Origin of the sequence: Cellulosimicrobium sp. 22598, from assembly GCF_052044445.1 — a bacterium.
GTDB classification, from domain to species: domain Bacteria; phylum Actinomycetota; class Actinomycetes; order Actinomycetales; family Cellulomonadaceae; genus Cellulosimicrobium; species Cellulosimicrobium cellulans_G.
The window spans coordinates 57,188-113,428 of sequence record NZ_JBQEMZ010000001.1 but is presented as its reverse complement, the minus strand read 5'-3'; the positions used below and the strand labels follow the sequence as shown (position 1 = coordinate 113,428).

48 protein-coding genes, 1 tRNA gene and 1 pseudogene (2 of these 50 only partly in view) are annotated in these 56,241 nt (G+C 76.6%); 30 read left to right on the top strand and 20 right to left on the bottom strand.

What is annotated here, in order from left to right; all coding sequences use genetic code 11:
- On the bottom strand, positions 1–765 hold the 5' portion of the coding sequence (gene ald / locus ACTJIY_RS00485) for an alanine dehydrogenase (RefSeq protein WP_253049772.1). It extends 351 nt beyond the left edge of the window; the window shows 765 of its 1,116 coding nt (coding positions 1–765); it begins with the start codon at positions 763–765; the stop codon falls past the left edge of the window.
- Between the two features lie 108 nt (positions 766–873).
- Here ald and ACTJIY_RS00480 point away from each other — a divergent pair, with 108 nt between their 5' ends.
- Positions 874–2,193, top strand: a complete 1,320-nt coding sequence (locus ACTJIY_RS00480) for an APC family permease (protein ID WP_353709169.1) — start codon at positions 874–876, stop codon at positions 2,191–2,193.
- A 74-nt stretch (positions 2,194–2,267) separates the two neighbouring features.
- Positions 2,268–2,570 (top strand): DUF1905 domain-containing protein, encoded by a 303-nt coding sequence (locus tag ACTJIY_RS00475; protein WP_253049776.1) that lies wholly within the window; start codon positions 2,268–2,270, stop codon positions 2,568–2,570.
- 33 nt (positions 2,571–2,603) lie between these two features.
- On the opposite strand, the gene ACTJIY_RS00470 is transcribed toward ACTJIY_RS00475, so the two are convergent.
- The gene (locus ACTJIY_RS00470; protein ID WP_253049778.1) at positions 2,604–3,875 is read right to left on the bottom strand and encodes an AI-2E family transporter; all 1,272 of its coding nucleotides are present in this window, start codon (positions 3,873–3,875) and stop codon (positions 2,604–2,606) included.
- Positions 3,876–4,090: 215 nt separating this feature from the next.
- Between ACTJIY_RS00470 and ACTJIY_RS00465 the strand changes: the two genes are divergently transcribed.
- Both ACTJIY_RS00465 and ACTJIY_RS00460 read left to right on the top strand, forming a co-directional pair.
- A tRNA-Leu gene (locus ACTJIY_RS00465) sits at positions 4,091–4,175 on the top strand.
- Between the two features lie 371 nt (positions 4,176–4,546).
- Positions 4,547–5,335, top strand: a complete 789-nt coding sequence (locus ACTJIY_RS00460; protein ID WP_253049780.1) for an MHYT domain-containing protein — start codon at positions 4,547–4,549, stop codon at positions 5,333–5,335.
- A gap of 22 nt (positions 5,336–5,357) precedes the next feature.
- Here the strand turns inward: ACTJIY_RS00460 and ACTJIY_RS00455 are convergent, their stop codons facing one another.
- On the bottom strand, positions 5,358–5,816 hold the full coding sequence (locus ACTJIY_RS00455) for an SRPBCC family protein (RefSeq protein ID WP_253049782.1): 459 nt from the start codon (positions 5,814–5,816) through the stop codon (positions 5,358–5,360).
- 27 nt (positions 5,817–5,843) lie between these two features.
- Positions 5,844–6,578, bottom strand: a complete 735-nt coding sequence (locus ACTJIY_RS00450) for a hemerythrin domain-containing protein (protein WP_440673138.1) — start codon at positions 6,576–6,578, stop codon at positions 5,844–5,846.
- Positions 6,579–6,952: 374 nt separating this feature from the next.
- Here ACTJIY_RS00450 and ACTJIY_RS00445 point away from each other — a divergent pair, with 374 nt between their 5' ends.
- From ACTJIY_RS00445 to ACTJIY_RS00420, 6 genes are all read left to right on the top strand, one after another.
- Positions 6,953–7,711: an ABC transporter ATP-binding protein gene (locus ACTJIY_RS00445; protein ID WP_440673139.1), complete on the top strand. Its 759-nt coding sequence runs from the start codon at positions 6,953–6,955 to the stop codon at positions 7,709–7,711.
- Positions 7,708–8,577: a hypothetical protein gene (locus tag ACTJIY_RS00440; protein ID WP_440673140.1), complete on the top strand. Its 870-nt coding sequence runs from the start codon at positions 7,708–7,710 to the stop codon at positions 8,575–8,577. Before ACTJIY_RS00445 ends, ACTJIY_RS00440 begins: the two co-directional genes overlap by 4 nt.
- A gap of 1 nt (position 8,578) precedes the next feature.
- On the top strand, positions 8,579–9,403 hold the full coding sequence (locus ACTJIY_RS00435; RefSeq protein WP_440673141.1) for a hypothetical protein: 825 nt from the start codon (positions 8,579–8,581) through the stop codon (positions 9,401–9,403).
- 31 nt (positions 9,404–9,434) lie between these two features.
- Positions 9,435–10,892 (top strand): sensor histidine kinase, encoded by a 1,458-nt coding sequence (locus tag ACTJIY_RS00430; RefSeq protein WP_440673142.1) that lies wholly within the window; start codon positions 9,435–9,437, stop codon positions 10,890–10,892.
- Complete coding sequence (locus tag ACTJIY_RS00425; protein ID WP_440673143.1) at positions 10,889–11,560, top strand: response regulator; 672 nt, start codon at positions 10,889–10,891, stop codon at positions 11,558–11,560. The genes ACTJIY_RS00430 and ACTJIY_RS00425 overlap by 4 nt, the downstream gene beginning before the upstream one ends.
- A gap of 101 nt (positions 11,561–11,661) precedes the next feature.
- Positions 11,662–14,421, top strand: coding sequence for a cation-translocating P-type ATPase (locus tag ACTJIY_RS00420; protein WP_253049796.1), 2,760 nt, complete (start codon positions 11,662–11,664; stop codon positions 14,419–14,421).
- A gap of 10 nt (positions 14,422–14,431) precedes the next feature.
- On the opposite strand, the gene ACTJIY_RS00415 is transcribed toward ACTJIY_RS00420, so the two are convergent.
- From ACTJIY_RS00415 to ACTJIY_RS00405, 3 genes are read right to left on the bottom strand one after another with little or no spacing between them, the layout of a single operon-like run.
- Positions 14,432–17,092 (bottom strand): LuxR C-terminal-related transcriptional regulator, encoded by a 2,661-nt coding sequence (locus tag ACTJIY_RS00415; RefSeq protein ID WP_440673144.1) that lies wholly within the window; start codon positions 17,090–17,092, stop codon positions 14,432–14,434.
- Positions 17,093–17,150: 58 nt separating this feature from the next.
- Positions 17,151–18,599 carry a hypothetical protein gene (locus ACTJIY_RS00410; RefSeq protein ID WP_440673145.1) on the bottom strand — a complete coding sequence of 483 codons (1,449 nt, stop codon included), beginning with the start codon at positions 18,597–18,599 and terminating at the stop codon, positions 17,151–17,153.
- Between the two features lie 10 nt (positions 18,600–18,609).
- Positions 18,610–18,993, bottom strand: a complete 384-nt coding sequence (locus ACTJIY_RS00405; RefSeq protein WP_440673146.1) for an SHOCT domain-containing protein — start codon at positions 18,991–18,993, stop codon at positions 18,610–18,612.
- A 187-nt stretch (positions 18,994–19,180) separates the two neighbouring features.
- On the opposite strand from ACTJIY_RS00405, the gene ACTJIY_RS00400 reads away from it, so the two are divergent.
- Entirely contained in the window at positions 19,181–19,690 is a 510-nt protein-coding gene (locus ACTJIY_RS00400; RefSeq protein ID WP_353709159.1) for an SHOCT domain-containing protein, read from the top strand.
- A gap of 318 nt (positions 19,691–20,008) precedes the next feature.
- Complete coding sequence (locus ACTJIY_RS00395) at positions 20,009–23,905, top strand: PQQ-dependent sugar dehydrogenase (RefSeq protein ID WP_440673147.1); 3,897 nt, start codon at positions 20,009–20,011, stop codon at positions 23,903–23,905.
- 132 nt (positions 23,906–24,037) lie between these two features.
- Here ACTJIY_RS00395 and ACTJIY_RS00390 read toward each other — a convergent pair whose 3' ends face one another.
- Positions 24,038–25,183 carry an FUSC family protein gene (locus ACTJIY_RS00390; RefSeq protein WP_353709157.1) on the bottom strand — a complete coding sequence of 382 codons (1,146 nt, stop codon included), beginning with the start codon at positions 25,181–25,183 and terminating at the stop codon, positions 24,038–24,040.
- 164 nt (positions 25,184–25,347) lie between these two features.
- Between ACTJIY_RS00390 and ACTJIY_RS00385 the strand changes: the two genes are divergently transcribed.
- The gene (locus ACTJIY_RS00385; RefSeq protein ID WP_440673148.1) at positions 25,348–26,541 is read left to right on the top strand and encodes a zinc-dependent alcohol dehydrogenase; all 1,194 of its coding nucleotides are present in this window, start codon (positions 25,348–25,350) and stop codon (positions 26,539–26,541) included.
- The gene (locus ACTJIY_RS00380; protein ID WP_440673149.1) at positions 26,532–28,130 is read left to right on the top strand and encodes a phytoene desaturase family protein; all 1,599 of its coding nucleotides are present in this window, start codon (positions 26,532–26,534) and stop codon (positions 28,128–28,130) included. Before ACTJIY_RS00385 ends, ACTJIY_RS00380 begins: the two co-directional genes overlap by 10 nt.
- 91 nt (positions 28,131–28,221) lie before the next feature.
- Here the strand turns inward: ACTJIY_RS00380 and ACTJIY_RS00375 are convergent, their stop codons facing one another.
- Positions 28,222–28,659 carry an SRPBCC family protein gene (locus ACTJIY_RS00375; RefSeq protein WP_440673150.1) on the bottom strand — a complete coding sequence of 146 codons (438 nt, stop codon included), beginning with the start codon at positions 28,657–28,659 and terminating at the stop codon, positions 28,222–28,224.
- Between the two features lie 140 nt (positions 28,660–28,799).
- On the opposite strand from ACTJIY_RS00375, the gene ACTJIY_RS00370 reads away from it, so the two are divergent.
- On the top strand, positions 28,800–29,489 hold the full coding sequence (locus ACTJIY_RS00370) for an ANTAR domain-containing protein (RefSeq protein ID WP_440673151.1): 690 nt from the start codon (positions 28,800–28,802) through the stop codon (positions 29,487–29,489).
- Positions 29,490–29,496: 7 nt separating this feature from the next.
- Here the strand turns inward: ACTJIY_RS00370 and ACTJIY_RS00365 are convergent, their stop codons facing one another.
- Complete coding sequence (locus tag ACTJIY_RS00365) at positions 29,497–29,931, bottom strand: DUF6098 family protein (protein WP_440673152.1); 435 nt, start codon at positions 29,929–29,931, stop codon at positions 29,497–29,499.
- Between the two features lie 309 nt (positions 29,932–30,240).
- Here ACTJIY_RS00365 and ACTJIY_RS00360 point away from each other — a divergent pair, with 309 nt between their 5' ends.
- Complete coding sequence (locus ACTJIY_RS00360; RefSeq protein ID WP_253049819.1) at positions 30,241–30,423, top strand: hypothetical protein; 183 nt, start codon at positions 30,241–30,243, stop codon at positions 30,421–30,423.
- Positions 30,424–30,451: 28 nt separating this feature from the next.
- On the opposite strand, the gene ACTJIY_RS00355 is transcribed toward ACTJIY_RS00360, so the two are convergent.
- Entirely contained in the window at positions 30,452–31,819 is a 1,368-nt protein-coding gene (locus tag ACTJIY_RS00355; protein WP_440673153.1) for a cytochrome P450, read from the bottom strand.
- A gap of 40 nt (positions 31,820–31,859) precedes the next feature.
- Positions 31,860–32,741: a manganese catalase family protein gene (locus ACTJIY_RS00350; protein ID WP_440673154.1), complete on the bottom strand. Its 882-nt coding sequence runs from the start codon at positions 32,739–32,741 to the stop codon at positions 31,860–31,862.
- Between the two features lie 261 nt (positions 32,742–33,002).
- Between ACTJIY_RS00350 and ACTJIY_RS00345 the strand changes: the two genes are divergently transcribed.
- Positions 33,003–33,608 (top strand): DUF2231 domain-containing protein, encoded by a 606-nt coding sequence (locus ACTJIY_RS00345; protein WP_353709149.1) that lies wholly within the window; start codon positions 33,003–33,005, stop codon positions 33,606–33,608.
- Positions 33,605–34,452, top strand: a pseudogene (locus ACTJIY_RS00340) (SDR family NAD(P)-dependent oxidoreductase). Before ACTJIY_RS00345 ends, ACTJIY_RS00340 begins: the two are co-directional and overlap by 4 nt.
- Here the strand turns inward: ACTJIY_RS00340 and ACTJIY_RS00335 are convergent.
- The 4 genes from ACTJIY_RS00335 to ACTJIY_RS00320 all read right to left on the bottom strand — a co-directional run bounded on the left by ACTJIY_RS00335 (position 34,392) and on the right by ACTJIY_RS00320 (position 37,250).
- The gene (locus ACTJIY_RS00335; RefSeq protein WP_440697213.1) at positions 34,392–34,613 is read right to left on the bottom strand and encodes a CDGSH iron-sulfur domain-containing protein; all 222 of its coding nucleotides are present in this window, start codon (positions 34,611–34,613) and stop codon (positions 34,392–34,394) included. The pseudogene ACTJIY_RS00340 and the gene ACTJIY_RS00335 overlap by 61 nt on opposite strands.
- A 35-nt stretch (positions 34,614–34,648) precedes the next feature.
- Positions 34,649–35,650 (bottom strand): glycosyltransferase, encoded by a 1,002-nt coding sequence (locus tag ACTJIY_RS00330; RefSeq protein WP_440673156.1) that lies wholly within the window; start codon positions 35,648–35,650, stop codon positions 34,649–34,651.
- Positions 35,643–36,875, bottom strand: coding sequence for an iron-containing redox enzyme family protein (locus tag ACTJIY_RS00325; RefSeq protein ID WP_440673157.1), 1,233 nt, complete (start codon positions 36,873–36,875; stop codon positions 35,643–35,645). The genes ACTJIY_RS00330 and ACTJIY_RS00325 overlap by 8 nt, the downstream gene beginning before the upstream one ends.
- A 117-nt stretch (positions 36,876–36,992) precedes the next feature.
- The gene (locus ACTJIY_RS00320) at positions 36,993–37,250 is read right to left on the bottom strand and encodes an acyl carrier protein (RefSeq protein WP_353709144.1); all 258 of its coding nucleotides are present in this window, start codon (positions 37,248–37,250) and stop codon (positions 36,993–36,995) included.
- A 275-nt stretch (positions 37,251–37,525) separates the two neighbouring features.
- Here ACTJIY_RS00320 and ACTJIY_RS00315 point away from each other — a divergent pair, with 275 nt between their 5' ends.
- Genes ACTJIY_RS00315 through ACTJIY_RS00305 form a run of 3 tightly spaced genes read left to right on the top strand, consistent with a single transcriptional unit; the run spans position 37,526 to position 39,571 of the window.
- Positions 37,526–38,455 carry a hypothetical protein gene (locus tag ACTJIY_RS00315; protein ID WP_440673158.1) on the top strand — a complete coding sequence of 310 codons (930 nt, stop codon included), beginning with the start codon at positions 37,526–37,528 and terminating at the stop codon, positions 38,453–38,455.
- Positions 38,439–38,951 carry a phage holin family protein gene (locus tag ACTJIY_RS00310; RefSeq protein WP_440673159.1) on the top strand — a complete coding sequence of 171 codons (513 nt, stop codon included), beginning with the start codon at positions 38,439–38,441 and terminating at the stop codon, positions 38,949–38,951. Before ACTJIY_RS00315 ends, ACTJIY_RS00310 begins: the two co-directional genes overlap by 17 nt.
- Positions 38,948–39,571 (top strand): DUF3618 domain-containing protein, encoded by a 624-nt coding sequence (locus tag ACTJIY_RS00305; protein ID WP_439157604.1) that lies wholly within the window; start codon positions 38,948–38,950, stop codon positions 39,569–39,571. Before ACTJIY_RS00310 ends, ACTJIY_RS00305 begins: the two co-directional genes overlap by 4 nt.
- A 126-nt stretch (positions 39,572–39,697) precedes the next feature.
- Here ACTJIY_RS00305 and ACTJIY_RS00300 read toward each other — a convergent pair whose 3' ends face one another.
- Both ACTJIY_RS00300 and ACTJIY_RS00295 read right to left on the bottom strand, forming a co-directional pair.
- The gene (locus tag ACTJIY_RS00300) at positions 39,698–40,492 is read right to left on the bottom strand and encodes an MBL fold metallo-hydrolase (protein WP_440673160.1); all 795 of its coding nucleotides are present in this window, start codon (positions 40,490–40,492) and stop codon (positions 39,698–39,700) included.
- Positions 40,489–41,928 carry an aldehyde dehydrogenase family protein gene (locus tag ACTJIY_RS00295; RefSeq protein WP_440673161.1) on the bottom strand — a complete coding sequence of 480 codons (1,440 nt, stop codon included), beginning with the start codon at positions 41,926–41,928 and terminating at the stop codon, positions 40,489–40,491. Before ACTJIY_RS00295 ends, ACTJIY_RS00300 begins: the two co-directional genes overlap by 4 nt.
- Positions 41,929–42,115: 187 nt before the next feature.
- Here ACTJIY_RS00295 and ACTJIY_RS00290 point away from each other — a divergent pair, with 187 nt between their 5' ends.
- The 8 genes from ACTJIY_RS00290 to ACTJIY_RS00255 are packed head-to-tail and all read left to right on the top strand — an operon-like array spanning position 42,116 to position 52,836.
- Positions 42,116–43,792: a carbamoyltransferase family protein gene (locus tag ACTJIY_RS00290; RefSeq protein WP_440673162.1), complete on the top strand. Its 1,677-nt coding sequence runs from the start codon at positions 42,116–42,118 to the stop codon at positions 43,790–43,792.
- Positions 43,789–45,459: an HAD-IIIA family hydrolase gene (locus tag ACTJIY_RS00285; RefSeq protein WP_440673163.1), complete on the top strand. Its 1,671-nt coding sequence runs from the start codon at positions 43,789–43,791 to the stop codon at positions 45,457–45,459. Before ACTJIY_RS00290 ends, ACTJIY_RS00285 begins: the two co-directional genes overlap by 4 nt.
- On the top strand, positions 45,456–46,532 hold the full coding sequence (locus ACTJIY_RS00280; RefSeq protein WP_440673164.1) for a glycosyltransferase family 9 protein: 1,077 nt from the start codon (positions 45,456–45,458) through the stop codon (positions 46,530–46,532). Before ACTJIY_RS00285 ends, ACTJIY_RS00280 begins: the two co-directional genes overlap by 4 nt.
- Positions 46,529–47,527, top strand: a complete 999-nt coding sequence (locus ACTJIY_RS00275; RefSeq protein ID WP_440673165.1) for a glycosyltransferase family 4 protein — start codon at positions 46,529–46,531, stop codon at positions 47,525–47,527. Before ACTJIY_RS00280 ends, ACTJIY_RS00275 begins: the two co-directional genes overlap by 4 nt.
- Positions 47,524–48,798 (top strand): glycosyltransferase, encoded by a 1,275-nt coding sequence (locus ACTJIY_RS00270; protein ID WP_440673166.1) that lies wholly within the window; start codon positions 47,524–47,526, stop codon positions 48,796–48,798. The genes ACTJIY_RS00275 and ACTJIY_RS00270 overlap by 4 nt, the downstream gene beginning before the upstream one ends.
- Complete coding sequence (locus ACTJIY_RS00265) at positions 48,795–51,026, top strand: PfkB family carbohydrate kinase (RefSeq protein ID WP_440673167.1); 2,232 nt, start codon at positions 48,795–48,797, stop codon at positions 51,024–51,026. The genes ACTJIY_RS00270 and ACTJIY_RS00265 overlap by 4 nt, the downstream gene beginning before the upstream one ends.
- Positions 51,023–51,757, top strand: a complete 735-nt coding sequence (locus ACTJIY_RS00260) for an SDR family oxidoreductase (RefSeq protein ID WP_440673168.1) — start codon at positions 51,023–51,025, stop codon at positions 51,755–51,757. Before ACTJIY_RS00265 ends, ACTJIY_RS00260 begins: the two co-directional genes overlap by 4 nt.
- On the top strand, positions 51,754–52,836 hold the full coding sequence (locus ACTJIY_RS00255) for a glycosyltransferase family 9 protein (protein ID WP_440673169.1): 1,083 nt from the start codon (positions 51,754–51,756) through the stop codon (positions 52,834–52,836). The genes ACTJIY_RS00260 and ACTJIY_RS00255 overlap by 4 nt, the downstream gene beginning before the upstream one ends.
- A gap of 25 nt (positions 52,837–52,861) precedes the next feature.
- Here ACTJIY_RS00255 and ACTJIY_RS00250 read toward each other — a convergent pair whose 3' ends face one another.
- Positions 52,862–54,202, bottom strand: a complete 1,341-nt coding sequence (locus ACTJIY_RS00250) for a UDP-glucose dehydrogenase family protein (RefSeq protein WP_440673170.1) — start codon at positions 54,200–54,202, stop codon at positions 52,862–52,864.
- The gene (locus tag ACTJIY_RS00245) at positions 54,199–55,248 is read right to left on the bottom strand and encodes an NAD-dependent epimerase/dehydratase family protein (RefSeq protein WP_440673171.1); all 1,050 of its coding nucleotides are present in this window, start codon (positions 55,246–55,248) and stop codon (positions 54,199–54,201) included. The genes ACTJIY_RS00250 and ACTJIY_RS00245 overlap by 4 nt, the downstream gene beginning before the upstream one ends.
- A gap of 201 nt (positions 55,249–55,449) precedes the next feature.
- Between ACTJIY_RS00245 and ACTJIY_RS00240 the strand changes: the two genes are divergently transcribed.
- Positions 55,450–56,241: the 5' portion of an APC family permease gene (locus tag ACTJIY_RS00240; protein WP_440673172.1), read on the top strand. The gene runs 549 nt beyond the window's last position; 792 of the gene's 1,341 nt are visible here — the first part of the coding sequence; its start codon is at positions 55,450–55,452; the stop codon falls past the right edge of the window.

The window sequence follows — 56,241 nt, the reverse complement described above, 5'->3', positions numbered from 1 at the left end:
GACGAGGTCGTCGGTGACGAGGCGCGGGGCCCGCGCCCCCGCGACGAGCACGGCCCCGACGACGAGGTCGGCCTCGAGCACCTCCCGCTCGATCGCGTACGCGCTCGACACGACCGTGCGCACGTGGCCGGAGAACTCCTGGTCGACGGCACGCAGGACGGGCAGCGACAGGTCGACCACGCTCACCTCCGCGCGCATGCCCACCGCGACCTCGGCCGCGTTGCGGCCGGCGGTCCCGCCCCCGAGCACGACGACCCGCCCGGGCCGCGTGCCGGGGACGCCGCCGAGCAGGACGCCGCGACCTCCCGCGGGTCGTTGCAGGAGCCAGGCGCCGACCTGGGTCGCCATGCGCCCGGCCACCTCGCTCATGGGGGCCAGCAGCGGGAGCGTCCCGTCGGGGGCCTGCGCCGTCTCGTACGCGACGGACGTCGTGCCCGCGTCGAGCAGTGCACGCGTGCAGGCCGCGTCCGCGGCGAGGTGCAGGTAGGCGAAGAGCAGGAGGTCGTCGCGCAGCAGCGGGTACTCGCTCGCGACAGGTTCCTTGACCTTGCACACGAGCTCGGCCTCGCCCCAGACCTCCTCGGCGCTCGGCACGATCCGCGCACCGGCGTCGGCGAACTCCGCGTCGGGCAGGTGGGAGCCGACCCCGGCCCCGGACTGGACGAGCACGTCGTGCCCGGCCCGCACGAGGTGGTGCGCGCCGGCGGGGGTGAGCGCGACGCGGTCCTCGTGGTTCTTGACCTCGGTGGGTATGCCGATCCTCATGGTCCAGTGTGGTCGCACCGTCCCGCTCCGCGCAGGGTGGCAGGATCTTGTCGGAGAGTGACCTTCCTGCCGCTCGTTCCGGGACCGGCCCGCTGCCAGGGTGGGCGCGTGGACACGACGACTCCCCTCGCGACGCCGCGCGTCGCACCCCGCCCCGCGCCGACGGCGAGCGAGCACGCGCCGGCGGGCACCCTGGGGCTCGCGCGCGGCAGCGCCCTGTACGTGGCGAGCGTGCTCGGCACGGGAGTGCTCGCCCTGCCCGGGCTCGCCACGCGGGTCGCCGGCCCCGCCTCCGTGCTCGCCGTCGCCCTGGTGCTCGTGGCGAGCGTCCCCCTCGCGGGCACCTTCGCGGCGCTGGCGGCGCGGCACCCGGACCGGGGCGGCGTCGCGAGCGCGGTGCGCGTCGCGCTCGGCCCGACGGCGGCCCGCGCCACGGGCTACTGGTTCTACCTGGGCGTGTGCGTGGGCGTGCCCGTCGTGGCGGTGCTGGGGGCGGAGTACGTGGTCGCGGTGGTGGGCGCCGACCGCGGGGCAGTCCCGGTCGTGGCCGTCGCGCTCGTCGTCGTGCCGGCGGTCGCCGTGGGGCTCGGCGTCCGTGTGGCGGGCGCCGTCCAGCTCGCGCTCACGTCGCTGCTGCTCGCCGCCGTCGTCGTGGTCGTCGCCGTGGCGGCGCCGGCGGCGAGCGCCGAGCGGTTCACCCCGTTCCTCAGCGAGGGGTGGTCCGGCGTCGGCTCCGCGGTGAGCCTGTTCGTGTGGGCGTTCGCGGGCTGGGAGGTCGGCACGCACGTCTCGGCGGACTTCCGCGACCCGCGCCGCACCGTCCCCGCCGCGACCGGGATCGCGCTGGTCGTCGTCGGCGTCGCCTACCTCGCCCTGCAGGTCACCACGGTCGGCGTCCTCGGCGCCGAGGCCGGCTCCGGCACCGTCGCCCTGCTCGACCTCGCGCGCACGGGCGCACCCGCCGCGGGGCCCGTGGTCGTCGGCGTCGTCGCGGCGATCGTCACCTCGGGCGTGCTCACCGCCTATCTCGCGGCGTTCGCCAACCTCGGCCAGGCGCTCGCGCGCGACGGCGACCTGCCGCGCCCGCTCGCCGCTCTCTCCGGTCGCGCCGGGGTACCCCGGCGGGCGCTCGCGGTCACGCTCGTGCTGAGCGCGGCGTACCTCGCCGTGCTCGTCGCCACCGGCCTCGACCTCGAGCCGTTCGTGCGCGTCCACACGAGCTGCATGGTGGCGGTCTACGCGCTCGGCATGGTCGCCGCCCTGCGCCTGCTCCCCCGCGGCACGGTCGGCTGGTGGCTCGCGGCCGTCGCGACCGTCCTCACCGGCGTGCTGCTCGTCCTCGCCGGGGCGTCGCTCGTGGCCCCCGCGCTCCTCGCCCTGGCCGCCGTCGCGGTCGCGCTGGCCCGCCGCCGTCGCCCGCCGCGCTGAGCGGCCCGCCGGCCGGAGAGGTTCGCCCTCCTGGCCCGTTCCCCGCAGCGGCGGTGTCCGCTACGGTCGACGGCATGCCCACGTGGACGGACCCGGGCCCCGTCGAGTTCGACGCCGTCGTGATCGCCGCCGGGACGCGCTCGGGAGCGTTCGTCGCTCTCCCGTACGACGCCGTCGACCTCTTCGGCACGCGCGGTCGCGTCCCCGTGGTCGCGGAGGTCGACGACGTGCGGTACCACGCCTCCCTCGTCGCCTACGGCGGTCCGCACCTCCTCGCCGTCCTGCGCTCCGTGCGCGCCGCGACCGGCAAGGGCGTCGGGGACACCGTGCACGTCGCGGTCCGGCTCGCCGCGGAGGTCTCGGCCGTCCCGCGGTGAGGCGCCGGCCGCCCGCGCCCCGGCGGTCGCGCGTCAGCCGGCCGCGTCGGGCGCCGTGCGGTCCGACGACCCGGGCACGGCGTCGCCGAGCGCGATCTCCTTCGCCGTCGGCAGGTCCTCCTCCATGGGTGGGTCCTTGTGCCGCAGGTGCGAGAACACCGACCACGCGACGGCGACGAGCGGCACGGACACGACCGCGCCGAGGATCCCCGCGAGCAGCGTCCCCGCCGTCACCGCGATCGCCACGACGACCGGGTGCAGCGAGACCTGCTTGCCCATGACGAGCGGCTGCAGGATGTGACCCTCGAACTGCCCGATGAGCGCGATGCCGATCGTCACGACGAGCGCGATGACGATGCCCTTGGCCGCGAGCGCGACGATGGCCGCGATGATCATCGCGAGGGGCGCGCCGATGATGGGGATGAACGCCCCGATGAAGACGAGCACCGCGAGCGGCGCCGCGAGCGGCACGCCCAGGGCCCCCAGGAAGATGCCCGCGAGGATGCCGTCGACGAGAGCGATGATCACGGTGCCCCGGGCGTAGCCGGAGAACGTGTACCAGCCCGCGCCGCCCGCGACCTTCCAGCTGTCGCGCGAGCGGGCCGGGAGCTGGTTGAGGAACCACGTCCACATGTCCTTGCCGCGGGCGAGGAAGAACACCGTGCAGAAGATCGCGAGGGCGATCGCCGCGAACGCCTCGAACACCGAGCCGGCGCTCGCGGCGGCCTGGCTCGCGATGTCGCCGCCGTGCTCCGTGAGCCACTGCCGGCCGTTGTCGATCCACCCGTTGACGTCGTCCGCCGTGATCGTGACCGGCAGCGGGCCGTTCTCGAGGAAGTCGAAGATCTGCTCGATGCCCTGGTCGAACTGCTCCGCGAGGCTCTGCCACTGCCCCGCGACCGAGGTGATGACGTACGTCAGCAGACCGGCGATGAACAGCAGGGCGGAGAGGATCGCGAGCCCCGTGGCCAGACCCCGCGGCATGATCCGCGCGTAGAAGTCCGTGACGGGCCGCAGGACCGACGTGATGACGAGCGCCAGGAAGACGGCAACGAACACGAGCTGCACCTGCGCCGTCGCGAAGAAGATGAGCGCGACGGCCGCGACGATCATGAGCAGGCGCCACGACCAGCCCGCGGTCGTGCGCAGCCACGCGGGCACCGACTCGTCGTACCCGACCACCGACGGGTTGCGTCGCGCCCCGGCCACCTTGCGTGCCGCGCTCGACGCCCCCGCGAGGTGCTTCACCGACGCCGCCGCGCGGTCCGAGCCGGAGCCGGGCCTCGGGGTCGGCGCTGCTGCCACCGGCCGCTGCTCGTCCGTCACACGTGCCTCCGCCCGGTCGTGGCCACCATCCGCCCAGTCTGCCCCAGGTCGTCCCCCCACGCCGGGTACCGCGGTCGGCCCGTCGTCCCACGTCGGCCCGGCACCGACCGGCGACCGCGATGTGAGGACCACGCCCGAACCGTGCTATGTTTTTCCCCGCACCGGAACGGCGGAAACGCCGGGAAGGTCCACTCGTCCGGGTGGCGGAATGGCAGACGCGCTAGCTTGAGGTGCTAGTGCCCTTTATCGGGCGTGGGGGTTCAAGTCCCCCTCCGGACACCGCATGGCACACCTCGTGCCACGGAGGCCGGGTCAGGAGATTCTTCCTGACCCGGCCTTCTGCGTATCCCGCCGCCTCGGTCCGGCGGGCCTCGCCTCAGCCGCCCGTGTCGGTCCAGGACGCGACCTCGACGCCGTGGTCGTCGGGTGACGCGAGCGACCACCACGTCGGGGCGCGCGAGTCATCGGCCAGCGCGCGCTCGTCGAACAGTCAGAACACACTCCCCTCGACGCCGCCGGGGCTGACTCCGGCGCGCCCGGCCCGCTAAATCTCCTCGTCGCGAATCGCCGTCCGCGCGCCTCGAGATGCGGGGTCGGACGTCCCGCTTTACGGTGACGTGTCCTTTCTGATGCTTTTGAGGCGGTATGCAATGCTCGACGTCCATCACTTCACCTACGGTGCCGTGACCCCGCTCATCTCCTACGTGGCCGCGGTCTCCGGGTCTGCCTGCGGCCTGTCCGCGGTCTCCCGCTCCCGTGTCGACGCGCCGTGGCCCGTGCGCTCGGCGTGGCTGTGGCTGGGGGCCGCGGCCATCGGGGGCACGGGCATCTGGGTGATGCACTTCGTGGCGATGCTCGGGTTCACGGTCACCGGCATGCCGATCCACTACGACGTGCCGCTCACGATCGTCTCCGCGCTGGTCGCCGTGGTGGTCGTGTCGGTCGGCCTGCACCTGGTCATGATGTTCGGCTACCGGCCCCTGCTGCTGGCCGTGGGAGGCGCCGTGGCCGGGCTCGGCGTCGCCGGGATGCACTACCTGGGCATGGCGGCGATGCGCATGCACGGGACGATGCACTACAGCGCGGTCTCCGTCGTCCTGGCGGTGCTCGTCGCGGTCGCCGCCGCGACGGCGGCGCTCTGGCTCTGCGTGCACGCGCGGGGCGGGCTGTCCATGACCGTGTCGGCCCTCGTCATGGGGGTCGCTGTCGCGGGGATGCACTACACCGGCATGTGGGGCGTCTCGGTGACGGGTCAGCCGGGCGCACCGGACGGCGGCGTCCCGATGCTGGACCTGCTCGGCGCCCTCCTCGTCGGGGGCGGCGGCTCCGTCCTGCTGCTGGTGTTCGTCGTCGTCGGCTCCCGGACGGAGAGCGAGCGGCAGCGGCACGAGGCCTTCCGGGACCGCATGGCGCAGGAGACCGTCTCGGTCGGCAAGTAGCGGCACGCGGGTGCGCCGTCTCTCACGGCCGGCGCGCGCGTGCCCGGTCCTCCGTCTCGAGCACCCGGCGCAGGCCCGTGAAGTCACGCAGGAGGATCCGCGCCAGGACCGCGGTCGGGAGCAGCGCCACCAGCCGGAGCGTCGACGCCACGTCGCCGTGGTAGTCGGCGCGCACGCGCGTCCCGCCGCCGTCGGGCGACGTGACGTACTCGACGCGAGAGTTCCAGGGCGCGGTGGAGTGCCACACGACCCGCAGGTCGGGCTCGACGACCTCGAGCACGTCGGTGAACCGCACCCGGAACGGACCGACGCGGTCGACGGCGGCCCAGCGGCTCCCCACCCGCAGCGGCCCGTCGTCGACCGGGCGGCGGGAGACGACCGCGGGCGCGAACTCCGGCCACCGGCCCGGGTCGGCGAGGTACGGGAAGACGCGCGCCGGCGGGTGGTCGAGGTGGACGTCGAGCGTCACGCGTCGCCACACGGTCCGGTCTCCTTCCGCCGCCCGGCGTCAGACCATCGCCGGCACGGGACGGTCCGGGTAGAGCTCGCGCATCGCGTGGTCGTACCGACGCTTCAGGAGCAGGAGGTACAGCACCCGGACGGGCGCGGGCACGTTCGCGCGGAACCACTCCTCCCGCTCGGCCTCGGGGACGCTCGCGAGCAGCAGGCCGAGCTGCAGCGCCACGAGGTCCTTGCCGAGCTCCTTGCGGTGCTTCACGAGGGTGGCGCGCGTGTGCTCCTCCATGGAGTCCCACTCCTGCTGCGACATCACGTCCCCGGCCACGGGGAGGATCTCCACCTCCTCATGCCCGAGGTGCGCCGACAGGAGGTCCCGCAGCCCCTCGACGTCGGTCGCGAAGGCGTCGCGGAGCCGCGGGTCGGCCGTGGCCACCCACGGCTCGAGCTGCGGCTCGACCCGCGCGAGGCGCACCGCGACCTCGGCGTGCTGCGCCCGCATCTGGCCGACGTGCAGCGCGCACGCGGGCTCGCGCGCCTCGAGGCGGTCCCAGAGCACCCGGTCCTCGGTCTCGTGGTGCAGGTGCAGCGCGAAGAAGTCGAGGTGGGCGTAGCGGCCCACGACGGCCGAGCGCCCGGTGTCCCCGGGCCGGACCTCGCGGACCAGCACGGGGAGCTCGCGGTAGAGCCAGCGGAAGATCCGGTGGACGAGGAACATGCCCGACGTGTCGCACCCGGGGTGCTGCCCCGCGGGCAGCGGCCCGGGGAGAGGGAGCCTGTCGGTCATCTCGTCCTCCGCCCGTCGGACGACGTCGGTGTCGTCGTGGCGCTCTCCGACGCTACGCCCGCCCGCGGCGTGGCCACAATGCCCGGTCCGCAGGTTCACCCGGGCAGCGAGAAGCCCCGCCGTGTGGAGCGGCGGGGCTTCTCGATCCGCTGTCTCATTCGGATCCCGCCGGCGCTCTCACGCCGGAAGCATGCGTCCAGTCTAGGGCGTCGCGACGGCCGCCTCCGACCCCGGCACGACCGCCTCCTCCCCGAGGAGGAGGTCGCGCCCCCGACGATCTCGGCCGACGGCGGGAGCCGGCGTCCCCGCGCCCGTCCGTAGCGTCGACGACGGCGGTGCCCGAGGACCGGGCGCCCGCGACGACGGGAGGACGCATGATCCAGGTGGAGGCGCTCACCAAGCGCTACGGGCCGACGACGGCGGTAGACGGGCTGACGTTCACGGCACGCCCGGGCACCGTGACGGGATTCCTCGGCCCGAACGGGGCGGGGAAGTCGACGACGATGCGGGTCGTGGTCGGGCTGGAGCGGCCCACGTCCGGCACGGCGACCGTCGACGGACGCCGGTACGCCGACCTCCCGGCGCCGCTCCACGCCGTCGGCTGCATGCTCGACGCGCGGTCCGTGCACCCGGGGCGCACGGCGTTCCGGCACCTGCGGGCCCTCGCGCGGACCCACGGGATCGGCCGCGCCCGCGTGGACGAGGTCATCGGGATGACCGGGCTCGAGAGCGTCGCCGGACGGCGCGCCGGGACCTTCTCCCTGGGGATGGGCCAGCGGCTCGGCATCGCGGGAGCGCTGCTCGGCGACCCCGGGACGCTCCTCCTCGACGAGCCCGTCAACGGCCTCGACCCCGACGGCGTCCTGTGGGTGCGGGGGCTCGTCCGCGGCCTCGCAGCCGAGGGACGGACCGTGCTCCTCTCGTCGCACCTCATGCACGAGCTCGCGCTCTGCGCCGACCGGGTGGTCGTCATCGGCCGGGGCCGGCTCCTCGCGGACGCATCGGTCCAGGAGCTCGCCGCCGACGCGGGATCCCTCGAGGAGGCGTACCTGCGGCTCACCGCGGGGGCGGTCCAGTACCAGGGCCGCGCCTCCGGCGGGTCCGACCGCGCCGCGGCGGGCGGTGCCCGATGACCGCCGCGACCCCCGCCCCGGTGCGCACTCCCCCGGCCCTGGCGCGGGCCACGCCCCCGGGCCCGACGTTCGCGCGCGTCGTCGGCTCCGAGTGGACCAAGCTCACGAGCCTCCGGTCCTCCTGGTGGGCGGCCGCGCTCACGGTCGCGGTCTCGGCCGCGCTGACCCACCTCTCTGCCCAGGCGTCCTCCGTGGACCCCGGGTTCGACCCGCTGGGATCCCTCACGTCGGGCGTGCTGCTCGCCCAGGTGCCCCCGCTCGTCCTGGGCGTGCTCGTCGGGACGGGCGAGCACAGCACGGGCACGTTCCGCACGACGTTCCTCGCCGCCCCGAGGCGCTGGCCCGTGCTCGCCGCGCAGACCGTCGTCACCGCCGCGTTCGCGCTGCTCACGGCCGTGCTCGCGGTCGGCGCCGCCGTGCTCGCCCTGCTCCCCTCGGCCCGGGCCCGCGGCATGGCCCTCGATCTCGCGAGCGACGGCACGCCCCGGGTGCTCGGCGGGATGGTGCTCCTGCTCGTCGCGACGGCCCTGCTCGGCCTCGCGCTCGGCGCGCTGCTCCGGCGGCCGGTGCCCGCCCTGACGGTCGCGGTCCTCGTGGTCCTCGTCCTGCCCGTCGCGCTCGTGCTCGCGGCCGACCTGGCGGGCGACCCGCTCGCCGCGTCCGCGGGCGTGCCGCCCGCCCAGGCCGCCGTCAACACCGCCGTGACGTTCCTCCCCGCCGGCGCGGGGTCCCTCCTGACCACCGAGGGCGCCGTCGAGGGTGCGCCCGACCTCGGCGCGTGGGGCGGCGGGCTCGTCCTGGCGGCGTGGGTCGCCGTCCCCCTGACCCTGGCCGGTATCCGCCTCCGCGCGCGGGACGTGGTGTGACGTGGCCGCGACGACGCAGACGCCCGCCGCCCCGCCCGCGAGCCGCTCACCGGTGACCCTCCGCCGGGTGCTCGCGGCCGAGTGGGACAAGCTCACGAGCCTGCGCGCGACAGGCTGGCTCGCCCTCGCGACGGTCGCGGCGTCGGCCGCGAGCGCCTGGGCGCTCGGCCTGTTCGCCCGGCCCGACGACGGCGCGTCCGGCGCGCCCGTGGCCGTCGCCGGGTACGTGCTCACCCAGCTCGGGTTCCTCGTGCTGGGCGCGACGACCGGCGCGGGCGAGTTCCGCACCGGCACGGCGCGCGTCACCTTCGTCGCGGTGCCCCGGCGGGTCCCGGTGCTCGTGGCCCAGGCGCTCGTCACGACGACGGTCGCGGCCCTCACGGCCGCGGTCGCGCTCGTCGCGGCGCTCGCGGCGACCGCCGGGCAGCGCGCGGCGACCGGGCTGGTGCTGGACGTCGCGGACCCGGAGACGGCACGCCTCCTCGGAGGGTTCGTGCTCTACCAGACCGGGGTCGCGCTCGTCGGGCTCGGGCTGGGGGCGCTGCTGCGCCGACCCGACGCCGCGCTCGTCGCCGGGGTCGTCCTGGTCGTCGTGCTCGACCACCTCCTCGCCACGAACCCCGGCCGGGTCGCCGACACGGCGCGCGCCCTCCTCCCGGGCGCCGGGGCGCGGCTCCTCCATGCCGACGAGCGGCTCGCCGCGCTCGACGCGACGACGCTGGGCCCGCACGTCGGCCCGTGGACGGCCGGCCTCGTGCTCGCCGCGTGGGCCGCCGCGCTCCTCGTCGCGGCGGGGTACCGCCTGCGGCGCCATGACGTCACCTGACGTGGACCGGCACGGATGGGAGAGTGGGCTCATGCCCCTGCCGTCCCCCGCCACGTCCGCGCGCGGGACGACCGACGGCGGCGCGCTCACCGAGACCGACGTCCAGCGGCGCGGGCCGCTCGGCCGGCTGGTCGAGGAGCACCCCCGGGCCGCGGACGCCGCGCTCGTCGCCGGCGTCGTGGCGCTCGGGCTCGTCACCGCGGTCCTCGGGCTCGCGACGGTCGAGGGGTCCACCGGGCTCGGCCTCTTCCGGCCCGACGAGCCCGTCGCCCAGGTGGTCGTCACGGCGTGGCTCGCCGGGGCCGTCCTCGGGGCGACGCTCCTCCTCGCCCGCCGCAGGCGACCGCTCGTCGTCGCGGCCGCGCTCACGGCGCTGGCCGTCGCCTCGCTCGCGACCGCGGGCGTGCTGGGGGTGCTCGGGGTGTGCCTCGCGTGCGCGGTCCACGCCGTGGCGGCCTTCCGCCCGCCGCGCACCGCGTGGCTGACGTGCGCGGCGGTGCTCGCCGTCGTCACGGCGGCGATCTGGTGGTGGCAGGACATCGGCCTCGCCGAGATCCTGCTCTGGAGCGACCCGGTCGTGTCACCGGACGGCGATCCCGTGCGGGACCTCGCCGAGCCGCCCTTCTCCCCCGGCCGCCGGTCCGCGTCCGTCTCGCTCCTGCTCGCGCTCCTGCTCCTCGGCATGGCCACGGGTTCCGGCGCGCGCGCCCGTCGGCTCCACGCCGAGGACCTCACGGAGCGCTACCGGGCCATGGCCCGCGACCGCGACCAGAGCGCCGCGCTCGCCCGCGCGGCCGAGCGCACCCGCATCGCCCGCGAGATGCACGACGTCGTCGCCCACAGCGTCTCGGTGATGGTCGCGCTGTCCGACGGCGCGGGCGCAGCGCTCGACCGTGCACCCGACCGCTCGCGCGAGGCCCTGCGGGAGCTCTCCCGGACGGGGCGCGAGGCGCTGACCGACATGCAGCGCGTGCTCGGTGCGCTCGACCCCGGCGACGAGGAGCCCGTGGCGCCGGACGGGCGGCCCGAGCCGACCGGGACGGACCTCGCGGCCGTCGTCGCACGGTTCCGCGCCGCGGGCGTCCCGGTGACCGCGACCGGCCTCGACGTCCCGCTCCCGGACGACACCTCGCTCCGGCTCGCGGTCGTGCGGGTCGTGCAGGAAGGGCTGACGAACGTCCTGCGGCACGCGCCCGGTGCTCCGACGGCCGAGGTCGAGGTCCGGCGCGGCGCGGACGTCGTCGAGGTCGAGGTCCGCGATTCCGGCGGCACCCGGCCCGGCACGGGCGGCGGGACCGGTCGCGGCATCGTCGGCATGCGCGAGCGCGCGGCCCTGCTCGGCGGCAGCGTCGAGGCCGGCCCGCGACCCGAGGGTGGGTGGGTCGTGCGCGTCGTCCTCCCGTGGTCCGGGCGGGACGCGTCGTGGGACCGGCCGCACGACCGGCCGTACGACCGGCCGTACGACGAGGACGACGGAGGGCTCCCGTGACGACCGTGCTGCTCGTGGACGACCAGGCGCTCCTGCGGATGGGCTTCCGGCTCGTGATCGAGTCGGAGCCCGACCTCGAGGTGGTCGGCGAGGCGTCCGACGGCCGGGTGGCGCTCGACCAGGTCGCGGCGCTCGCCCCGGACGTCGTCGTCATGGACGTCCGGATGCCCGGCATGGACGGCATCGAGGCGACGCGACGCGTCGTCGCGGAGCACCCCGCGACGCGCGTGCTCGTGCTGACGACGTTCGACGTCGACGAGTACGCGTTCGCCGCGCTGCGCGCGGGCGCGAGCGGGTTCCTGCTGAAGAACGCCCGCCCGGACGACCTCGTCGAGGCGATCCGTACCGTCGCGGCAGGGAGCTCGGTCGTCGCGCCCCGGGTGCTGCGCCGCATGCTCGACCTCTTCGCCCCGCACCTGCCCGTCGGGGACCGGCCGGCGGACGACGGCGTCGACCCGCGCCTGCGGTTGCTCACGCCCCGCGAGCTCGACGTGCTGCGGTGCGTGGCCGAGGGCCTGTCCAACGCCGAGATCGCCGAGCGCCTCGTGCTGTCGTCGACGACGGTCAAGACGCACGTGGGCAACCTCCTCGCCAAGCTCGGGGTCCGGGACCGCGTCCAGGCCGTGATCGTCGCCTACGAGAGCGGCCTGGTCGGCTCCCGCCGCTGAGCGGCACCGCTCTCCGTCGCTGCCGCGTTCACCCCCGACGGGTGAGGCTCCGCCCCGGGTCCGCTGCGACCGTGGTGCCGAGCGCCGGAGAGGAGCCCACGATGACGGCTGCGCAGATCCCCCGACAGCAGGTCCCTGCCGCCACGGGCCCGTGGCACACCGCGTCGACGCAGGCCGTGTGCGCGGCGCTGGACGTCGACCCGGCGGTCGGGCTGACGACGGCGCAGGTCGCCGAGCGGCGCGCCCGGTACGGGCCGAACGCGCTCGCGGAGGAGCGCAGGGAGAAGCCGTGGCAGGCGTTCCTGCGCCAGTACCGGGACCTCATGCAGCTCGTCCTCGTCGGGGCGGCGGTCGTGAGCATCATCGCGCTCGGCGACGTCACGACGGGCGTCGTCGTGCTGGGCCTCACCGTGCTCAACGCCCTCATGGGCCTGCACCAGGAGGGCAAGGCCGCCGAGAGCGTCGCGGCGCTGCAGCAGATGCTCGTCATGACGGCCACGGTGCGCCGCGACGGACGCCAGGAGCAGGTGCCCGCGGAGGAGCTCGTGCCGGGCGACGTCGTCGGCTTCGAGGCCGGGAGCAAGATCCCCGCGGACGGGCGGCTGCTCGTCGCGGCGTCGCTGGAGATCGAGGAGGCGGGGCTGACCGGCGAGAGCACCCCGGTCGCCAAGGGCGTCGAGACGGTCGTCGCCGAGGACGCGCCGCTCGGCGACCGCACCGACATGGCGTACATGAACTCGCAGGTGACGCGCGGGCGCGGCGAGATGGTCGTCACGGCGACGGGCATGACGACCGAGGTGGGCCGCATCTCCGGGATGCTCAGCGGCGTCGAGCAGGACAAGACGCCGCTCACGCGCCAGCTCGACCGCATCACCGTGATCATCACGGTCATGGCGGCGATCGCCCTCGTCGTCGTCGTGGTCCTGGGCCTGGTGCGCGGCGAGGACTTCGACAGCCTGTTCGTGGTCGGGATCAGCCTGGCCATCGCCGCGATCCCGACGGGTCTCCCGGCCGTGGTGACGATGCTGCTGTCGCTCGGCACGCGGCGGCTCGCCGAGGAGGGCGCGATCGTCAAGCGCCTCAAGTCGGTCGAGACGCTCGGGTCGACCTCCGCGATCTGCTCGGACAAGACCGGGACCCTCACGCTCAACCAGATGACCGCGCGCCGCCTCGTGCTCGCGGGACGCCGGTTCTCCGTCGACGGCGAGGGCTACTCCACGACCGGCCGCATCCTCGCGGCCGCCGGCTCGACCGACGTGCCGCTCGAGCCCGTCGCGCTGCCCCTCGCGCTCGCGAGCGACGCCGTCGTGCGCGACGGCGAGTGCATCGGCGACCCCACCGAGGGCGCCGTCGTCGTCCTGGCGGCGAAGGCGGGCCTCGACGTCGAGGAGACGCGCGCCGAGCACCCGCGCGTCGCGGAGGTCCCGTTCGACGCGGCGTACAAGTTCATGGCGACGTTCCACGAGATCGACGGCGCGCTGACGTGCTTCGTCAAGGGCGCCCCGGACGTGCTGCTCGCCCGGTCGAGCCGGTACCTCACCGCCGACGGCGGGTCGGCGCCGCTCGACGACGACGCGCGGTCGCGCGTGGTGGCGGAGAACGACGCCCTCGCGGGCGAGGGCATGCGCGTGCTCGCGGTGGCGCGGCGTGCCGTGGGCCGCGACGAGCTCGCGGGCGAGCTCCTCGACGCGGTGCGCGACCTCGAGCTGGTCGCGCTCGTCGGGATCGTCGACCCGCCGCGCCGGGAGGCGCGCGACGCCATCGCGGAGTGCCGCGACGCCGGCATCCGCGTGCGGATGATCACGGGCGACCACGTCACCACCGCGGCGGCGATCGCCGGGCAGCTCGGCATCGAGGGCCGCGCGCTGACCGGGGCCGAGTTCGCCGCGATGTCCGACGCGCAGCTCGAGGCGGAGGTCGGCGAGATCGGGGTGGTCGCGCGGGTCGCGCCGGAGGACAAGGTGCGCCTCGTCGACGTGCTCAAGCGCACCGGCGACGTGGTCGCGATGACGGGCGACGGCGTCAACGACGCGCCCGCGCTCACCCGCGCGGACATCGGCGTGGCGATGGGCATCACCGGAACCGAGGTGACCAAGGACGCCGCGGAGATGATCCTCACCGACGACAACTTCGCGACCATCGTGGCCGCCGTGGAGGGTGGCCGCGGGCTCTACGACAACCTCATGAAGTACATCCGCTTCCAGATGGTCGTGCTCGTCGGCTTCATCCTCACGTTCGTGGGCGCGGGCGTCTTCACGGTCGCGGGCGGCACGCCGCTCACGCCGCTCCAGATCCTCTGGGTGAACTTCGCGATCGACGTGCTCCTCGCGATCGGCCTCGGCTTCGACGCCGCGACGCCCGGCCTCATGCGCCGCCGGCCACGGTCTCCCGCCGAGCCCGTCATCGGGCGTGGGCTCGGGGTCCGGCTCGCCGTCGGCGGCGTCCTCATCGCCGTCGGCTCGCTCGTCGCCGTCGCCTGGGGCGAGGCCGACGCCGACCTGGCGGTCGCGACGACGATGGGCCTCACCGCGATGTCGCTCCTGCACGTCGTGGCCGCGCTCGAGTGGCGCGACCCGCGGGCGAGCATCCTCTCGTTCGAGACCCTCGCGAACGGGCGGTTCGTCGTGCTGCTGCTCGCGTCGCTGGGGCTGACGTTCCTCGTCACGACCCTCGACGGCCTGCAGCGGATCTTCGGCACCGTCGACCTCGACGGGGGCCAGTGGGGCGTGTGCGGCCTCGTCGCGCTCGGGTTCCTCGTCCTGGCCGAGCTCGGCAAGCTCGTGCTCCGGCAGGTGGATCGGCACCGGGGCGCGCCCGCCGACTCCGGCGCCTCCGCCCAGGTCTCGCGCGCCCGGGTCTGAGGGCTCCGGGTCAGGGCACGACGCCGAGCTCGCGGCCCCTGCGGACCGCGTCGCGACGCGAGCTCACGCCGAGCTTGCGGTAGACCGACTTGAGGTGCGCCTTGACGGTGTTCACCGAGACGAAGAAGTCCTCGGCGATCTCGACGTTGCTGGCCATCGAGGGCAGCACGGCGAGGATCGCCAGCTCGCGCTCCGTGAGGGGCTCGACGAGCGGGGCGGGCTCCGGCGCCCGGTCCGCCGGGTCGAGGTGGGCGCGCAGCCGCCCGGCGAGCGCGTCGTCGCGTGCCGTGACCGCGCGGGCGAGCGCCGGACGCAGCTCGCGCACGACGAGGGTGAGGAACGGGCGCGCGACCTGCTCGACGGCGGCGAGGTCCAGGGCGCGGGCCAACGGGACCTCGACGCGGCGGGTGCCCGCCCGCGCCAGGGCGGACGCCTCGACGAGCGCCGCCTCGACCCGCACGACGTCGTCCACCTCGTCCTCCCCCGCGTCCACGAGCCCGGCGACCGCGCGCAGCGCGGCCCCGGTCCGCCCCGTGGCGAGCAGCTCGCGCGCGCCGCACACGGCCACGACGGCGGCCGTGCCCAGCCCCTCCCGCCGGACGCGCACCGGCAGCGCGGGCTGTGTCCCGTCGTCGAGCAGGCGGACCGCGGCGGTCGCCCGGACCCACAGGTCGGCGAGCACCGGCGGCGTCGCGACGGGCCCGAGCGCGTGGTCGGCCGCGACCAGCGCGTGCCGCGCGGCCCCGGCGTGCCCGCGGTCCGCCGCCGCGAGGGCCTGGAGGAGCCGGACGGCCGCCTCGGACGCCGGCTCGCGGCCCCCGGCGTCGGCCGCCAGCGCGTGCGCGAGCTCGCGGTCGAGGGCGGAGTCCGACGCACGCAGGTACCGCACCCACGCCCGGGCCGCGTGCGCCGGGCGCGCGTGGGCGTACCCGTCCCAGCCCCGGGGCTCGGCCTCCGCGACCACCGAGCGCGCGGCCGCCTCCCCCTCGTCGAGCCGGCCCTCCGCGACCGCGAGGAGCGACGCCGCTGCCCGCGCCCCGAGGACGAAGAGCTGGGGTGCCCGCCAGTCGCGACCGGGAGGCGGTGCGAGCGGGAACGAGGCCGTCGCCGCCTCGGTGCCCACCGAGCACCACGCGAGGCCCGCGGCGCGGTGGGCCTGCGCGAGGCTGCGGTAGGTGTCGAGCGCCGGGAACGGGTACGGCGCCGCGTCCGCGGTCGCGAGGGCGGCCCCGGCCGCCGTCGCGAGGGCGCGCACGTCGCCCGTCGCGCGCGCGATCGAGGCGTCGAGCAGCTCCAGGAGCACGGCCGCGGCCGGCTGCTCGACGGGGTCGAGGAGGTCGCGCGCCGTCGCGACGTGCCGACGGGCGGCGTCGTACCGCTCGTCGACGTACGCCAGCGCGCCCGCGCACAGGTGCAGCCGCGCGTCGACGCCGATCGTCGCGTAGGGCACGCGCCGCAGGACGTCCGCGACGGTCTCGCGGTGGGGGCCCGCGAGCTGGGCGGCCGTGCCCTCCACGAAGACCTCGCCCACGAGGGTCCAGTCCTCGGCGGCGGCCGCGTGCTCGAGGGCCCGCACCGCCTCGCCGTCGCGCGCGAACCAGCGGGCCGCCGCCCGGTGGGCGTCGCGGAGGCAGGCAGGGTCCTCGGCCCGGAGCTGGCTCAGGAGCATCTCGCGCAGGAGCGGGTGGTACCGGTACCAGGTGCGGCGCTCGCCCGCCGCCGTGACGAAGCCGTCGGCCGCGGCCAGGCCCGGGAGCAGCCGCTCTGCCGGCGCCCCCGGGTCGAGGGCCGACGCGAGGTCGGCGCACACGGCCGAGGCGACGCTCGTGCGGAGGAGGAAGCGCCGGACCGTCGGCTCCTGGCGGTCGAGGACCTCGGCCAGGAGGAACTCCGCCGCCGAGCGGTCGGCGCGCGCGCGGCTCGCGGCGTCGTCCGCCTCGACCCGCAGGCGGACGCCGACCGCCCAGCCGCCCGTCTCGTCGAGGACGCGGCCCACCGCGGCCGGGGACAGCGGTCGGCGGTGGGACGCCGCGAGCGTCGTGACGGACGTGGCGTCGAACGCGAGGTCCGCGGCACCGACCTCGGCGACCTCGCCCTGCGCGCGCAACCGCTGCAGCCGCACCAGCGGGTCGACGCGCGTGAGCACGACGAGATGCAGGGGCAGCGGGTAGCGCAGGAGGTCGTCGACGGTCGCCGCGACGTCGGGGCGCGCCGCGTGGTGGAAGTCGTCGAGCACGAGGACGACCGGCTCGGGCAGCTGCTCGACCGCGGAGAGGACGCGCCGCAGGAGCGCCGACGAGAGCCGGGGCGGGACGACGAGCGTCTCGAGCGGGTGCCCCGGGGGGACCGCGCCCGCGGCGCGGAGCGCGGAGAGGACGTCCGCCCAGAACGCCGCGGGCTTGTCGTCGAACGGCTCCAGGGTGAGCCACGCGACCCGCTGCCCGGTGCCGCCGCGCGCCCACCGCGCCACGGCGGTGGTCTTGCCCCAGCCCGGGCCGGCGGACACGAGCGTCAGGCGCCGCGCCACCGCGGCGCCGACGAGCGCCTCGACCCCGGGGCGAGGAAGCGTCGAGGCGGGGAGCGCCGGGACCGCGGTCCGGGCACGCAGCACCTCGAAGGCGTCGGACCGCGCGACGTCCTCGTGCTCGGCGCGTGGCTCGACCGAGGTCATGAGGGCAGGCTATTCCCGGGTCCCGGGAGGCGCAGGGCGAGCGCGGGGCGGACGGCCGTCAGGCCGGCCCGGCCCCGGTCCCCGGGTCGACGGCTCCGCTCACGGAGGAGCCCGTCGGCGCGGCGACCGCGGGTGGTCGGGCGAGGATCTCGACCACGACGAGCACGAGACCCGCGACGAGCGCGACACCGACCACGAGGCCCGGCGTGAGCGAGCCGGCGAGCAGGAGGACGAGCGCCGCGACGCCGATGACGACGACGCGCACGAACGTCTTGTGCCGCCCGAGCCAGTCGCCCACCGGACCCGCCGAGACCCCGCGACCCTCGCCCCAGCCGCGCACGGTGGCGCCCAGGCGCCCGAGCCCCGCACGCAGGCTGCGCGCGGACTCGCTCGGGCCGCCGAGGTACGCGGCGAGCGCGACGACGAGGCCGAGCACCCCCACGGTCCGCAGCGTGAGGCGCAGGTACCCGACCGCCTGGTCGAACACCACCTCGGCCGCGTCGAGCCGCAGCACCTGCCCGGAGAGCGCCCCGAGGTACAGGCCGCGCGCGACCGCGAGGCCGACGCCCAGGGCGACCATGGCCCCCGTCAGCACGAGCCCGGCGACGACGAGCGCACGCGACCGCCGGTTCGCCACGAGGACCCCGGCGGCGAGCAGCCCGAGCACGACCCACGGCAGCCACGTCGTGAGGGTGACGATCTGCGCGTACCGGTTCTGGAGCATGACGAGCTCGGCGGACTGGGCGATGGTGAACGTCGCGTCGACCGACGGGATGCGTGCGGCCACGTCCAGCCCGCGGTCGACGAGCCGCTCCTTGAGCAGGTCGATCAGGCCGGAGAGCTGGATGCTGAGGCGGCCGTCGTCGACCTGGAGGATGTCTCCGTCCTCGCCGCGCATGACCGAGACGAGCTGCTGGTGCGCCACGCGGTTCGCCTGGAGCCAGGCGCCCTCGAACGCGTCGCTCTCCACGAGCCGCGTCGCGGTCTCGTGCACGAGCGACTCGACGCCGCTCTGGAGCGGCGCCTCGAGCGCGGCGAGCGCCTGGGTCGCGCGCGGCGGGACGTCCCGCTCCTCCAGCCCTCCGACGAGGTCGTCGACGAGCGCCCCGACGTCGATGCGGGACATGACCTCCTCGGTGAGGCGTCCCGCGACGGCGGACTGCACGACCGGGTCCGCGGCGAGCGGACCGACGGTCGCGACGTACCGGTCGGTGTCGGTCAGCTCGCGCTGCGCCCACGCCGAGACCGCGCCCAGCGGCGCGAGGAGCGCCCCCAGGGTGATGAGCACGGCGCACGCCACGGCCCGCAGGCGGCGCCGGGGGCGGCGCGCGGCCGTCGGTGCCTCGGCGCCCGTGCCCTGGCCGGCCCCGCCACCCGGCGACGGCCGTTCCTCGAGCCGGCGCCGCAGCTCCGCGTTCTCGCGCTCCAGCGCGGCGAGGCGCGCCGCCACGTCGTCGGTCGCGGTCCCCGACCCGGTCCCCGGCGCGGGCTCGCTCTGGTCGGTCATCCCCGGCCCCTCAGGCGAGCGCCCGCGCCTTGAGGCGCGCGAACTCGTCCGCGTCGATCGTCCCGGCGTCGTAGAGCGCCTTCGCGTCCGCGATCTCGCTCGCGGGCGAGCGGCCCGTGCCCGCGGTCGCCCGGACGTAGTCGTCCATCACCTGACGTCGCGCGCGGTCCTCCTCGGCGTGCCGCTCGGCCATGCCACGCCCCCGAGCGATGACGTACACCAGCGCCGACAGGTACGGGACGACGATCAGGGCGACGACCCACAGCGCCTTCCACCAGCCGCTGAGCGCCCTGTCGCGGAAAAGGTCGGCCACGATCTGGAACAGCACGACGAGGTAGGCGATGAAGAAGAACCACCACACCATGAGCCAGAACCAGTCCCAGAAGCCGTCCATCGGGCACCTCTCGTCTCAGGTCGCGAACGTTCGCGATGCTCCCACTGTGGGTCGCGGGGCGCCACCGGTGCTCACCCGCCGGGGGTAGTCGCCCGGCGCACCCACCCGGGTGCCACCCGCACCGGGTGATCCGCGTCGCCCGGTCCACGCGCATCCTGGGGCGACGTGGGCGAGCCGGGAGAGGCACATGGACGGCACGACGATGGTCGAGGTGACGGTGCTGGGCCCGGTGGCGCTCCCTGCTGCCGACCTGGCCGAGCTGGGGGTGCGGCGGACCGCGGAGTGCACGCTGCTCGAGGCGACCGTGCGCGACCAGGCCGCGCTCTACGGACTGCTCCAGCGTCTCGCCGCGCTCGGTCTCGAGCTCCTCGAGCTGCGCACCGCGGCGCCCGGGCAGCGGGCCGACGTGGAGGTCGTCGTCCGTGGCCCCGTGGGCGCGCTGGTCCAGGAGATGCTGCGCGACGTCGGCCGGGCCCTGCCGGGGTCCCTCACCTCCTACCGGCTCCGGGACACCGACCTGGCGGGCCTCCTCGCGGTCGTGGCGGACCTGGGTCCGCAGGCGGTCGACGACGAGTCGCCGGTCTCGGCGATGGACGCGAAGATCGCCCAGCTCCGCGAGCTCGCGGCGCTGCGCGACCAGGGCGTGCTCACGGACACCGAGCTCGCGGAGCAGAAGGCGCGCATCCTCGGGCGCTGACCCGTCGGCCGTCCGCGTCGCGGCCCCGCGACGCTGCGCGAGCGCGTATCCCTTGACACTCGGAAAGCGCCTTCCCTACGCTGCGAGGGTCGCGCGCACGGACGTGCAGCTCGAGCCGGACGGAGAGCAGGACGCGGCGGTCGAGGGGCCGCCACCGACCGCGCGCGCGACCCGTGCGGACCTCCGCCGCGACGATGCGGCCGCGGGACCCGACGGCGTGCAGGAAGCGACCCGGCGACGGACGGCCGGCGGGTCGGGAGACATGACAGCGCTCACCGGTGTGTCGTGCCAGCACCATCCGACGAAGTGGAGCAGACGATGACGTCTACGCATTCGAGCCGACGAGGGAGGACGGCGCTCGCCGTCGCCCTCGCGGCGGTCCTGGGAGGGACCCTCCTCGTGCCACCCGCGGCCGCAGAGGTCGCCGAGGACGAGTTCACCGAGATCCTCAGCTTCGAGGGCTACCAGCGCACCGCCCTCAACGGCCAGGACGGCTGGTCGGCCTCGGCCGCGGCCCGGGTCGTCGCGGACCCGCTCAACGGCAACAACCAGGTCCTCGAGATGGTCGGCGGCACCCAGCGCGCCCACCGTGCGGTCCCCGGGATCGCCGACGGCACGACCGGGACCGTGTTCTTCCGCTTCATGCGGACCGGCAGCGTCGACACGTCGTTCGGCATCACGGACAACGACGCGCCGTCCGACTACGCGCACAGCCGCGCGTACGTGAACAACCAGAACAACGACGTGATGCTCGTGCGGGACGGCGGCGCCTTCAAGCCCGCCGGCGTCTGGTCTCGGGACACGTGGCAGTGCGTGTGGATCGTCGCCGACAACGCGACGGACAAGGTCAGCGTCTACAGCCAGGGCGGCCCGTACGAGGAGATCACCCGGCTGCCCGAGGGCACGGAGCAGCAGTTCGGCTTCCGCCAGGGCGTCACCTCGGCGCTCGACCGGTTCTTCTGGATCAACGGCGCCAGCAGCGCGGGCCGCCTCATGCTCGACGACGTCGCGGTCGACACGGCGGGGCAGAACCTCGCGATCCCGACGGGCAACCCCGCCGACTGCGCCGCGGGCGGCACCACGCCGAACGAGCCGCTGCTCAACCCGCTGCCCGACCCGACGCCGTCGACCCTCGGCATCGAGGTGACGGAGCTGGCCCAGCTCCCGGCGTCGCAGACGACCCCGGCGACGCAGGACCCGCGCCTCGTGCGCCACAACCGCATCACGCACCTCGACGAGATCCCGGACGGCTCGGGCCGCCTCATGGTGCCGGACAACAACGCGGTCCTCTACACCGTCGACAAGGACACGGGCGCCTACGTGCCCTATCTCGACGTGCGCCAGCAGTTCCTCGACAACTTCCACAACAGCGCAGGCCTGGGCACCGGCCTCGGCTCCGCCGAGTTCCACCCCGACTTCGCCGAGAACGGGCTGTTCTACACGGTGCACACGGAGGGCGGCACGGCGCTGACGGAGGACACGCCCGACTACCCTGCCTACGGCAACACGCAGTTCCACAGCGTCGTCACCGAGTGGAAGGCGACCGACCCGTCCGCCCCGGTCTTCGCGGGCACGAGCCGCGAGGTCCTGCGCGTGCCGTTCGCCGGCCGCGTGCACACGGTGCAGCAGATCGCGTTCAACCCCACGGTCACCGAGGGGGACGCCGACTACGGCAACCTCTACGTCCTCGTGGGCGACGGCGGCAACGGCGTCGGCAACGGCAACCCGCAGAACCTCGCGACGCCGCAGGGCAAGGTCTTCCGCATCGACCCGCTCGGCACGAACGCCGCGAACGGCCGGTACGGCATCCCGGCGGACAACCCGTTCGTCGGCACGCCGGGCGCGCTGCCGGAGATCTATGCCGTCGGCCTGCGCGACCCGCACCGCATCAGCTGGGACCCCGAGGGCGACCACACGATGTACCTCGGGCACATCGGCGAGTGGCAGGTCGAGTCGGTGTACGCCGTCGAGCCGGGCGACAACTTCGGCTGGTCCGTGCGCGAGGGGTCGTTCCTCGCCGACAACCGGCAGATCTACCCGCTGCCCGCGAACGACGCCGAGAACGGCTTCACCTACCCCGTGGCCGCCTACGACCACAACCGCGACCCCGGTCAGACCGGCGACGCGGGCGTCGCGCTCAACGGCGGGTTCGTCTACCGCGGCGACATCCCCGAGCTGCGCGGACGCTACCTCTTCACGGACCTCGTGCGCGGCTGGGTGCTGGCCACCGAGGCGGACGAGATGGTCCGCAACGACGGCGACCTCGAGGACCTGGCCGAGATCGAGCACCTGCGCGTGTTCGCCGACGGCGCGGAGACGACCTTCCAGGAGCTCGTCGGCGACCAGCGCGTCGACCTGCGCTTCGGGTCCGACGCCGACGGCGAGCTCTACCTGATCTCGAAGGCCAACGGGAAGATCTGGCAGGTCACCGGCGCGCGGCGCGTCGGGGCGTCCTCGCCCGTCGTGCTCCCCGAGCTCGCCGGGAACGTCGCGGCGCACTACGACTTCGACCACCCGGTCGCGGGCTCGACGACGTGGGAGGCGGACCAGGGCTGGTCCGGCACGAACATCCAGCTCGTCAACGGCGGGGTGGAGATGCGCGTGGCCGACCGCGCCTACCCGGGCGCGGGCGAGGCGCTGCAGACGCAGCAGATGAGCCCGCTCACGGCGTCGAACGACGACTGGAAGGCCGGCGTCTACGACCCCGCGGGCGTGGACTCGCTCGGGGCGTTCGCGGACGCCGACGAGATCTCCGTCATGGGCTGGTTCAAGCCGACCGGCGAGCACCCCGCCCTCAACTCCGGCACGGCGAACCCCGACGACCGCTACAACGCGATCGGCCTCGCCGGGGTGCTGACCGGGGACTCCGACGGCCACGCCGTGCGCGCGCTGCTCGAGGTCATCACCGTCGGTGACGAGCTCAAGCTCGTCGCGCTGGGGCGTCGCGTCGACGGCGGCGGCTCGTGGACGTTCGCGGCCGACCTCCCGTGGGACCAGATCCTCGAGCGCAACCGCTGGGTCCACCTCGCGGCGACGTTCGACTTCGCGGGCGGCGAGATGAAGCTGTACATGAACGGCGAGGAGCTCGAGGGCCGGTACACGGCCTCGAACCCCTGGGGTGCCGGCTCCACCTCCCCGACCGACCCGCGGGGGATCAAGATCGGCGGCAGCTTCCCGCAGGACACGCGGGAGGCCAACCCGTTCCACGGCCGCATGGACGACCTCATGTTCCTCGACACCGTCCCGACGCCGGAGCAGGTCGCGGCGCAGTACGCCCGGTTCGGCGCGCAGCCGGTCGAGCCGCCGGCGCCGCCGTCGTGCGCGCCGGCGGGCGAGCCGGTCACGGACGTCATGGCCGCCGAGAACTGGGCGCCGCGCACGCCGTCGAAGTGGCAGTTCCCCGGCGACGCGATCGTCCTCGCCCAGGCGGGCGACAACCCGAACGACGGCATCCGCCGGCCGTTCGAGTACGCCGTCCTCACCGAGGGCCCCGAGCTCGGCTCGTTCGCGCTCGACGCCGAGGTGCGGCTCGACGCCCCGGCGTCCGTGAACAACCGGGACGTGATCGTGGTGTTCGGCTGGCAGTCGGACACGCAGTACTACTACGCGCACCTCTCGCAGGACAACACGATCTACGCCCACAACGGCATCTTCAAGGTCGACGGCAAGGACCGGGAGCGGATCGACGACCAGTGGGACGGCGCGGTCGGGGCTCCCCCGGCGGTCACCGACGAGGAGTGGCACGACGTGCGCGTCGTGCGCTGCGCGGACAGCGGCGACATCGCCGTGTACCTCGACGGCCTCGACACCCCGCTCCTCACCGCGAACGACACGACGTTCGCCGAGGGACGTGCCGGCTTCGGGTCGTTCGACAACACCGGCAGCCTGCGCGACCTCGTGGTCACGCCGGCCGCGGAACCGGCCGAGGTCGAGCTCGACGTGGCGGTCTCGCCGCGCTGCCTCGCCGGCAAGGCGTACCTCGCCGTCGCGGCGACGAACGAGTCCGACGTGCCGGCCGACGTGACCCTGACGACCGCCTTCGGGTCCCGCACGGTCGCTGACGTCCAGCCCGGCCAGGCCGCCTACCAGTCGTTCGCGTCGCGGGCGACCGCCCTCGACGCGGGGTCGGTCACGGTCTCCGCGACGGCCACGGTCGACGGCGAGGAGGTGTCGAGCGAGGTGGTCGTCGAGCACGCGGCGCACACCTGCGGGTGACGCCCGGCTCGTGGCCCGGGGGTCCTGACCCCCGGGCCTGACCGCACGAACCGCCCCGGCTCCGTCCAGGCTGCGTCCGACCAGCCCGCGGGACCGGGGCGGTCCGTGCGTGCGGACCGCGGCCGCCGGCGGTCACCCGGCCGCGAGCGCCGCCCCACCGCGCCGGAGCGCGAGGACGAGCGAGCCGGCGACGAAGTAGTCCTCGTCGACCTCGTGCCGCGCCTCCCGGACCGCCCGGCGCAGGTCCTCCGCGCGGGCCGCGAGGGTGCGCAGCGCCGCCTCGTCCGCGGGCACCGCGGAGACGGAGCGCAGCGCGGCGGCGTAGGCGTCGAGCGCACGGGCCGCGAGCGGCCGCAGCCGGGCCCCGAGGGCCAGGTCGTCGCGCCCCTCGCGCTCCCACTCCACCAGGAGCCGGACGAGCGACCCCACGACGTCGGCCGACACCTCCAGCTCCTGCGAGCGCCGCACCTGCGAGACCGCCCAGTCCCGGTGCCGGCGCAGGCGGAGGTTCGCCCGCGCGGCCTCGCGCGTGCGTGCGACGGCGTCGCGCGCACGGACGAGCGTCGGGTCCACCTCGCGGCGGCGTTCCTCCCACTCCTCCGCGGACGGCGGCCGGTCGCCGTCGAGCCCGTCCGCGAGCGCCTCGACCTGGTCCGCGAGCGTGTCGCGCAGCCCGTCGAGCGCGTCCTCCGTGGGGGTGAGCGGCAACGGGGGGACGAGGAGGTTGATCCCCACGCCGATGGCGGCGCCGACGACGACGAGACCGGCATAGGCACCGACGAACTCGACCTTGGCCGCGTTGCCGATGATGAGGACGAACAGCGCCGACGTCACCGCCCACGTGCCCATCTCGCCGAAGCGGCGCCACCCCGCGCACAGGAGCGCGAGCCCCACGACGAGCGCGACGGAGAGCGCGCTCGGGGAGAGGACGAGGTCGACGCCACGCGCGATGGCCGCGCCGACGAGGATCGCGAGGATCGCCTGGGCGGACTCGCGGACCGAGCGGGCGAGGGTGCTCGTCGTCGCGACGACGGCGCCCAGCGGCGCGTAGTACGGGTAGTCGGAGAAGGGCTCGGGCGCGAGCACGCCGACGAACCAGGCGAGCGCGGCCGCGACGGCCCCCTTGACCGCGAGCGACCACCGGGGGTGCCGCACCCAGCGCCGGGCCGCGGCGGCGACCGCACGGCGCGCCCAGGTGGGCCCCTCCCCGTCGGGCCCGTGCGGGGCCGCCCGGTCGTCCGTCGTCACGAGCACGAGGATCGCCCCTCGTGCCGGCACCCGCACGTCGCCTCCCCACGGCGGCCCGGGGTGTGAGCGGGAGGAGCCGGTGCTTCACTGGCGACGTCGGTGCAGAGTCCCGCCGACGCCGTCGGGCACGGTGGCGTCCCAGGCGTGCTGACGCCGCCGCGGTCGGCACGACGACCACGGAAGGACGACGACCGATGCGAGCACTGACCTGGCAGGGACGCGAGAAGGTGAGCGTCGAGGACGTGCCGGACCCCCGGATCGAGCAGCCCACGGACGCGGTCGTCCGCGTGACGTCGACCGCGATCTGCGGCTCCGACCTGCACCTGTACGGGGTGCTCGGGATGTTCCTCGACGCGGGCGACGTCCTGGGCCACGAGGCGATGGGCGTCGTCGAGGAGGTCGGCCCGGAGGCGGGGAGCCTGAAGGTCGGCGACCGCGTCGTGGTCCCGTTCACCATCGCCTGCGGGCGCTGCTGGATGTGCGAGCGCGGCCTGCAGACCCAGTGCGAGACGACGCAGGTGCGCTCCCAGGACAAGGGCGCCGCGCTCTTCGGGTACACCAAGCTCTACGGCCAGGTCCCCGGCGGGCAGGCGCAGTACCTGCGCGTGCCGCAGGCGCAGTACGGACCGATGGTCGTGCCCGACGACGGCTCCCCGGACGAGCGCTACCTCTACCTGTCGGACGTCCTGCCCACCGCGTGGCAGGCGGTCGAGTACGCCGACGTCCCGCCCGGCGGCACGGTCGTGGTCCTCGGCCTCGGCCCCATCGGGCAGATGTCGGCCCGGATCGCGCTCCTCCGCGGAGCGTCCCGCGTCGTGGGCGTCGACCTCGTCCCCGAGCGGCGCGCGATGGCCGAGCGGCACGGCGTCGAGACCCTCGACCCGTCCGCCGTCGACGACCTCGCCGTGGCGGTGCGCGACCTCACCTCGGGCCGCGGCGCCGACTCCGTCATCGACGCGGTCGGCATGGAGGCCCACGGCTCCCCTCTCGCCGAGGCCACGCAGAAGGTGGTGGGCCTGCTGCCGGACCTGCTGTCGGCGCCCCTCACCGAGCGCGCCGGGGGCGACCGCCTCGCCGCCCTCTACACCGCGTTCGACCTCGTCCGCCGCGGCGGCACGGTCTCGATCTCGGGCGTCTACGGCGGTGCCAAGGACCCGTTGCCGATGATGCAGCTCTTCGACAAGCAGCTGACGCTGCGCATGGGCCAGGCGAACGTGCGCCGGTGGACCGACGACGTCCTCCCCCTCGCGGCCGACGTCTCCGACCCGCTCGGCGTCCTGGACCTGCGCACGCACCGGCTCCCGCTCGAGTCCGCGCCCGAGGCGTACCGCACGTTCCAGCGCAAGGAGGACGGCTGCATCAAGGTCGTGCTCGACCCGTGGGCCTGACCACCGTCGACGCCGTCGTCGTCGGCGCGGGGCCCAACGGTCTCGTCGCCGCGAACGCGCTCGCGGACGCGGGCTGGGACGTCCTCGTCCTGGAGGCGCAGGAGACTTACGGCGGCGCGGTCCGCTCCGCCCAGGTCGCCGCGCCGGGGTTCGAGACGGACCTCTTCAGCGCGTTCTACCCGCTCGCGGCCGGGTCGCCCGTCGTCCGGGGGCTCCACCTGGAGGACCACGGGCTGTCGTGGTCGCGCGCACCGGACGCCCTGGCCCACGTGCTGGACGACGGTCGGGCCGCCGTCCTGCGCGAGCGGGCGGTGGACACCGCCGCAGGGCTGGAGGAGTTCGCGACCGGGGACGGCGACGCGTGGCTCGAGCTCGTCGCGGGCTGGGACCGCGTGCGCGACCCGCTCCTGGACGCGCTCTTCAGCCCCCTGCCCGCGGCGGGGCCGGTGCTGCGCGTGCTGCGCCGCCTCGGGGCTGCGGGGACGCTCGACCTCGCGCGCCTGGCCGTGCTGCCCGTGCGCCGCCTCGCCGACGAGACGTTCCGCGGCGAGGGCGGCGGCCTGCTCCTCACCGGCAACGCCATGCACGCCGACGTCCCGCCCGACGCCGCCGGCAGCGGCGTGTTCGGCTGGCTGCTCGCGATGCTGGGTCAGGACGTGGGCTTCCCCGTCCCGACGGGCGGCGCCGGGCGCCTCCCGGACGCGCTCGTCGCCCGGCTGCGCGCCGGCGGCGGGGACGTCGTCACCGGCGCGCGGGTCGACCGGGTGCACGTGGTGTGGGGCCGCGCGGTCGGCGTGAGCACGGCCGACGGTCGGCACGTGCGGGCGCGCCACGCGGTCCTCGCCGACGTCAGCGCGCCCGCGCTCTACCTCGACCTCGTGGGTGCGGACCGGCTGCCGCCGCGGCTCGTGCGCGACCTCGGCCGGTTCCAGTGGGACCACCCGACCCTCAAGGTGAGCTGGGCGCTCGACCGGCCCGTGCCGTGGACCACGCCGGGCGCCCGGTCGGCCGGGACGGTGCACCTCGGGGTCGACCGGGCCGGGTTCGTGGACGTGTCGGCCGCGCTGTCCCGGGGCCGCGTCCCCGACCGGCCGTTCCTCGTGCTCGGGCAGATGACGACCTCCGACCCGTCGCGCTCCCCCGCCGGGACGGAGTCCGCCTGGGCCTACACGCACCTGCCCCACCGCCTGCGCTGGACGCGCGAGGCCGTCGCGGACGAGGTGCAGCGCGTCGAGGACACGGTCGAGGCCGCGGCGCCCGGGTTCGCCGACGCGGTCGTCGGACGCTTCGTGCAGTCCCCGGCCGACCTCGAGGCCGCCGACGCCAACCTGGCGGGCGGGGCCGTCAACGGCGGCACGTCCGCCGTGCACCAGGAGCTGTTCCTGCGGCCGACGCCCGGCCTGGGCCGGCCGGAGACGCCGGTCGCGTCGCTCTACCTCGCGAGCGCGTCCGCCCACCCCGGCGGCGGGGTGCACGGCGCGTGCGGGTGGAACGCGGCGCGCGCCGCGCTCGCCGCCGCGGGCGCGCGCGGGGCGCTCCGGCGCGCGCTCGTGCGGACCGCGTGGGCGCGGCTCCTGCGCGAGCCCTGACCGCACGCGGACCACCCGCCGGCCACCGGGCCGAGGACGTGCCGGGACGGATCGAGAGCAGATCGGGGGCACGTCGTCGGCAGATCGGGTGCTACGGGTTCCGGCGCTCGGCGAGGAACGCGAGCCGACGCAGCGTCTCGACGTTCCGCGGGCCGATCACCGCGCTGCGCAGAGGCCGCGGGACGAGCGTCCCCGGCCCCTTCTCGGCGTCCTCGGCGATGCGCACGACGCACCCGTCGGCGGTGGGCGCCACCTCGATCCGCACCCGTGCCTCCCCCGCGGGCCAGCCCCGTGCCTGCAGGTCGATCCCGCGGCCCGGCTCCCAGGCACGTACGACGGTCTCGTCGTCGAGCAGCGCGGGCCAGAGCCCGACCGAGTGGAGGATCCGCGACCCCGGCGCGGGCCACGCGTCGTCGACGGCGCGCACGCGCGCCGTCCCGACCACCCACGTCGCGTACGACCAGCCGTCCGCGAGCACGCCGAGGACCGCGTCCGGGGGGCACCGTACGGCCCGTGCGACGGTCACCATGAGGCGACGCTAGTCCCGCGCCCGGCACTGGCAACCGCTCGCGGTCGGGGCGCTCGTGCGCGCGTGCGCGCGCCGCCGGACGTAGCGTGAGAGGCCCCCCGCGACGACGCGAGGACCACCCTCAGGAAGGGGCACGCGCCATGGGTATCGCCCGCTTTCCGCAGGAGTTCGCGGTGCGCGCCGCGACGATCCTCGACCACGGCCTCGAGGTCAGCGTGACGATGCGCCAGGCGGGGGTGAGCGTGCGGGCCGGGAGCAGCAGCGACGCGGCCGCCCGCTGCGACCAGGCCGAGGCGCTCGACGACGCCGGGCCGTGCGTGGACGCCATGGACGTCGGCTCCCGGCTCGTCGTCGCGGTCGCGGACGCGGCGCGGTGGGAGCGCTGGTCGCGCCAGGCGCGCCTGGAGGGCTTCGTCTCGACCGCGGCGGTCCCGGCGACGGTCGCGGACGACGTCGCCGTCGCCCTCAACCTCTACTCCCGCACCCCCGATCCCTGGACCCCGGAGCTGCTCGCCGCGGCCGACTCGTACGCTCAGCTCGTCGCCTCTGCGGTACGCCTGCGCCTCGAGCTCGCCGAGCTCGAGGACGCGACCGCCGGGTTCTACCGCGACATGTCCGACGCCGTCGCCACGGAGCGCGCCGTCGGCGCGATCATGCAGACGAACCAGTGCTCCGCCGAGGAGGCGCGGCGCATCATCGACTCGGCCTCGCGGCACCGGAACGTGAGCCCGCGCGAGGTCGCCGAGCAGCTCCTGCGGGCGCTCGTCGTGTCGGAGCCGCCCGAGCCGTCCGAGCCGTCCGAGCCGTCCGAGGACGAGCCGGGCGCGTGAGCGTGCCTCACGTCCCGTCGTCGCCCGCTTCGAACACCTCGCGGTAGAGACGCCCCGCCTCGTCGACGACCTGCGGGTCGACCGACGCCGCGGGCACGACGTCCACGAGCAGGGGCTCGCAGTCGGGCCCGCGCCCCGCGACCTCGCCGGTGAGCAGCCAGGGGAAGCGCTCGGGCGTCAGGAGGTGCGCGTACTGGCAGAGCTGGCGCGCGACCCAGTGCTCGACGGGCCGGTCCCACCACGGCTCGGGGTTCATCGGGTTGACGCTGAGGCCCGGCAGCAGGCAGCCGCTCTCGTGGTCGCGGCTCACGGTCGCGCGGTCCTGCGCGGGCCCACCGCTGAACCGGACGTAGAGGGGGTCCACGACCGCGACGAGCTCGGCGACCTCCGCCAGGCTCCGCAGGCGCGGCAGGGCGTCGAGCGCGCTCGTCTCCTCGGGCACCGTGTCCTCCTGACGGACGTGGCTGCGTGCCGGTCGGCCCCTTCTCGACCGCGTCCTGACGACGTCCCCGCCCGGGTCCGCCGCCGACACGGCCAGGCTACGAGGGCCCCGCGTCGCAGGCACCCCGGGACCGGCGAGCGCCGCGGCGCCGTGCGACGGTGGCAGGACCGCGCCTTCCCGGCGCGGCACCGGCCGGCCGGCACCCCACCAGCCGGCACGCAGCAGCCGGCACCCAGCAGCCGGCAGCCAGCAACCAGCACCCAGCACCCAGCACCCAGCAGCCAGCCAGCACCGACCGAGGAGGCCGACATGAGCGAGAACGACGAGCGCGGCTACGACCCCGCCGAGGACCCCGACGCCGACCCCCGGTCGCTCAACCCTCGCGAGGGGCGCCACGCGAGCGGCTCCGGCGCGGACGACGAGACGGACACCGACGCCGACCCCGGGAACGTCAACCCGCGCACCGGCGGCGCGGCGTCCGGCGACGCCTGAGGGGCGCGCGAGCGCTACCGCGACCCGCCTACGCGACCGCCGGGGCGGGCGTCGGCGTGAGCGCCACCGCCTCGCCCGGGGCCGTCTCCCCGGGGAGCCCGAACCGCAGGCCCAGGTGGTCCATCGTCGGCGGGAGCGGGTCCCGCGCGAGGTAGCGCCCCCGGCCGACGACGAGGTCGAGGCGGGCGACGCGCACGAGCGTGTGCGACGCCAGGAGGAGCACCACGTTGCGGCCCGGGCAGGACACCGGGCCGCCGCTGAACGGGACGAGCCCCCAGTCGGCGTCGGCCCGGCCGTCGAGCCACGCCTCCGGCGTGAACGCGTCGGCGAACGACAGGCGCCCGGGGTCCCGGTGGAAGTACGCGCTGAGCACGACGAACCCCGTCCCCGCCGGGAAGGTGCGCGCGCCCCAGCGCACCGGACCCGACGCGTCGCGCAGGATCGCGAGCGTCGTGGGCCACAGCCGGACCGACTCCAGCACGCACCCCCGCGCGTACGGCAGCACGGCGGGCCCGCGTCCGGTCGTGACCGGCTCCGCGAGGAGGCGCGCGCGGACGACCGGGCGAGCGGACGCCACGGCCAGCGCGCGGAACGTGGCGGCGCCCGCGGCGTCGAACGCGAACAGCCAGTGGGGGATCTGGCGGCGCACGGCGTCCGCCCCGTCCCTGTCACGCCCGCGCGCGGCGAGGGTGCCCGGCTCGGCCGCGGCGACGTGCTCGGCGATCCGGCGTTCCAGGGCCGCCCGCAGCCACGGGCGGCGCGGCCGGAACCAGGACCAGTTCCCGTCACGGCGCAGCGCGTCGAGGACGGCGACGAGCCGCTCGTCGTCCCGGGCCGCGCGCCCGAGGACGACGGTGCGGACCACACGCCACCACGAGGCCGCGAACGTGTCCCAGTCGAGCCGGCCCGACCCCTCGACCGTCGCGACGAGATCTCGCGCCTCCCGCTCGACCGCCGCGACCAGGGCGTCGCCGTCGTGGTGCACGGGCTCGGACGTGTCGAGCACCGCCTCGTTCTCGGGACGGCGCTCGCGTCGTGCCTCGGGCGGGGAGATCAGGACGCCGTCGGGCTGGAAGTGCCCGAGCGCCCCCCGCTTCTCCCACGACGCCGGGGTGAACGGCGCGGGCGACCCGACGAGGATCCGCTCGACGTGCTCGGGCCGGGTGGCCAGGACGAGCCGGCGCGCACCGAGCCGGACCACGAGCGGAGCCCCGTGGTACCGGGAGCGCAGGCGGTCCAGCAGCCGGCGGGCCGTGCGGTCCACCTGGCGACGCTCCGCCCACGCGGTCGCGCGGGGACGGCGCATGATCGCGCCCTGGGCGACGAGCGGACCGAGCACGTCCCGCAGGACGAGCCCGGTCTCGCGCGTCGTGAGGTCGACCGGCGTGTCGGTCATGCGCTCGTCCCGAGGACGGCGGCGGTCAGGGGCACCCCGCTCAGTCCTTGTGCAGGGCGTCCTTGACGGCGCCCGTGGCCTTGTCGAGCGTCGACGGCGTGCGCGTCGTGCCGTGGAACCGCTCGTCGGGGGTCGTGGGCGGCGGCATCGGCACGCCCGCCGGCGGCTCCGCGACGTAGGTGAACTCGCCCTTGCCGTCCGGGGTCGGGCCGCTCGCCCAGCGTCCCTCGGACGCGTGCTCGCCGTCGGAGAAGTTGATGTACTGGTACGCGACGTCGCGGTCCTCCTTCGAGAGCGGGAACGTGCTGGGGACGGGCAGCTCCTCGACGCCCTCGTCGCGCAGCTCCTGCGCCGCGGCGAGCCACTGGTTCTGGTGCATCGTGTCGCGCGCGAGCAGGAAGGCCAGGAGGTCCTTGACCCCCGCGTCGTCGGTCATGTGGTAGAGCCGGGCGACCTGCAGGCGGCCCTGCATCTCGGCGTTCGCGTTCGCCGTGAAGTCGGCGAGCAGGTTGCCGCTCGCGGTCACGTAGCCCGCCGACCACGGGTTCCCGTTCGAGTCGACCGGCCGGGCGCCCGCGCCCGCGACGATCGCCTGCTGCGGGTCGGTCCCGCCGACGATCGCGGCCACGGTCGGGTCGTCCTGCACCGCGCCCTCGACCAGGCCGACGGGCGCCTTCTCCAGGAGCTGCGCGATCATCGTCGCCAGCATCTCGACGTGACCGAACTCCTCGGCGCCGATGCCGTAGAGCAGGTCGCGGTACTTGCCCGGGAGGTGGGAGTTCCAGGACTGGAAGCCGTACTGCATCGCGACGGTGATCTCGCCGTACTGCCCGCCGAGCACCTCCTGGAGCTTGCGGGCGTAGACGGCGTCCGGCCGGTCGGGCGTGGCCTGGTGCTGGAGCTCTTGACGGTGGAAGAACATGGTCTCTCCCTCGAGGAGGTCGGCCCTCACCACGCGGCGTGCGCGGAGGACCACGGCACGCGCCCCGTTCTCGACGCGTCGAGCGTCCCACCAGCGTGGAGCCCTCCGGTCCCGGTCGCATCTGGGCGGGGCACGCCCGACGCGGCGTCGCCGGGCTCCTCGGCGACGTGCGTCGGAGGTCGCGCGCGCGAGCGCGGCCGGACGTGCCTACGGTCGACCCAGGGCTTCGAGAACGGGAGCGCGACGACACGAGGAGCGCCCATGTCCGAGCCGCGCAGCAGCACCACCATCCCGGACGACGCCGGCACCCCCGTCCTCCTGCGCCTCGCGCGGCGGCTCGAGGACTCGACCGCGCTCGACGACCTCTCCAGCGCCGTCCGCGGCGTGGCGCTCGCCGTCGTCCCCTCCCACGGTCGGCTGCGCGAGGAGCTGCACGGCCGCTCGCTGGGCCACGCGCTCCACGCGACCCTCACCGACGTCCCCGTCGGCCTGTGGACCAGCGCCGCCGTGCTCGACCTCGTCGGGGGCGAGCGGAGCGCCCCGGCGGCGCAGCGGCTGGTCGGGCTGGGCGTGCTGGCCGTCGCGCCGACGGCACTGACCGGTCTCGCCGACTACCTCGACGTCGACCGGCGTGCCCGACGCGTCGGCGCGGTGCACGCGGCGCTCAACACCGGCGTCTCGCTGCTCTACGGGACGTCGTGGCTGCTGCGCCGCGGCGGGCGGCACCGGGCCGGGGTCGCGGTCTCGACGCTCGGCTACGCCGTCGCCGGGGCGAGCGCGTTCCTTGGCGGGCACCTCGCCCAGGCGCTGCGGGAGCCGCCCGCGGAGGTCGCGCTCGGCGACGACGACGCCCCGGACCTGCCGTGACCGCGGCACGACCCGCCCGGCGTGCGCTGCCGCCGGCGGACCGCGGCGCCGCCCTCGTGACCGGCGCGACGAGCGGGATCGGGCGCGCGCTCGCGGTCGAGCTCGCCCGCCGCGGGGACGACGTGCTCGTGGTCGCGGACCGCGACGTCGAGCCCACCGTGCGCGACCTCGCCGCGCACGGCGGCGCGCACGAGGGACTGACGGTCGACCTGGCGACGCCCCGCGGGGTCGAGACGACCGCCCGGCGCGCTCGCGACCTCGGCGTCTCGACCGTCGCCCTCAACGCGGGGGTCGGCGTGCACGGCGCGTTCGCGCGCACCCCGCTCGAGGACCAGCTGCGCCTCCTGGACCTCAACGTGCGCTCGGTGGCGCACCTGACGCACCTGCTCCTGCCGGACCTCCTGGCGGAGGGCCGCGGCCGGATCCTCGTCACGTCGTCCGTCGCCGGGAGATGCCCGCCCCGCACTTCGCCGGGTACGCCGCGTCGAAGGCGTTCCTGCGCTCCTTCGCGTGGTCGCTGCGCGGCGAGCTCGCCGGGACGGGCGTCACGGTCACCGCGCTCCTGCCGGGCCCGACGCGCACGCCGTTCTTCCGGGAGGCGGGGATGGAGCGCACCCACGTGGGCCGCCTGCCCAAGCCGCGAGCGGCGACCGTGGCGCGGCGGGCGGTGGACGCGCTCCTCCGCGGGAACCCCGAGGTGGTCACGGGCGTCCAGGGCGGCGTGATGCTCGCCGCCGCGCGGGTGCTGCCCCAGCCGGCCCGCGCCGCGTTCCACGGCTGGTTCTACGCGCCCGTCCCGGCCTCGCTCGCCGTGGCGGGGCCGACGTCGTCACCGCTGCGGTAGCCGTTGACCTTGTGCGTGCCGTCGCACCACGGCGGGATGGCCGTGCCGCCGCAGCGGCACAGCGCGACGGTCGCGCGGTGCCGCTCGATCTCGTGCCCCTCCTGGTCGACGAGGCGGGCGGGGCCGCGCACGAGCAGCGGGCCGTCGGGGCAGGCCGTCACGACGACCTCCTCCGCGCGCCCGCGCGGTTCGCCCGTCACCGTGACCCCGCCCCGGTCGCGCGCCGCAGCGCGGCCACCGAGTGCGCGGCGCAGCGGATCCGCGTCCCGCGGTAGGGCACTCCCCCACGGAGGCGCCACGCGAGCGCGGCCCACACGCACACCGCGCGCTCCAGCAGCCACGCGGGCGCCCAGAGGGCCGCCGTCGGGGGCCACGCGGCGGCTCCCCCGGCGGTGCGCCGCCCGACCTCCGCGACGAGGACCGCGCTCCCGAGCACGACCAGGACCGCGGCCGTCCCCGCCGCGCGTCGTGCGCCGTCCGAGCGCGCCGCCCCGACGACGCACGCGGCCAGGAGCGGCGCCAGCGCGAGCTCGGCGACCAGGCGCGCGGGCTGGGCGAACGAGTCGTACGCCTGCCGCACGCGCTGCTCGAGGAACGCGCCGACGCCGGGCGGCCGGCGGACGACGACGAGGTCCGGACGGTGCGCGACGCGCCCGCCCCGGGCCAGCACGGTGCGCTCGAGCTCGAGGTTCTCGAACAGCACCCGGGCGTCGTACCCCCGCGGCCCGAGCGCGTCACGGCGCAGCACGAGCGTCCCCGCCCAGTCGTGGCCGAGCGCACGGTTCACGAGCGAGCGCGCGGTGTCCCACCGCGCGTGCCACGGCGCCGGGTCGAACACGTTCTGCGGCACGACGACGTCCGCCTCGTCGAGGGCCGCGAGCGCCCGGTCGAGCGTCGCGACGTCCCACCGCACGTCGTCGTCGGCGACGACGACCGCCGGGGTGGTCGCCGCGGCGAGGCCGGCGAGGACGCCGACGACCTTGCCGTTGCACCCCGGCGGCGGCGCGGCGACCGCGACCGTCCGGACGGCGTCGCCCCACGACGCCGCGTGGAGCGCGCGCACGGGGGCCGGCGACCCGTCGGCCACGACGACGTGCACGTGGCTCACGAGGTCCCCGAGGTACCGGGACAGCTCGGTCGTCGCACACGCGTCGAACCGGTCGCGGCGCAGCGGGAGCACGTAGGTCGCGTCACGCACCGGGCGCGTCACCGCCCTCGGCGGCCCTGCTCGACGACCGGCTCGACGACGGGCTCGACGCCTGGTCCGGCAGGGGCGGGTCGAGCGGCGCGCGCAGCGCGGACCCGCCCGCCTGCCAGCGCTCGAGCACGTGCGCGGCGACGTCGCCCTCGACGGCGAGGCACGCGGCCGCGCCGAGCAGGACGTCGTCGCGCAGCGCGGGCTCCTGCTCCGCCAGGCCGCCGGCCAGGTCGCGCGCGGCGATCTGCTCGTGGACCGCGTCCGCCTCCACGTGCTCGTCGAAGTACCAGGTCGTGTCCGCGTCGTGGCCCAGGCGCCGGAACCCGTTGCCGTAGAGGCGGCTGGGCACCGACGACGTCATCTCGAACGCCGCGAGGTGCCCGACGACCGCGCCCCGCAGCCGGCGGTGCAGGCCGAACAGGGACATCGTGTTGACCGCCGCGAGGACCACCGCGGGCACGGCGTCGACGTAGCGCCCGTAGGTGTCGTCGAGCCCGACGCCGCGCATCGCCCGCGCGAAGAGCTCCGCGTGCATCCGGCCGGGTCGACCGCCGCCGTACTCGTCGGCCTGGATCTCCACGAGCGCGGCCTTGGGCGTCCCGGCGAGCCGCGGCACCGCCCACGTGTGCGGGTCGGCCTCCTTGAGCTGGTACAGCGACTTGAGCGCCAGCAGCTCGCGCACCTGCTCCGCGTCCGCGCGCTTGGCGACGTAGCGCGACAGGCTCGGGCCGTCGTCGGCGGCGGCGAGCTCGAAGAGCCGGCGGGCCACCCCCGCGGCGTCCGTCTCCGTGCACGCCGGCCGGCCCGCGCGCTCGCGCACGGCGGCCTCGAAGGGGACCTCCAGGCGCGCGCGGACGGCCAGCAGCGCCGGAGCCCACTCCCACGCGTCGTCGACGCCGTCCACCCCGCGGTAGTGCAGCTCGTAGAGGACCGTGAGGGCGAGCTGCACGTCGTCGTCGCGCAGGACCCGCCCGGCGGCGGCGTCCAGGGCGACCGGGAGGGCGTCCCGGACGGGACGCAGCCGCTCGGCCGCGTCGTCCCCGGGCGGGCCGTCGACGAGAGCCCTCACGAGCGCCGCGGTCAGCGGACCGCGCGGTCGCGGCAGCGGCAGCCGACCCGTGCCGGGCGCCGCGAGGGCGTCGGGCACGGGCTCGGTCGCCGCACGTGCGGTCGCGGACGCCGGTGCGGCGGGCGCGGTCTGGGCGGGGACGGCGGTGGAGGTCATGCTGGGGGCTCCTCGCGCTCGCGCGGACGGCGCCCCTGCTCGACGCCACCGCCATGCTCCCCAGGGTCGGCCGCGCTCGCGAGCCGGGACGCGGCTCGTGCCGGCCCCGTCGCCGCCTCAGCCCTGCTGGGACCCCTGCGGTGAGGTGGCGGACGTCCCGTGCCGCGTGAGCTCGGCGAGGAAGCGGTGGCACTGCTGGGCACGCTCGGAGTCCTCCGCCATGACCTTCTCGAAGAAGGCGGCGATCTCCTCCTTGCCCGCGTTGCGGGCGTCCCGCACGTACTGGCCGTAGTCGTGCCCGGCCTTGAGCGAGTGGTACTGCACCGAGATGAGGTCGAACGTGACGTCGTCGAACCCGGTCTCTCCTGTGGCCATGATCGTGGACCTCCTGCGCCCGAGGGCGCCGTACGGCCGGGCGGCGCCCGGCACGGTGGCGGCCGGCTGCTCGACCGCTCCCACCGTCGCAAGGCCGCGGGCGCTCGCAACCGGGGGCCCGGGGGTGCGCCCCGGTTGTGTGCGGACGACCCCGGCCTACCGTGAGAGGTGGTCCAGGAGGTGGCCGTACCGGCGGAGCGAGAGCCCGGCACGGCCTCTCTGCTCCGTCGCCAGTCACGCCGCACCAGCGCGGCGACGACGACGGGAGTCCGACCATGAGCGAGACGAACGTGCCGTACGGCTCGGGGCCCGGTTCGCCGGGTGCCGGGACGACGCAGGGAACCGGCGAGAGCGGCAGCGCCGCGACCGGGGTGAAGGAGCGCGCGAGCGAGGCCGCGTCCCACGTGGGCGACGCGGGCCGCGACGTCGCGCAGGACGCGAAGGAGAAGGCGCGCGACGTCGCGCACGAGGCGACGGACCGCGCGCGCGGTCTGGTCGACCAGACGAGGACCGAGCTCAGCGCGCAGGCGCGCACGCAGCAGGAGCGCCTCGCGGGCGGGCTGCGGTCCCTCGGCGACGAGCTCCGCCAGATGGCGGACGGCACCGAGAACCCGGGCTACGCCACCGACCTGGTGCGGCGCGCCGGGGACGTCACCGGGCAGGTGGCGCAGTGGTTCGAGGACCGCGAGCCCTCGTCCGTGCTGCACGAGGTCGAGAGCTTCGCCCGGCGTCGTCCGGGCACGTTCCTCCTCCTCGCCGCCGGCGCGGGCCTCCTGGTCGGGCGGCTCGTGCGCGGCATGAAGGACGCGCCGGGCGCCGGCTCGGACCGCGGCGACGACGCGTCCGGCGCGGGCACGTCGGGGACGCGCGGCGCGCACGCCGCGCCCGTCGGCACGTCGACCGGCAGCACGGGGACGACCGGGACCGCGGGACTCGCCGGGACCACGGGGTCGACCGGTACCACGGGCCTCGGTGGTACGGCCGGCACGAGCGGGACCGGCACCGCCAGGACGACGGGGACGCGGGGCGAGCCCGACATCGGGACCGCCGGGGCGTACCCGGGCCTCGCGAACGACCGGCTCGACCAGGACCCGGACGTCGCGACCTCGGCGGAGGGGGACCCGACGCCGCCGACGTTCCCGCCGACGACGTCCGGCACGGGCGCCGGCCGACCGGGAGGTGGCCCCGATGTCGTCCATCCCTGACCCGTTCGCCGCGGCGCACACCGCCCGGCACACGGCGGGCAGCGGGCCCGACCCGGGCGCCCCGCCCGCCCCGGCGACCGCCGCGGGCGCGGCCGGCCCGACGGGGACCGGCGAGCAGCAGAGCCTCGGCGAGCTCGTCGCCGAGGTGAGCCGTGACCTGTCGACCCTCATGCGCCAGGAGGTCGAGCTCGCCAAGGCCGAGGCCAAGCAGTCCGCGCAGCGCGCCGGGAAGGGCGCCGGCATGCTCGCCGGCGCCGGGGTGGCGGGCCACATGGTCCTGCTGTTCCTCTCCGTCGCGCTGTGGTGGGCGCTCGGCGCCGTCATGGGCCGCGGCTGGTCGGCCGTCGTCGTCGCGGTGCTGTGGGCGATCGTCGCCGCGGTCCTCGCGGCGCGCGGACGCACGGAGCTGCGCACGGTCGAGGGCATGCCCGAGACCACGGACACCCTCAAGAAGATCCCGAACGCCGTCCGAGGACACGAGGAGAAGAACTCATGAGCACCAGCGATCCGGAGGAGATCCGGGCCGACATCGAGCGCACGCGGACCGAGCTGAGCCGGGACGTCGACGCCCTCGGGGAGAAGGTCAAGCCCGGCAACGTGGCGCGACGCCAGGTGGACCGGGTGCGGTCCGGCGTGACGAGCGTCAAGGACCGGGTCATGGGCACGGCGCACGACACGGCGGACTCCGCCCGCGACGCGTCGCACGGCGTCGCCGAGCGTGGCCGCGAGGCGGCGTCGTCGGTCGCCGACTCGGCGCGCAGCACCGCGTCCTCGGTCGCCGAGACCGTGGGCTCCGCGCCGCGCGCGGTGCGCGAGCAGACGCAGGGCAACCCGCTCGCCGTCGGGCTCGTCGCGTTCGGCGTCGGCCTCGTCGTCGCGTCGCTCCTCCCGTCCAGCCGCGCCGAGCAGCGTGCCGCCGTCGGCGTCAAGGAGAAGGCGGCCCCGCTCGTCGAGGACGTGAAGTCCACCGCGCAGGAGGTCGTGCAGGACCTCAAGGAGCCCGCGAAGGAGGGTGCCGAGGCCGTCCGCGACGCCGCGAAGGACGCCGCGCAGTCCGTGGGCCAGCACGGCAAGGAGGCCGCGGCCGACGTCCGCGACCAGGTCCGGGAGGGCTGAGCCCGACGCACCGACGGCCCGGGAGACGAGACCTCGTCACCCGGGCCGTCGTCGACCTTCCTCCACACCACGTCGTGAGCCGATGCACGGGGGCACGACGTGCGGCGACCGGTCCGGCGGAGGCGCTCAGTCGACGCGGAGGCTGACGGTCGCACCGCGGACGACGGGGCGCAGCTCGACCCCCGGGAGCTCCGGCGATCGCGCGAGGAAGTCGCGCAGCGGGCTGCGGAAGACCCCGTAGTCGTCGTAGTGGACCGGCACCACGAGCGGCACCCCGACCCGACGCACCAGGTCGGCCCCCTGGACGTCGTCCATCGTCACCGTCCGGCCGAGGATCCGCGTCCCGCCGAGGTGCGCGACGACCGAGTCGAGGTGCGGGAAGGCGTGCGCGACGACGTCGACGTGGTCGCCGGTGAGCGTGTCGCCCGTGACGTAGACCTGGGTCTGTCGGTCGCCGTCCACGCGGTGGGTGTAGACGGTGCCCATGACCTCCGGCAGGAGCGAGCGCAGGACGCCGCGCGCGTGGATCGCCGGGACCGACTCCACGTCGAGCGTCTCCTTGCCCGAGCGGAACGTCTCGATCGTGCCGGTCGGCATGCCGACCGTCGCGAAGTGGTGCCGCGCCAGGCGCCGCGCCGCGGACGGCGTGGTGAGGAGCGGCACCCGCCTCGTCAGGCCGCGCCGCGCGACGCGGTCGAAGTGGTCGCCGTGCAGGTGGGACAGGACGATCGCATCGAGCGGCGGGAGGCCCGTCGGGCCGATCGCGGGCTCGGTGCGCCGCCGCGACGCGAGGCCTGTGCCGAGATAGGCCCACTGGCCCCGGTGCAGGAAGTTGGGGTCGGTGAGCACGGTGAAGCGTCCGAACCGCAGGAGCGCGGTCGCCGTCCCGCCGAACGTGAGCGTCGCGTTCGCGCGGCTCACGGCTCCCCCAGCGCTTCGAGGTGGACGGCCTTGCGGACGGTCATCTCGTCGAGCAGGTCCGGCCCGTATCCCGCTCCCCCGCCGCTGCCGCGGCGCGGGTCGGCCGACCCGCCCGGCGCGCCGCCGAACACCGCGTTGACCTTGACCGTGCCGACGTCGAGCACGTCGGCCGCGCGCAGCGCGTGCGCGAGCGACGGCGTGAGCACCGTCGCCGCGAGCCCGTAGGCCGACGCCGACGCCCGGCGCAGCGCCTCGTCGAAGTCCGCCACGCGCACGACCGGCGCGACGGGCCCGAACGTCTCGACGGTGAGCAGGCCGACGTCGTCCGGACACCGGTCGAGCACGGTCGGCGCGTAGTACGACCCGGGACGGTCGAGCCGGCGCGCACCGGTCACGGCGCGGGCGCCGGCCGCGAGCGCTCCCTGGACGTGCGCGTCGACGACGGCGAGCTGGTCCTCGTCCACGAGCGGGCCCATCGTCGTCGCGTCGTCGCCAGGGTCGCCCACCACGACCTCGTGCGCGAGGCGCGCGAGCTCGGCGACGACGGCGTCCGCGACCTCCTCGACGACGTAGGCGCGCTCGACCGCGGTGCAGAGCTGCCCGCCGTTGGTGAACGCGCCCGTCGCGATCTGGCGCGCGGCGACGACGGGGTCCACGCCCGCGTCGACGACGAGCGGGTCCTTGCCGCCGTTCTCGAGCAGCGCCTTCGCCCCGCGCGCCCCGGCGACCGCCGCGATCCGGCGCCCCGCGGCCGTCGAGCCGACGTGCGCGACGAGCGCGACGCCGTCGTGCCCGACGAGCGCCTCCCCGGTCGCCCCGTCCCCGCTGACGACGCGCAGCACGTCCGCGGGCAGGGCCGCGGCCACGAGCTCGGCCAGGCGGACCCCGGGGGCGTCGCTGCGCTCGGACGGCTTGTGCACGACCACGTTGCCCGTGACGAGCGCCGCGGCGAGGAGCCCGGCGGCGGCCGGGTACGGGTCGTTCCAGGGCGTGACCACCGCGACGACGCCGCGCGGCTCGCGGCGCACGACGTCGAGCGCCGCGGGGTCGCCCGCGAGCACGCGGCCCGCCCGTCCGAGACCCGCGACCGCGGCCTCGTCGAGCAGGTCCGCCGCCACCTCGGCCGAGCCGCGCGCCTCGGCCTCGAGCCGACCCGTCGTCGCCCGCAGCAGCGCGCCCAGCTCGCCGGCGGCGTCGCGCACGGACCGCGCCGCGGCGCGCAGGGCGGCGGCGCGGTCGGCCGGGGCCGTCGCGCGCCACGCGGGCCACGCGGCCGCGGCGGCGCGCACGGCGGCGTCGACCTCGTCGGCCGTCGCGCACCGGACAGGGGCGGCGGGTTGCCCGGTCGCGGGGTCGGTCCGCTCGATACGGCGGTCCTCCGGGGCGGGTGCGGCGAGGTCGTCGCGCGAGGTAGTGGGGGCGGTGGACGTGGTCATGCGGGCCTCCCGGCGAGTGACACGAAGAGAACTACCCATAGGTGCGCCGTGGGCGTGCGAGAAGCGCTTCTCCGGGTGAGGGTGAAGTTCGGGGTTGCAGCAGAGCCGACCCGCACGCGTCAGGCGGTGCCCCACGTTCTCGAGGCGCACCACGAGCCTGACCCGATCCAGGGAGGCTCGCAGCCCCATGCGCGTCCTCGGTGTCAACGCCCTGTTCCACGACCCGTCCGCCGCCCTCGTCGTCGACGGGCGCGTCGTCGCCGCCGCGGAGGAGGAGCGCTTCTCGCGGCGCAAGCACGGCAAGCGACCGCTGCCGTTCGCGGCCTGGGAGCTGCCCGAGAAGGCGATGGCGTGGTGCCTCGAGGAGGGCGGGCTGCGCCCCCAGGACCTCGACGCCGTCGCGTACTCGTTCGACCCGGCGCTGGCCAAGCCCGCCGAGGAGATGGGCCTGCCGGACCCGTGGGACTGGCTGCGCGTGCAGTACGCCGAGCGCGCGCCGCAGTTCCTCGCCACCGCGCTGCCGGGCCTGTCGCCGTCGACGGTGCGGTTCGTGCCGCACGAGGTCGCGCACGCCGCGTCGGCCGCGCTCGCCTCCCCGTTCCCGGTCGCGAGCGTGCTGTCGCTCGACGGCCGCGGCGAGCGCTCGTCCCACCTCGCGGGCCGCTACGACCACGGCCGCCTGGAGGTGCTCGCGAGCCAGGAGCTGCCGCACTCCCTCGGGCTGGTCTACGAGTCGCTCACCGAGCACCTGGGCTTCCTGCGGTCGAGCGACGAGTACAAGGTCATGGCGCTCGCCTCCTACGGCGAGCCGCGCTTCCTGGACGACCTGCGCGAGGTCCTCTACGCGACCGGCGACGGCGGGTTCGTCGCCGAGGTGCCCGACTGGGAGCGGTGGGCGCCCCCGCGCACCGACGACGGCACGTGGGGCACCGACCACGGCGGGCTGGCGGAGCACGCCGACCTGGCGGCCTCCGTGCAGGCCCGGCTCGAGGAGGTCCTCGTCGACCTCGCCACGTGGCTGCACGGGCAGACCGGGGACCGCGTGCTGACCATGGCCGGCGGGACGGCGCTGAACTGCGTCGCGAACTCGCGCGTCTGGCGCGAGTCTCCGTTCGAGGAGGTCTGGGTCCAGCCCGCGGCGGGCGACTCCGGCACGGCGCTCGGCGCCGCGCTCCAGCTCGCCGCGGAGGCGGGCGACACCGTGGAGCCCATGGGCTCGGCCGCGCTCGGCCGGGCGTGGGGCGACGACGCGCTCGCCCGGTGGCTCCGCACGGCGCACGTGCCGTTCACGACGCCCGACGACCTGCCCGCCGAGGTCGGACGGATCCTCGCCGACGACGGGATCGTCGCGTGGTTCGACGGCCGCGCCGAGCTCGGGCCGCGCGCGCTCGGGCACCGCTCGCTGCTCGCGCACCCCGGACCGGTGGCGAACCTGGAACGGCTCAACGACGTGAAGGGCCGCGAGCAGTTCCGCCCGGTCGCCCCGATGGTGCTGCTGGAGGACGCCCCGGAGATCTTCTCCGGCGGCCCGGTCCCCAGCCCCTACATGCTCTTCGTGCACGACGTCGCGCCCGCGTGGCGCGAGCGCATCGCGGCCGTCGTGCACGTGGACGGCACCGCGCGCATCCAGACCGTCGACGACTCCACGCCCCGCCTCCAGGCGACGATCCGCGCGTTCAAGGACCTCACCGGGCTGCCGGTCGTCGTCAACACGAGCCTCAACACCGCGGGCCGGCCCATGGTCGACGATCCCCGCGACGCGCTCGAGCTCTTCGGCTCGGCGCCCGTGGACGCGCTCGTGCTGGGCCCGCACCTCGTGCGACGGCCGGGCGTGTTCGCCGCGCCGACGGAGGTGGAGGCATGAGCACGCCCGTCGCGCGCCCCGCCGGCGCGGTGCCGTACGCCGTCGTCGTGCCCTCGATCGGCCGCCCGTCGCTCGACCGGCTCCTGGAGACCCTCGTCGCCCAGGCCGACGGCCCGGACTCCCCGGGGCCGGCCGAGGTCGTCGTCGCGGACGACCGCCGGCTGCCGCGGCCCGGCACGACCGCCCCGGTGCCCGACCCGCTCGACCTCGGGGACGCCGGCCGTGCGCTCGGCGCGCGCGTCGTGCGCACCGGGGGCCGGGGCCCGGCCGCCGCGCGCAACGCCGGGTGGCGCTCGACGACCGCGCCGTGGGTCGTGCTCCTCGACGACGACGTCGAGCTCCCCGCCGGGTGGGCGCGCCACCTCGCGCACGACCTCGCGGCGAAGACGCCCCGCACCGGCGGCGTGCAGGGCCGCCTGCACGTGCCGCTGCCGACTGACCGCCGGCCGACGGACTGGGAGCGCGGGACCGCCGGCCTGGAGCGCGCGGCGTGGGCGACCGCCGACATGGCGTACCGGCGCGCGGCCCTCGAGCAGGTCGGCGGGTTCGACGAGCGCTTCCCCCGCGCCTACCGCGAGGACGCCGACCTCGCGCTGCGCGTCCGCGAGGCGGGCTGGGAGCTCGTGCGCGGCACGCGCACGACGACCCACCCCGTGCGCCCCGCGGACGACGCGGTGAGCCTGCGCGTGCAGGCCGGGACGCGCGACGACGCGACGTTCCGCGCCCTGCACGGACCCCGCTGGCGCGAGCGTGCCGAGACGGGCCGCGGCCGCCTCGCGTGGCACGTCGCGACCGTCGCCGCCGCCGCCGCCGGCGTCGGCGGGCTCCTGGCACGCCGCCCGCGCGTCGCCGCGCTCGGCGCCCTCGCCTGGGCCGGTCTCACCGCCCAGTTCCTGGGCCGCCGCCTCGCGCCGGGGCCGCGTCCGGGCGACGACGCGTTCGGGCCCGAGCTGCGGCGCATGGCGTGGACGAGCGCCGCCATCCCGTTCGCCGCGGTGCGGCACCGCGTCGTCGGCACGCTCGCCGCCCGGCGCGGGCTCGAGCCCTGGCCGCCGCCGCTCGCCGCCGTGCTGCTCGACCGCGACGGCACGCTCGTGCACGACGTCCCGTACACCGGCGACCCCGCGGCGGTGCGTCCCGTGGACGGCGCCCGCGCGGTGCTCGACGACCTGCGGGCCCGCGGGGTCCGGCTCGGCGTGGTGTCCAACCAGTCCGGCGTCGGGCGCGGGCTCCTCACGCGCGCGCAGGTCGACGCCGTGAACGCGCGCGTCGAGGAGCTGCTCGGCCCGTTCGACACGTGGCAGGTGTGCCCGCACGCGCCCGACGACGGGTGCGCGTGCCGCAAGCCCGGCCCGGGCCTGGTGCTCGCCGCGGCGGCCGACCTCGGCGTCGAGCCGTGGCGGTGCGCGGTCGTCGGCGACATCGGCGCCGACGTGGGCGCGGCGCTCGCCGCGGGCGCGACGCCGGTCCTCGTGCCGACGCCTCTGACCCGCCCCGAGGAGGTCGCCGCCGCGCCGGTCGTCGCGGCCGACCTCGCCGGGGCCATCCGCGCGCTCGACGGCCGCCTGCCCGGCGCCGCCACCCCCACCGACGCCGACCCCACCGACGCCGACCCGGACGCGGCCGACACGCCGGACGCGTCCCGGACCGGGGAGCGTGCCGCATGAGCGCCGACGTCCTCGCCGTGCGCCTCGACAGCGACGGCGACGTCCTCCTCACCGGCCCGGCGGTCCGGGCCATGTCGCGCACGGTCGCGCCGCGCGGCGGGCGGGTCGACGTGCTGGCCTCCCCCGCCGGGCACGCCGCGGCGGGGCTGCTCCCGGACGTGCGCGAGGTGCTCGTGTTCGACGCCCCGTGGTCCGGCTACCGACCTCCGCCCGTCGACCGCGCACGCGTGCTCGACCTCGTCGCGACGCTCGCCGCGCGGCGCTACGCGTCGGCCGTGGTCTTCACGTCGTTCCACCAGAGCCCGCTGCCCGCGGCGATGCTCCTGCGGCTCGCCGGGGTCGAGCACGTCGCCGCGGTGAGCGAGGACTACCCCGGCTCGCTCCTCGACGTGCGCCACGCACGACCCGACGGCTTGCACGAGGTGGAGGCCGCGCTCGACCTCGTCCGCGCGGCGGGGTTCGGCGCGCCGCCCGACGGTGACCGGCTGCGCGTGCGTCGCCCCCTCCCGGACGTGAGCGACCTCGTCCCGGCCGGGCCGTACGTCGTCGTCCACCCCGGCGCGTCCGTGCCCGCGCGTGCCCCCGCGCCCGACCACGCGCGGGACGTCGTCGCGGCGCTCGCGGCGTCGGGCCGGGAGGTCGTGGTCAGCGGCGGGCCGGGCGAGACCGACCTCGCGGCGCACGTCGCCGCGGGGCGCGCGCGGGACCTGTCGGGGCGCACGGACCTCGCGCGTCTCGCGGCGGTGCTCGCCGGCGCCCGCTGCGTCGTCGTCGGCAACACGGGTCCCGCGCACCTGGCCGCCGCGGTCGGCACGCCCGTCGTGTCGCTCTTCGCCCCCGTGGTCCCCGCGGAGCGCTGGGCGCCGTGGGGCGTGCCGACCGTCCTGCTCGGCGACCAGGAGGCCGCGTGCCGCGGCACCCGCGCCCGGCTGTGCCCGGTGCCCGGCCACCCGTGCCTGGGCGTCGACCCCGCCGACGTCGTGGCGGCGGTCGACCGCCTCGCCGCACCGCACGTCGTCGGGACGCCCGCGCCCCGCGCGTCCCTGCCCCGGACCGTGGGGGTGACCCGATGAGGATCCTCGTGTGGCACGTGCACGGGTCGTGGGCGACGTCCTTCGTCGCCGGCGGCCACGAGTACCTGGTCCCGGTCGTCCCCGACCGCGGGCCCGACGGCCGCGGCCGCGCGCGCACCTGGGACTGGCCGCCCGGGGCGCGCGAGGTCGCGCCGGACGAGCTCGCCGACCTCGCGGCGGACGGGTCGATCGACGTCGTGGTGCTCCAGCGCCCCGAGGAGGTCGAGCTGCTGCGCCGCTGGACCGGGCTCGTGCCCGGCCGCGACGTGCCCGCCGTCTACGTCGAGCACAACGCCCCGACCGGCCATGCGGCCGCGACCCGGCACCCCCTCGCCGAGCTCGACGTGGTCGAGGAGGGCCTCGTGCCGATCGTGCACGTCACGGCGTTCAACGCGCTCATGTGGGACACGGGCGACGCGCGCACGCTCGTCGTCGATCACGGCGTCCCCGACCCCGGCCCGCTGTACACCGGTGAGCGGGCGAGCGTCGGGGCCGTCGTCAACGAGCCCGTGCGGCGCTGGCGCGTCGCCGGGACCGACGTGCTCGTCGGGCTGGGCCGCCACGTGCCGGTCGACGTCTACGGCATGGGCGTCGGCAAGCTCGCCGAGCACCTCGCCGAGCCGCCCGGGGACCTCCCCCACCGGCTGCACGACGACGTCCCCCAGGCCGCGATGCACGCGCGCCTCGCGACGTCGCGCGTCTACCTGCACCCGTACCGCTGGACGAGCCTCGGGCTCTCCCTGCTGGAGGCGATGGCGCTCGGGATGCCGGTCCTCGCGCTGCCGACCACCGAGGCGCCCGTCGCGGTGCCCCCGGCCGCGGGGCTCCTCAGCGCCCGTCCCGACGAGCTCGCCGCGACCGCGCGGCGCTGGCTCGCCGACCCCGACGACGCCCGCGAGCACGGCCGGGCGGCACGCGCCCACGTGCTCCAGCACTACTCCCACGCCGCGTTCCTGCGGCGCTGGGACACGGTCCTGACGGAGGTGACCTCATGAAGATCGCGATGATCTCCGAGCACGCCAGCCCCCTCGCCGCGCTGGGCGGCGTCGACGCGGGCGGGCAGAACGTCCACGTCGCGTCGCTCGCCACCCGGCTCGGCGCCCAGGGCCACCGCGTCGAGGTGTTCACGCGCCGCGACGACGCGTCCCTCCCCGAGCGCGTGCCCCTCGCGCGCGGCGTGGACGTCGTCCACGTGGACGCCGGCCCGCCGGTGGCCGTGCCCAAGGACGACCTGCTCCCCCACATGGACGCGTTCGGCGCGGACCTGCTGCGGCGCTGGGTCGAGCCCGGGCCGCGCCCCGACGTCGTGCACGCGCACTTCTGGATGTCCGGGATCGCGGGCCTGCTGTCCGCGCCCGCGCTCGGGGTCCCCCTCGTGCAGACGTTCCACGCGCTCGGGTCCGTCAAACGCCGCCACCAGGGCGCGCACGACACGAGCCCGGCCGAGCGCGTGGCCCGCGAGCGCCTGCTGTGCCGCGCGGTCGACCGGATCGTCGCGACGTGCGCCGACGAGGTCGCCGAGCTCGTCGCGCTCGGCGCGGACCCCGACCGCATCGACGTGGTCCCCTGCGGGGTCGACCTCGGCCGCTTCCTGCCCGACGCCGACCGCTCGGACCACCTGCACCGCGAGCCCGGACGCCTGCGCCTGCTCTCGGTCGGCCGCCTCGTCGAGCGCAAGGGCGTGGACACCGTGATCGAGGCGCTCGCGGAGCTGCCGGGCGCCGAGCTCGTCGTGGCGGGCGGACCGGCCGCGGACGCCCTCGACCACGACCCCGAGGTGCTCCGGCTGCGCGCGGTCGCGGACGCGTCGGGGGTGCCGGACCGGGTGCGGTTCGTCGGCAGCGTGACCCAGGACGACGTGCGCGACCTCATGCACGCCGCCGACGCCGTGGTGTGCGACCCCTGGTACGAGCCGTTCGGCATCGTCCCGCTCGAGGCCGCCGCGTGCGGACGCCCCGTCGTCGGCGCGGCCGTCGGCGGCCTGCTCGACTCGGTCGTCGACGGGCGCACCGGCTTGCTCGTCCCACCGCGGGACCCCGGGGCGCTCGCGGCGGCCCTCCGGCGGCTCGCCGACGACCCGGCGTTCGCGGAGCGCCTGGGCTCGGCCGCGCGCGTTCGGGCCGAGCACCTGTACGGGTGGTCGACGGTCGCGGCCGCCACCGCCGAGTCGTACGAGCTCGTCGTGGCCGCGCGCCGCGCCGAGCCGGGGCGCGCACGGCCCGTCGTCGGTGCCCGCGCCGCGCTGCGGGCGGTGAGCGCACCGTGACGGCGCACCGGCCCGGGGGCAGCGCCGGCCCGCAGGACGCGGCGCGACGCTGGCTGCGCGAGCACGCCGCGGACCTGCACGACGGCCTCGACCTGCTCACGGCCGAGGCCGGGCGCCTCGACGCGTGGGGCGCGCGGCTCGCCGACACCGTGCTCGCGGGCGGGCGGCTGCTCGTCGCGGGCAACGGCGGCAGCGCCGCCGAGGCGCAGCACCTCACGGCCGAGCTCGTGGGGCGCTTCGACGGCGAGCGGACGCCTCTCTCCGCGATCAGCCTGCACGCCGAGACGTCGAGCCTCACCGCGATCGTCAACGACTACGGCGTCGGCGAGATGTACGCGCGGCAGGTCGCCGCGCACGGGCGGCCGGGCGACGTCCTCGTGCTGCTGTCGACGTCGGGCGAGAGCGAGAACGTCGTCGCCGCAGCCCGCCGGGCGCGCGAGCTCGGCCTCACGACGTGGGCGCTCACCGGTCCGCGGGACTGCGCGCTGGCCGCCGCGTGCGACGACGTGCTCGCCCTGCGCGGGGCGTCGACGTCGTCGGTCCAGGAGCTCCACCTCGTCGTCGTGCACGCGCTGTGCGCGGCGCTCGACGCGCACGTGCGCCACCGGGAGGCGGCCGCCCGGGACGACGCGCCCGGTGCCCCGCCCGACGGTCTGCCCGGCGACGGGTCCGTGGACGGACGGGCCGCGCAGGATCCCGCCGCAGCGTCCGCCGCGGTCCCCCCGCCGTCGTCCACGGCAGCGCAGGGCCCGCGCGTCGTCGTGGTCGGCGACGTGCTGCTCGACCGCGACGTCGACGGCCAGGTGACGCGCTTCTCCCCCGACGGGCCCGTGCCCGTGGTCGACACGCTCGGCGTCCGGCGCAGCCCCGGTGGCGCGGGGCTGACGGCCCTGCTCGCCGCCGACGCGGCGCGCGTGCGGCTCGTCGCGCCGTTCGGCGACGACGAGGCGGGCGGCGAGCTGCGTGCGCTGCTGCGTCCGCACCTCGACGTCGTGGCGCTGCCCCAGGTGGGCACCACGCGGCGCAAGACCCGCGTGCGCTCGGGCGGGCAGACCGTCGTCCGGGTCGACGACGGCGGTCCGGCGGGTCCCGACGACGTGCCCGAGCGCTCCGTGCGGGCGGCGCTCGCGGGCGCCGACGTCGTCCTCGTCTCGGACTACGGGGCCGGCACGACGCACGCCGGCCCCGTGCGCGACGCGCTCCAGCACGCGACCCGCGACCGGACGGTCGTGTGGGACCCCCACCCGCGCGGCGGGGCGCCCGTGCCCGGGACCGCGCTCGTCACGCCCAACCTCGCCGAGGCGCTCGACGCGGCGGAGGCCCTCGGGCTCGACGCGTGCGCCGACGACCCGGGCGGCCTGGCCCGGGCGCTCGCCGCCGCCTGGGGCGTGCGGGCGGTGTGCGTCACCGCGGGCGAGCACGGAGCGTTCGTCGCGCGCGCCGACGGGGAGCCCGCGTACGTGCCCGCGACCGTCGCGCACGGTGACCCCTGCGGCGCGGGCGACCGGTTCGCCTCGACGGCGGCGGTCGCGCTCGCCCGGGGCGCCGAGCTCGTCGAGGCGGTCGTCGCGGCGGTCGCCTCGGCCTCGGCCTGGGTCGCGGCCGGCGGCGCCGAGGGTTACCGGCGCCGCGCCGACGTCCCGGGTCGGCGCGCGCCCGACGCGGTGACGGACGGGGTGCCGGACCGCGCACCCCGCGTCGTCGGGGCTGCCTCCGACGCGGCCTCGCCGCAGGACCCGGGCGGGCCCGAGGCGGTGGCCGCGCGGCTGCGCGCGGCGGGCGGCACCGTCGTCGCCACCGGCGGGTGCTTCGACATCCTGCACGCGGGCCACGTCGCGACGCTCGAGGCTGCGGCGCGTCTCGGCGACCACCTCGTGGTCCTGCTCAACGGCGACGCGTCCGTGCGGCGGCTCAAGGGGCCGCAGCGACCCGTCGTCGGGCAGGCCGACCGGGCCCGCGTCCTCGCCGCGCTCGACTGCGTGTCGGCCGTCGTCGTGTTCGACGAGGACGACCCGCGCTCCGCGCTCGACCGCCTGCGCCCGGACGTGTGGGCGAAGGGCGGCGACTACACCGAGGAGGCCCTGCCCGAGGCCGAGGTGGTCCGGCGCCACGGCGGGCGGGTCGTCGTCCTGCCCTACGTCGACGGCCGCTCCACGACCTCGATCCTCGAACGCTCCGGGCGGTTCGCGCCCGGGCTCCCGACCCTGACGGAGGAGACCACCGCATGACCTCGACCACCTCGACCACCCCGCAGCCCGACCGGGCCCCGGCCCCGCGCGAGCTCGGCACCGTCTACGTCACGGGCGGCGCGAGCGGCCTGGGCGCCGCGCTCGTCGACGCCGTCACGGCGGCGGGCGGCAAACCGGTCGTCCTCGACCGGGTCGCGCCCGCGGGCGGTGCGCCCCACGCCGTCGTCGACCTGTCCGACTCGGCCGCGGCGGCTGCGGCGGTCGAGCGCCTGGCCCTGGAGGTCAGCCCGCCCGACGCGGTCGTCACCGCCGCGGGCACCGACGCGTGCGGGCGGCTCGACGAGATCGACGTCGAGACGTGGGAGCGCGTCGTGCGCGTCAACCTCTTCGGGACGGTCGCCGTCGTGCGCGCCGCGCTGCCGTTCCTCGAGGAGCGGCGCGGGACGGTCGTCACCGTCGCGTCGACCCTCGGCCTCAAGGGCGTGTCCGACGCGACCGCGTACTGCGCGTCCAAGTTCGCCGTCCGCGGGTTCTCCCAGGCGCTCGCCGCCGAGCTCGCGGGACGCGTCGGCGTGACGTGCCTCGTGCCCGGCGGGATGCGCACCGCGTTCTTCGACGGCCGCACCGAGCAGTACAAGCCTGGCCCGGACGCCGACCTCAACGACCCGCGCGCGACCGCGGCGGCCGTCGTGACGGCGCTGCGCCAGCCGGTCGGCTGCGAGATCCGCGAGATGCTCGTCATGGCGTCCGGCGAGACGTCGTGGCCGTGACGACCGACGCCACCGGGCTCGCGCCCGACCTGCCGGGGCTCGGGGGCCAGGACGCGGGCACGGTCCTCGTGCTGCGCGCGCTCGGGCTCGGGGACGCGCTCACCGCGGTCCCGGCCCTGCGCGGCGTGCGGCGCGCCTGGCCCGGGCGCCGCGTCCTGCTCGCCGCGCCGGAGGAGGTGGGCGGCTGGCTCCGCGACCTCGGGCTCGTCGACGGCGTCGTGCCCGCGCAGGGCCTCGCACCCCTCGCGTGGGTCGAGGAGTCCGAGGCGGTGTCCGGCGCCCCGCCCTCCGGGCACGTCGCCGTGAACCTGCACGGCAGCGGGCCCCAGAGCCACCGCGTGCTCCTCGACACCGCGCCCGAGCACGTCGTCGCGTTCGCGTCGCGCGAGGCGGGCGTCGCCGGGCCGGGCTGGGACCCCGACGAGCACGAGGTCGACCGCTGGTGCCGCCTGGTCACGGCCGCGGGCGGAGCGTGCTCGCGCGAGGACCTGCGGCTCGACCCGCCCGCGTCGCGCGGGCGGCACGTCGTCGTCCACCCGGGTGCGGCCTCGGGGTCCCGGCGCTGGCCCGCGGGCCGCTTCGCCGCCGTCGCGCGCGACCTCGCCGTCGCGGGGCACGACGTCGTCGTCACGGGCGGCCCGGACGAGCGCGACCTCGGCGCGCGCGTCGTCGCGGACGCCACCGCGTCCCTCGCGGAGGCGACGAGCGCGACGGGCGCCGTGACCGACACCGCGGGCACGCTCGACCTGCGCGCGCTCGCCGACGTCGTCGCGACCGCGCGCCTCGTGGTGTGCGGCGACACGGGCGTCGCGCACCTCGCGACGGCGTTCGGCACCCCGTCGGTCGTCCTGTTCGGGCCGACCCCGCCGTCGGCGTGGGGCCCGGCGATCGACCCGGAGCGCCACGTCGTGCTCTGGCACGGCGGCGACGCGGCGTCCGCGCGGCCTGGTGGGCAGCCGGACGGATACCGCGGCGACCCGCACGCCGCCGCCCTCGACCCGGCGCTCGACCGGGTCACCGTCGACGAGGTCGTGGCCGCGGCCCGAGCGCTGCTCGCGGTGGCACCGCGGCGGGCCTGACCTCGTCGCCGCTGCTCACCGCCGGCTACGCCGTCGGGCTGCTCGACCGCGGCCGTCCCGCGCGGACGCCGGCGACGCCGAGCGCGCGCACGTCCCACCCCGCCGCGCGCCACCGGCCGCGGTCGACGGCGTTGCGCGCGTCGACGAGGCGAGGCGCGCGCACGACGCCGACGAGGTCGTCCGGGTCGAGCGCGCGGTACTCGTCCCACTCGGTCGCGAGGACGACGACGTCGGCCCCGGCGGCAGCCTCGCGCGCGTCGGCCGCGTACCCGAGCTCGGGGGCGGCGGCCTGCGCCAGAGCCAGCGCCTGGGGGTCGGTGACGACGACGTCGGCGCCCTCGGCGGCGATCGCCCGAGCGAGCGCGAGCGCGGGCGAGCTGCGCACGTCGTCGCTGTCGGGCTTGAACGCGGCACCGAGCACGGCGACCCGCCGGGCCGCGAGCGAGCCGCCGCACGCCGCGCGGGCGAGCTCGACCGCCCGGTCCCGGCAGCGGTCGTTGATCGCGTCGACCTCGTCGAGGAAGGACACGGCCGGCCCGACGCCGAGCTCGCGCGCCCGGGCCGCGAACGCGCGGATGTCCTTGGGCAGGCAGCCGCCGCCGAACCCGAGACCCACCCCCAGGTAGTCCCCGCCGATGCGGCGGTCCAGCGCCATCGTGCCGACGAGCGCGACGGCGTCGCCGCCCGCGGCCTCGCACACCTCCGCGACCGCGTTCGCGAACGAGATCTTCGTCGCGAGGAACGCGTTCGCCGCCACCTTGGCCAGCTCCGCCGTGGCGAGGTCGGTCACGAGGCGCGGGACGCCGTCGTCCAGGAGCCGCGCGTAGACCGCGTCGAGGCGCGCCACGAGGGCGTCGCCGTCGTCGGGCACGCCGTAGACCAGCCGGTCGGGGTGCAGCGTGTCCACGACGGCGTGACCCTCGCGCAGGAACTCGGGGTTCCACGCGAGGCCGACGCCGTCGGGCAGGTCGCGGGCGAGCCGCTCCGCCGTCCCGACGGGCACCGTCGACTTGCCGACCACGACCGCGCCGGGCCGCAGGTGCGGGCGCAGCGCGGCGAGCGCCGCGTCGAGCTGCTGCAGGTCGGCCACCCCGCTCCCGGCCGACTGCGGCGTGCCGACGCACAGGAAGTGGACGTCCGAGCCCGCGGCGCGCGCGGCCTCGGTCGAGAACGTCAGGGAGCCGGGACCGTCGGAGCCGGCCAGCAGCGCCGTGAGCCCCGGCTCGAAGAACGGCGCCCGGCCCTCGGCGAGCGCGTCGACCCGGGCGCGGTCGACGTCCACCCCGACGACGTCGTGGCCGAGCCGTGCCATCGCCGCGGCGTGCACGGCCCCGAGGTAGCCGCACCCGTGCACCGAGAGCCTCATGCGTCCGCCCCTCCCGACCCCCCGGCGGCGCCGGTCGCGACCGCCACGGCGGGTCCGCGCCCTGCCTCCTCGCGGAACCACGCGACCGTGCGGGCCAGGCCCTCGGGCCAGGGCGTGCGCGCGCGCCAGCCGAGGACGCGCTCCGCGAGCGCGGTGTCGGGTCGACGGCGGCGGGGGTCGTCCTCGGGCAGGTCGACGTGGACGATCCCCGCGTCGCTGCCGGTCGCGGCGAGCACGTCCTCGGCCACGCGGGCCACGGTGAGCTCGGTGGGGTCGCCCAGGTTCACGGGCCCCGGGTGGTCCGAGCGGGCGAAGGCGAGGATCCCGTCCACGAGGTCGTCCACGTAGCAGACCGAGCGGGTCTGGGAGCCGTCGCCCGCCACGGTGAGCGGCTCGCCCGCGAGCGCCTGGCGGACGAACGTGGGCACCATGCGCCCGTCGTGGCCGCGCATGCGCGGCCCGTAGGTGTTGAAGATCCGCACGATGCCCGCGTCCACGCCGCGCGCGCGGCGGTACGCGGCCGTGGTCGCCTCGGCGAACCGCTTGGACTCGTCGTAGACGCTGCGCGGGCCGACCGGGTTCACGTGGCCCCAGTAGTCCTCGCGCTGCGGGTGCACGTCGGGGTCCCCGTAGACCTCCGACGTCGAGGCGAGCACGAACCGTGCCCCGGCCCGCCCGGCGAGCTCGAGCCCGTGGCGGGTCCCTGCCGAGCCCACGAGCAGGGTCTCGAGCGGGAGCCGCAGGTAGTCCACCGGCGAGGCGGGCGACGCGAGGTGCAGCACGAGGTCGACCCGGCCGGGGTCCGGGACGTCGATCCCCGCGCTGACGTCGGCCTCCACGAACCGGAACCGGGGCTCGTCGCGCAGCGCGTCGAGGTTGCGGACCTCGCCCGTCGACAGGTCGTCCACGCACACGACCTCCGTGCCCCGGGCCACGAGCGCCTCGCACACGTGGCTGCCCACGAACCCGGCGCCGCCCAGGACCACGGCACGGCGCGCACGACGTCCCGTCGAGCCCGCGCCTCGCACCACCGACGTGTCGCCCATGCTCGTCTCCTCGCGACCGCGCGCGACGGGCCGACGACGCCTGGTCCCGGCCGGTCACGCTCCTGCGGACGGGCTCGCTGCTGGACCCGGGACCTCCACGCTCGCACGGGCCCACCCGGCTCGCACACGCTCCCGCCGGCCTGCCCGCGGGCCGTCGCCGCCCGGGCCGCGAGCGGGACGGGCCCGTGGCACGGTGACCCGATGAGCGCACCCCCGGCACCCCAGGACCAGGCCGTCGACCCGCAGACCCGGCTGTCCCGGTCGGTCGGGGGCCGGCTCCTCTACCTGTTCATCCTCGGGGACGTGCTGGGCGCGGGCGTCTACGCGCTCGTGGGCGAGATGGCCGGCGAGGTCGGCGGCGCGGTGTGGCTGCCCCTGCTCGTGGCGCTGGGCCTCGCCCTGCTCACCGCCGGCTCGTACGCCGAGCTCGTCACCAAGTACCCGCGGGCCGGGGGCGCGGCGGTGTTCGCCGACCGGGCGTTCCGCAGCCCGCTCGTGTCGTTCCTCGTCGGGTTCTCCATGCTCGCCGCCGGGGTGACGAGCGCGGCGGGGCTCTCGCTCGCGTTCGCGGGCGACTACCTCGCGACCTTCGTCGACGCGCCCGACCGGCTCGTGGCCGTGCTCTTCCTCGCGCTCGTCGCCGCGCTCAACGCGCGCGGCATCAAGGAGTCGCTGCGCGCCAACGTCGCGATGACCGTGATCGAGCTGTCCGGCCTCGTCCTCGTGGTCGTGCTGGCCGCGGTCGTGCTGGGCCGCGGCGAGGGCTCCCCGGGGCGGGTCACGCAGTTCGCGGAGGGCACGACGCCGGCGCTCGCCGTCCTCGCGGCGGCGATCCTCGCGTACTACTCGTTCGTCGGGTTCGAGACCTCGGCGAACCTCGCGGAGGAGGTGCGCGACGTCCGGCGCACCTACCCGCGCGCGCTCTTCGGGGCGCTCGTCACCGCCGGGGTGGTCTACGTGGCGGTCGGCGTGGCCGCCGTCGCGGTCGTCGAC

Bases quoted from the DNA above. Each gene is read 5' to 3' on its own strand.
- ACTJIY_RS00475 (WP_253049776.1), top strand. From the start codon at position 2,268: ATGCCCACGTGGACGGACCCGGGCCCCGTCGAGTTCGACGCCGTCGTG.
- ACTJIY_RS00460 (WP_253049780.1), top strand. From the start codon at position 4,547: ATGCTCGACGTCCATCACTTCACCTACGGTGCCGTGACCCCGCTCATC.
- ACTJIY_RS00450 (WP_440673138.1), bottom strand. From the start codon at position 6,578: ATGACCGACAGGCTCCCTCTCCCCGGGCCGCTGCCCGCGGGGCAGCAC.
- ACTJIY_RS00445 (WP_440673139.1), top strand. From the start codon at position 6,953: ATGATCCAGGTGGAGGCGCTCACCAAGCGCTACGGGCCGACGACGGCG.
- ACTJIY_RS00440 (WP_440673140.1), top strand. From the start codon at position 7,708: ATGACCGCCGCGACCCCCGCCCCGGTGCGCACTCCCCCGGCCCTGGCG.
- ACTJIY_RS00430 (WP_440673142.1), top strand. From the start codon at position 9,435: ATGCCCCTGCCGTCCCCCGCCACGTCCGCGCGCGGGACGACCGACGGC.
- ACTJIY_RS00420 (WP_253049796.1), top strand. From the start codon at position 11,662: ATGACGGCTGCGCAGATCCCCCGACAGCAGGTCCCTGCCGCCACGGGC.
- ACTJIY_RS00415 (WP_440673144.1), bottom strand. From the start codon at position 17,092: ATGACCTCGGTCGAGCCACGCGCCGAGCACGAGGACGTCGCGCGGTCC.
- ACTJIY_RS00410 (WP_440673145.1), bottom strand. From the start codon at position 18,599: ATGACCGACCAGAGCGAGCCCGCGCCGGGGACCGGGTCGGGGACCGCG.
- ACTJIY_RS00405 (WP_440673146.1), bottom strand. From the start codon at position 18,993: ATGGACGGCTTCTGGGACTGGTTCTGGCTCATGGTGTGGTGGTTCTTC.
- ACTJIY_RS00400 (WP_353709159.1), top strand. From the start codon at position 19,181: ATGGACGGCACGACGATGGTCGAGGTGACGGTGCTGGGCCCGGTGGCG.
- ACTJIY_RS00395 (WP_440673147.1), top strand. From the start codon at position 20,009: ATGACGTCTACGCATTCGAGCCGACGAGGGAGGACGGCGCTCGCCGTC.
- ACTJIY_RS00385 (WP_440673148.1), top strand. From the start codon at position 25,348: ATGCGAGCACTGACCTGGCAGGGACGCGAGAAGGTGAGCGTCGAGGAC.
- ACTJIY_RS00375 (WP_440673150.1), bottom strand. From the start codon at position 28,659: ATGGTGACCGTCGCACGGGCCGTACGGTGCCCCCCGGACGCGGTCCTC.
- ACTJIY_RS00370 (WP_440673151.1), top strand. From the start codon at position 28,800: ATGGGTATCGCCCGCTTTCCGCAGGAGTTCGCGGTGCGCGCCGCGACG.
- ACTJIY_RS00360 (WP_253049819.1), top strand. From the start codon at position 30,241: ATGAGCGAGAACGACGAGCGCGGCTACGACCCCGCCGAGGACCCCGAC.
- ACTJIY_RS00355 (WP_440673153.1), bottom strand. From the start codon at position 31,819: ATGACCGACACGCCGGTCGACCTCACGACGCGCGAGACCGGGCTCGTC.
- ACTJIY_RS00350 (WP_440673154.1), bottom strand. From the start codon at position 32,741: ATGTTCTTCCACCGTCAAGAGCTCCAGCACCAGGCCACGCCCGACCGG.
- ACTJIY_RS00345 (WP_353709149.1), top strand. From the start codon at position 33,003: ATGTCCGAGCCGCGCAGCAGCACCACCATCCCGGACGACGCCGGCACC.
- ACTJIY_RS00325 (WP_440673157.1), bottom strand. From the start codon at position 36,875: ATGACCTCCACCGCCGTCCCCGCCCAGACCGCGCCCGCCGCACCGGCG.
- ACTJIY_RS00320 (WP_353709144.1), bottom strand. From the start codon at position 37,250: ATGGCCACAGGAGAGACCGGGTTCGACGACGTCACGTTCGACCTCATC.
- ACTJIY_RS00315 (WP_440673158.1), top strand. From the start codon at position 37,526: ATGAGCGAGACGAACGTGCCGTACGGCTCGGGGCCCGGTTCGCCGGGT.
- ACTJIY_RS00310 (WP_440673159.1), top strand. From the start codon at position 38,439: ATGTCGTCCATCCCTGACCCGTTCGCCGCGGCGCACACCGCCCGGCAC.
- ACTJIY_RS00305 (WP_439157604.1), top strand. From the start codon at position 38,948: ATGAGCACCAGCGATCCGGAGGAGATCCGGGCCGACATCGAGCGCACG.
- ACTJIY_RS00295 (WP_440673161.1), bottom strand. From the start codon at position 41,928: ATGACCACGTCCACCGCCCCCACTACCTCGCGCGACGACCTCGCCGCA.
- ACTJIY_RS00290 (WP_440673162.1), top strand. From the start codon at position 42,116: ATGCGCGTCCTCGGTGTCAACGCCCTGTTCCACGACCCGTCCGCCGCC.
- ACTJIY_RS00285 (WP_440673163.1), top strand. From the start codon at position 43,789: ATGAGCACGCCCGTCGCGCGCCCCGCCGGCGCGGTGCCGTACGCCGTC.
- ACTJIY_RS00280 (WP_440673164.1), top strand. From the start codon at position 45,456: ATGAGCGCCGACGTCCTCGCCGTGCGCCTCGACAGCGACGGCGACGTC.
- ACTJIY_RS00275 (WP_440673165.1), top strand. From the start codon at position 46,529: ATGAGGATCCTCGTGTGGCACGTGCACGGGTCGTGGGCGACGTCCTTC.
- ACTJIY_RS00270 (WP_440673166.1), top strand. From the start codon at position 47,524: ATGAAGATCGCGATGATCTCCGAGCACGCCAGCCCCCTCGCCGCGCTG.
- ACTJIY_RS00260 (WP_440673168.1), top strand. From the start codon at position 51,023: ATGACCTCGACCACCTCGACCACCCCGCAGCCCGACCGGGCCCCGGCC.
- ACTJIY_RS00250 (WP_440673170.1), bottom strand. From the start codon at position 54,202: ATGAGGCTCTCGGTGCACGGGTGCGGCTACCTCGGGGCCGTGCACGCC.
- ACTJIY_RS00245 (WP_440673171.1), bottom strand. From the start codon at position 55,248: ATGGGCGACACGTCGGTGGTGCGAGGCGCGGGCTCGACGGGACGTCGT.